This window comes from Mesorhizobium sp. B3-1-8 (genome assembly GCF_006439495.1).
GTDB lineage: Bacteria > Pseudomonadota > Alphaproteobacteria > Rhizobiales > Rhizobiaceae > Mesorhizobium.
The window spans coordinates 1-55,904 of record NZ_VFTK01000030.1; the positions used below are offsets into that span (position 1 = coordinate 1).

At 64.6% G+C, this 55,904-nt stretch carries 51 protein-coding genes and 1 pseudogene (1 of these 52 running past the window's edge); 30 read left to right on the forward strand and 22 right to left on the reverse strand.

Annotated features, from left to right (window positions below; all coding sequences use genetic code 11):
- From FJ424_RS34145 to FJ424_RS24325, 5 genes are all read left to right on the forward strand, one after another.
- Window positions 1–568 (forward strand): hypothetical protein (locus tag FJ424_RS34145; protein WP_246677340.1); only part of this gene is annotated, 568 nt, incomplete at its 5' end.
- 271 nt (window positions 569–839) lie between these two features.
- Window positions 840–1,019 carry a hypothetical protein gene (locus FJ424_RS34150; protein WP_246677341.1) on the forward strand — a complete coding sequence of 60 codons (180 nt, stop codon included), beginning with the start codon at window positions 840–842 and terminating at the stop codon, window positions 1,017–1,019.
- A 188-nt stretch (window positions 1,020–1,207) separates the two neighbouring features.
- Window positions 1,208–3,514 carry a peptidase domain-containing ABC transporter gene (locus FJ424_RS24315; RefSeq protein WP_140657390.1) on the forward strand — a complete coding sequence of 769 codons (2,307 nt, stop codon included), beginning with the start codon at window positions 1,208–1,210 and terminating at the stop codon, window positions 3,512–3,514.
- A gap of 8 nt (window positions 3,515–3,522) precedes the next feature.
- Complete coding sequence (locus tag FJ424_RS24320) at window positions 3,523–4,929, forward strand: HlyD family type I secretion periplasmic adaptor subunit (RefSeq protein WP_140657388.1); 1,407 nt, start codon at window positions 3,523–3,525, stop codon at window positions 4,927–4,929.
- 1 nt (window position 4,930) lies between these two features.
- Entirely contained in the window at window positions 4,931–6,646 is a 1,716-nt protein-coding gene (locus FJ424_RS24325) for an SEL1-like repeat protein (RefSeq protein ID WP_140657386.1), read from the forward strand.
- Window positions 6,647–6,921: 275 nt separating this feature from the next.
- On the opposite strand, the gene FJ424_RS24330 is transcribed toward FJ424_RS24325, so the two are convergent.
- Together FJ424_RS24330 and FJ424_RS24335 are read right to left on the reverse strand one after the other, a co-directional pair.
- Entirely contained in the window at window positions 6,922–7,929 is a 1,008-nt protein-coding gene (locus FJ424_RS24330; protein WP_140657384.1) for a substrate-binding domain-containing protein, read from the reverse strand.
- 47 nt (window positions 7,930–7,976) lie between these two features.
- Window positions 7,977–9,335, reverse strand: coding sequence for an ROK family protein (locus FJ424_RS24335; RefSeq protein WP_246677342.1), 1,359 nt, complete (start codon window positions 9,333–9,335; stop codon window positions 7,977–7,979).
- 252 nt (window positions 9,336–9,587) lie between these two features.
- Between FJ424_RS24335 and FJ424_RS24340 the strand changes: the two genes are divergently transcribed.
- The 6 genes from FJ424_RS24340 to FJ424_RS24365 all read left to right on the forward strand — a co-directional run bounded on the left by FJ424_RS24340 (window position 9,588) and on the right by FJ424_RS24365 (window position 15,696).
- Window positions 9,588–10,415 carry a sugar phosphate isomerase/epimerase gene (locus tag FJ424_RS24340; protein WP_140657382.1) on the forward strand — a complete coding sequence of 276 codons (828 nt, stop codon included), beginning with the start codon at window positions 9,588–9,590 and terminating at the stop codon, window positions 10,413–10,415.
- Between the two features lie 40 nt (window positions 10,416–10,455).
- Entirely contained in the window at window positions 10,456–11,577 is a 1,122-nt protein-coding gene (locus FJ424_RS24345; RefSeq protein WP_140657380.1) for a substrate-binding domain-containing protein, read from the forward strand.
- 64 nt (window positions 11,578–11,641) lie between these two features.
- Window positions 11,642–12,811 (forward strand): Gfo/Idh/MocA family oxidoreductase, encoded by a 1,170-nt coding sequence (locus FJ424_RS24350; protein ID WP_140657378.1) that lies wholly within the window; start codon window positions 11,642–11,644, stop codon window positions 12,809–12,811.
- A complete protein-coding gene (locus FJ424_RS24355; protein WP_140657376.1) occupies window positions 12,808–14,394 on the forward strand; it encodes a sugar ABC transporter ATP-binding protein in 1,587 nt (528 codons plus the stop codon). Before FJ424_RS24350 ends, FJ424_RS24355 begins: the two co-directional genes overlap by 4 nt.
- Window positions 14,384–15,352, forward strand: coding sequence for an ABC transporter permease (locus FJ424_RS24360; protein ID WP_140646906.1), 969 nt, complete (start codon window positions 14,384–14,386; stop codon window positions 15,350–15,352). The genes FJ424_RS24355 and FJ424_RS24360 overlap by 11 nt, the downstream gene beginning before the upstream one ends.
- Window positions 15,352–15,696 (forward strand): putative quinol monooxygenase, encoded by a 345-nt coding sequence (locus FJ424_RS24365; RefSeq protein ID WP_140646905.1) that lies wholly within the window; start codon window positions 15,352–15,354, stop codon window positions 15,694–15,696. Before FJ424_RS24360 ends, FJ424_RS24365 begins: the two co-directional genes overlap by 1 nt.
- A 98-nt stretch (window positions 15,697–15,794) precedes the next feature.
- On the opposite strand, the gene FJ424_RS24370 is transcribed toward FJ424_RS24365, so the two are convergent.
- Both FJ424_RS24370 and FJ424_RS24375 read right to left on the reverse strand, forming a co-directional pair.
- Entirely contained in the window at window positions 15,795–16,394 is a 600-nt protein-coding gene (locus tag FJ424_RS24370) for an NAD(P)-binding domain-containing protein (protein WP_140657374.1), read from the reverse strand.
- 174 nt (window positions 16,395–16,568) lie between these two features.
- Window positions 16,569–17,303 carry an SDR family oxidoreductase gene (locus FJ424_RS24375; protein WP_140657372.1) on the reverse strand — a complete coding sequence of 245 codons (735 nt, stop codon included), beginning with the start codon at window positions 17,301–17,303 and terminating at the stop codon, window positions 16,569–16,571.
- 266 nt (window positions 17,304–17,569) lie between these two features.
- Between FJ424_RS24375 and FJ424_RS24380 the strand changes: the two genes are divergently transcribed.
- Window positions 17,570–18,466 carry a LysR family transcriptional regulator gene (locus tag FJ424_RS24380; RefSeq protein WP_140657370.1) on the forward strand — a complete coding sequence of 299 codons (897 nt, stop codon included), beginning with the start codon at window positions 17,570–17,572 and terminating at the stop codon, window positions 18,464–18,466.
- A gap of 130 nt (window positions 18,467–18,596) precedes the next feature.
- Here the strand turns inward: FJ424_RS24380 and hutH are convergent, their stop codons facing one another.
- Entirely contained in the window at window positions 18,597–20,093 is a 1,497-nt protein-coding gene (gene hutH / locus FJ424_RS24385) for a histidine ammonia-lyase (protein WP_140657368.1), read from the reverse strand.
- A gap of 261 nt (window positions 20,094–20,354) precedes the next feature.
- Here hutH and FJ424_RS24390 point away from each other — a divergent pair, with 261 nt between their 5' ends.
- A complete protein-coding gene (locus FJ424_RS24390; RefSeq protein WP_226891947.1) occupies window positions 20,355–20,624 on the forward strand; it encodes a hypothetical protein in 270 nt (89 codons plus the stop codon).
- 182 nt (window positions 20,625–20,806) lie between these two features.
- Here the strand turns inward: FJ424_RS24390 and FJ424_RS24395 are convergent, their stop codons facing one another.
- Window positions 20,807–21,709, reverse strand: coding sequence for an SDR family oxidoreductase (locus FJ424_RS24395; RefSeq protein WP_140657366.1), 903 nt, complete (start codon window positions 21,707–21,709; stop codon window positions 20,807–20,809).
- Window positions 21,710–21,807: 98 nt separating this feature from the next.
- Here FJ424_RS24395 and FJ424_RS24400 point away from each other — a divergent pair, with 98 nt between their 5' ends.
- Window positions 21,808–22,644: a helix-turn-helix transcriptional regulator gene (locus FJ424_RS24400; RefSeq protein ID WP_140657364.1), complete on the forward strand. Its 837-nt coding sequence runs from the start codon at window positions 21,808–21,810 to the stop codon at window positions 22,642–22,644.
- Window positions 22,645–22,756: 112 nt separating this feature from the next.
- A complete protein-coding gene (locus FJ424_RS24405) occupies window positions 22,757–23,092 on the forward strand; it encodes a hypothetical protein (RefSeq protein ID WP_181167161.1) in 336 nt (111 codons plus the stop codon).
- A 13-nt stretch (window positions 23,093–23,105) separates the two neighbouring features.
- Here the strand turns inward: FJ424_RS24405 and FJ424_RS34155 are convergent.
- A pseudogene (locus FJ424_RS34155) lies at window positions 23,106–23,207 on the reverse strand (GlxA family transcriptional regulator); the annotation flags it as partial.
- Window positions 23,208–23,230: 23 nt separating this feature from the next.
- Window positions 23,231–24,211, reverse strand: coding sequence for a LysR family transcriptional regulator (locus tag FJ424_RS24410; protein ID WP_140646898.1), 981 nt, complete (start codon window positions 24,209–24,211; stop codon window positions 23,231–23,233).
- Between the two features lie 85 nt (window positions 24,212–24,296).
- On the opposite strand from FJ424_RS24410, the gene FJ424_RS24415 reads away from it, so the two are divergent.
- Together FJ424_RS24415 and FJ424_RS24420 are read left to right on the forward strand one after the other, a co-directional pair.
- Window positions 24,297–25,124: a class I SAM-dependent methyltransferase gene (locus tag FJ424_RS24415; protein WP_140657362.1), complete on the forward strand. Its 828-nt coding sequence runs from the start codon at window positions 24,297–24,299 to the stop codon at window positions 25,122–25,124.
- Between the two features lie 95 nt (window positions 25,125–25,219).
- Window positions 25,220–25,723 (forward strand): hypothetical protein, encoded by a 504-nt coding sequence (locus FJ424_RS24420; RefSeq protein WP_140646896.1) that lies wholly within the window; start codon window positions 25,220–25,222, stop codon window positions 25,721–25,723.
- On the opposite strand, the gene FJ424_RS24425 is transcribed toward FJ424_RS24420, so the two are convergent.
- Window positions 25,720–26,259: an Lrp/AsnC family transcriptional regulator gene (locus tag FJ424_RS24425; protein WP_140657360.1), complete on the reverse strand. Its 540-nt coding sequence runs from the start codon at window positions 26,257–26,259 to the stop codon at window positions 25,720–25,722. The genes FJ424_RS24420 and FJ424_RS24425 overlap by 4 nt on opposite strands.
- Before the next feature lie 48 nt (window positions 26,260–26,307).
- Here FJ424_RS24425 and FJ424_RS24430 point away from each other — a divergent pair, with 48 nt between their 5' ends.
- Complete coding sequence (locus tag FJ424_RS24430) at window positions 26,308–27,492, forward strand: MFS transporter (RefSeq protein WP_140657358.1); 1,185 nt, start codon at window positions 26,308–26,310, stop codon at window positions 27,490–27,492.
- A 95-nt stretch (window positions 27,493–27,587) separates the two neighbouring features.
- Window positions 27,588–28,013 carry a GNAT family N-acetyltransferase gene (locus FJ424_RS24435; protein WP_140646893.1) on the forward strand — a complete coding sequence of 142 codons (426 nt, stop codon included), beginning with the start codon at window positions 27,588–27,590 and terminating at the stop codon, window positions 28,011–28,013.
- Here FJ424_RS24435 and FJ424_RS24440 read toward each other — a convergent pair whose 3' ends face one another.
- Window positions 28,014–29,129 carry an anhydro-N-acetylmuramic acid kinase gene (locus FJ424_RS24440; RefSeq protein ID WP_140657356.1) on the reverse strand — a complete coding sequence of 372 codons (1,116 nt, stop codon included), beginning with the start codon at window positions 29,127–29,129 and terminating at the stop codon, window positions 28,014–28,016. It lies immediately after the preceding gene.
- Between the two features lie 189 nt (window positions 29,130–29,318).
- On the opposite strand from FJ424_RS24440, the gene FJ424_RS24445 reads away from it, so the two are divergent.
- The 5 genes from FJ424_RS24445 (at window position 29,319) to FJ424_RS24465 (ending at window position 34,478) form a co-directional block, all read left to right on the forward strand.
- A complete protein-coding gene (locus tag FJ424_RS24445) occupies window positions 29,319–30,008 on the forward strand; it encodes an SDR family NAD(P)-dependent oxidoreductase (RefSeq protein WP_140657353.1) in 690 nt (229 codons plus the stop codon).
- Window positions 30,009–30,209: 201 nt separating this feature from the next.
- A complete protein-coding gene (locus FJ424_RS24450) occupies window positions 30,210–31,046 on the forward strand; it encodes a transporter substrate-binding domain-containing protein (protein ID WP_181182122.1) in 837 nt (278 codons plus the stop codon).
- 2 nt (window positions 31,047–31,048) lie between these two features.
- Window positions 31,049–32,413 carry a cation:dicarboxylase symporter family transporter gene (locus tag FJ424_RS24455; protein WP_140657351.1) on the forward strand — a complete coding sequence of 455 codons (1,365 nt, stop codon included), beginning with the start codon at window positions 31,049–31,051 and terminating at the stop codon, window positions 32,411–32,413.
- Window positions 32,410–33,204: an amino acid racemase gene (locus FJ424_RS24460; RefSeq protein WP_140657349.1), complete on the forward strand. Its 795-nt coding sequence runs from the start codon at window positions 32,410–32,412 to the stop codon at window positions 33,202–33,204. Before FJ424_RS24455 ends, FJ424_RS24460 begins: the two co-directional genes overlap by 4 nt.
- 254 nt (window positions 33,205–33,458) lie before the next feature.
- The gene (locus FJ424_RS24465) at window positions 33,459–34,478 is read left to right on the forward strand and encodes an isopenicillin N synthase family oxygenase (RefSeq protein WP_140657347.1); all 1,020 of its coding nucleotides are present in this window, start codon (window positions 33,459–33,461) and stop codon (window positions 34,476–34,478) included.
- A gap of 220 nt (window positions 34,479–34,698) precedes the next feature.
- On the opposite strand, the gene hpaH is transcribed toward FJ424_RS24465, so the two are convergent.
- The 5 genes from hpaH to FJ424_RS24490 are packed head-to-tail and all read right to left on the reverse strand — an operon-like array spanning window position 34,699 to window position 39,305.
- Window positions 34,699–35,502, reverse strand: a complete 804-nt coding sequence (gene hpaH / locus FJ424_RS24470) for a 2-oxo-hept-4-ene-1,7-dioate hydratase (RefSeq protein WP_181182121.1) — start codon at window positions 35,500–35,502, stop codon at window positions 34,699–34,701.
- Window positions 35,499–36,374, reverse strand: a complete 876-nt coding sequence (locus tag FJ424_RS24475) for a fumarylacetoacetate hydrolase family protein (RefSeq protein ID WP_140657345.1) — start codon at window positions 36,372–36,374, stop codon at window positions 35,499–35,501. The genes hpaH and FJ424_RS24475 overlap by 4 nt, the downstream gene beginning before the upstream one ends.
- A gap of 12 nt (window positions 36,375–36,386) precedes the next feature.
- Window positions 36,387–37,367 (reverse strand): 3,4-dihydroxyphenylacetate 2,3-dioxygenase, encoded by a 981-nt coding sequence (hpaD, locus tag FJ424_RS24480; protein WP_140646886.1) that lies wholly within the window; start codon window positions 37,365–37,367, stop codon window positions 36,387–36,389.
- Window positions 37,368–37,380: 13 nt separating this feature from the next.
- On the reverse strand, window positions 37,381–38,898 hold the full coding sequence (gene hpaE, locus FJ424_RS24485) for a 5-carboxymethyl-2-hydroxymuconate semialdehyde dehydrogenase (protein ID WP_140657344.1): 1,518 nt from the start codon (window positions 38,896–38,898) through the stop codon (window positions 37,381–37,383).
- 20 nt (window positions 38,899–38,918) lie between these two features.
- Window positions 38,919–39,305 (reverse strand): 5-carboxymethyl-2-hydroxymuconate Delta-isomerase, encoded by a 387-nt coding sequence (locus FJ424_RS24490; protein ID WP_140657342.1) that lies wholly within the window; start codon window positions 39,303–39,305, stop codon window positions 38,919–38,921.
- A gap of 221 nt (window positions 39,306–39,526) precedes the next feature.
- Between FJ424_RS24490 and hpaR the strand changes: the two genes are divergently transcribed.
- On the forward strand, window positions 39,527–39,931 hold the full coding sequence (gene hpaR, locus FJ424_RS24495; protein ID WP_246677343.1) for a homoprotocatechuate degradation operon regulator HpaR: 405 nt from the start codon (window positions 39,527–39,529) through the stop codon (window positions 39,929–39,931).
- Window positions 39,932–39,936: 5 nt separating this feature from the next.
- Here hpaR and FJ424_RS24500 read toward each other — a convergent pair whose 3' ends face one another.
- A complete protein-coding gene (locus FJ424_RS24500) occupies window positions 39,937–40,446 on the reverse strand; it encodes a flavin reductase (RefSeq protein ID WP_140657338.1) in 510 nt (169 codons plus the stop codon).
- A gap of 24 nt (window positions 40,447–40,470) precedes the next feature.
- Window positions 40,471–42,015, reverse strand: coding sequence for a 4-hydroxyphenylacetate 3-hydroxylase N-terminal domain-containing protein (locus tag FJ424_RS24505; protein ID WP_140657396.1), 1,545 nt, complete (start codon window positions 42,013–42,015; stop codon window positions 40,471–40,473).
- 95 nt (window positions 42,016–42,110) lie between these two features.
- Between FJ424_RS24505 and FJ424_RS24510 the strand changes: the two genes are divergently transcribed.
- Window positions 42,111–42,992, forward strand: a complete 882-nt coding sequence (locus FJ424_RS24510; protein ID WP_140657336.1) for a helix-turn-helix domain-containing protein — start codon at window positions 42,111–42,113, stop codon at window positions 42,990–42,992.
- A 73-nt stretch (window positions 42,993–43,065) separates the two neighbouring features.
- Here FJ424_RS24510 and FJ424_RS24515 read toward each other — a convergent pair whose 3' ends face one another.
- Genes FJ424_RS24515 through FJ424_RS24530 form a run of 4 tightly spaced genes read right to left on the reverse strand, consistent with a single transcriptional unit; the run spans window position 43,066 to window position 47,161 of the window.
- Window positions 43,066–44,421, reverse strand: coding sequence for an aminotransferase class III-fold pyridoxal phosphate-dependent enzyme (locus tag FJ424_RS24515; RefSeq protein ID WP_140657335.1), 1,356 nt, complete (start codon window positions 44,419–44,421; stop codon window positions 43,066–43,068).
- A 23-nt stretch (window positions 44,422–44,444) separates the two neighbouring features.
- The gene (locus FJ424_RS24520; RefSeq protein ID WP_140657333.1) at window positions 44,445–45,110 is read right to left on the reverse strand and encodes an HAD-IA family hydrolase; all 666 of its coding nucleotides are present in this window, start codon (window positions 45,108–45,110) and stop codon (window positions 44,445–44,447) included.
- The gene (locus FJ424_RS24525) at window positions 45,107–46,366 is read right to left on the reverse strand and encodes a Tm-1-like ATP-binding domain-containing protein (protein ID WP_140657331.1); all 1,260 of its coding nucleotides are present in this window, start codon (window positions 46,364–46,366) and stop codon (window positions 45,107–45,109) included. Before FJ424_RS24525 ends, FJ424_RS24520 begins: the two co-directional genes overlap by 4 nt.
- A 30-nt stretch (window positions 46,367–46,396) precedes the next feature.
- Entirely contained in the window at window positions 46,397–47,161 is a 765-nt protein-coding gene (locus tag FJ424_RS24530; protein ID WP_140657329.1) for an IclR family transcriptional regulator, read from the reverse strand.
- Between the two features lie 166 nt (window positions 47,162–47,327).
- Here FJ424_RS24530 and FJ424_RS24535 point away from each other — a divergent pair, with 166 nt between their 5' ends.
- The 4 genes from FJ424_RS24535 (at window position 47,328) to FJ424_RS24550 (ending at window position 52,627) form a co-directional block, all read left to right on the forward strand.
- Entirely contained in the window at window positions 47,328–48,785 is a 1,458-nt protein-coding gene (locus FJ424_RS24535; protein WP_181182120.1) for an APC family permease, read from the forward strand.
- 69 nt (window positions 48,786–48,854) lie between these two features.
- Window positions 48,855–50,042, forward strand: a complete 1,188-nt coding sequence (locus tag FJ424_RS24540) for a cytochrome P450 (RefSeq protein ID WP_140657325.1) — start codon at window positions 48,855–48,857, stop codon at window positions 50,040–50,042.
- 2 nt (window positions 50,043–50,044) lie between these two features.
- Complete coding sequence (locus FJ424_RS24545) at window positions 50,045–51,532, forward strand: aldehyde dehydrogenase (RefSeq protein WP_140657323.1); 1,488 nt, start codon at window positions 50,045–50,047, stop codon at window positions 51,530–51,532.
- Window positions 51,533–51,667: 135 nt separating this feature from the next.
- Complete coding sequence (locus tag FJ424_RS24550) at window positions 51,668–52,627, forward strand: dihydrodipicolinate synthase family protein (RefSeq protein ID WP_140657321.1); 960 nt, start codon at window positions 51,668–51,670, stop codon at window positions 52,625–52,627.
- A 75-nt stretch (window positions 52,628–52,702) separates the two neighbouring features.
- On the opposite strand, the gene FJ424_RS24555 is transcribed toward FJ424_RS24550, so the two are convergent.
- Window positions 52,703–55,904: the 3' portion of an acyl-[ACP]--phospholipid O-acyltransferase gene (locus tag FJ424_RS24555; protein WP_140657319.1), read on the reverse strand. Its footprint extends 203 nt past the window's final position; the window shows 3,202 of its 3,405 coding nt (coding positions 204–3,405); its start codon lies beyond the right edge, outside the window; its stop codon occupies window positions 52,703–52,705.

Sequence of the window (55,904 nt, forward strand, 5' to 3'; positions counted from 1 at the left end):
CTACCGGAGCAACGGGTGCCACCGGTTCGACCGGAGCAACGGGAGCTACCGGCTCGACTGGAGCAACCGGTGCCACGGGCTCGACCGGAGCAACGGGTGCCACCGGCTCGACTGGAGCAACCGGTGCCACGGGCTCGACCGGAGCAACGGGAGCTACCGGCTCGACTGGAGCAACCGGTGCCACGGGCTCGACTGGAGCAACGGGTGCAACGGGCTCGACCGGAGCAACGGGTGCAACCGGTTCGACCGGAGCTACCGGCTCGACCGGAGCAACGGGTGCAACCGGTTCGACCGGAGCTACTGGAGCTACCGGCTCGACTGGAGCAACCGGTGCCACGGGCTCTACCGGAGCAACCGGAGCCACGGGCTCGACCGGAGCAACTGGTGCCACGGGAGCGACTGGAGCAACGGGCGCAACCGGAGCCACGGGAGCAACTGGAGCCGCAGGTGCAACTGGGGCCACGGGATCCACCGGCTCGACGGGTGCTACCGGTTCAACTGGATCGACCGGTGGGACCGGGTCAACCGGCCCGACCGGAGCGACAGGATCGGACGGTGGGACTGGTGACCAGGGTGGTCCGCAGGGTAACAACGGGCATGGCAACGGCCAACAGGACGCGCCAGGCAATTCCGGCGACCACAACAATGGCGACAACAGCTCGCACCAAGGGCAGGGCAACTCTGCCGGTGGCCAGGGCAATGGCAACGGAGGCCCACATGCGACCGTCACGGCCAGCACGCTGGGGCTGACGGACGTCAAGCAGTTCCTGCAGTCCGGCTCGGACGGCAGTGGCGGCGGCGGTTCGTTCAAGCAACTCGTCAGCCAGGCGATCAGCTCGGTGACGACCGATCTCTTGAACGTTCTCAACACGGTCAAGGGTTTCGGCCAGAACCAGAACAAGCCGTCCGGCGCGACGTCCGACCTGACCCAGGACAAGGGCAAGCAGAGTGCCGGCTATGGCCAGACCGACGACACACTGAAGAAGGCTCTGAAGGATATTCTGAAGCCGCATGACTGAGTGTTGGTCAAAACAATGCGCGCGGGCCTTGCGGAAACGCGGGGTCCGCGTAGCCACGTCTTGGACGCCGGCAACGAGCTCGCACCGCGGGGCGGTTCGGTCTATGATGGATGTTGCCGACTTTCCGGATTGGGGCTGTGTGCGGGGAACACCCCCGAACCCTCGCTTTTAGACCGCAAGGGGAGCTTATGGTGAGCGTGCCTCGAAACTCCGAAGTCCTGCCTGTCCCGATCCGTGACGATGTCGAAGTGGACATGACCGGCAAAGGTCGGAGCGGGGGCGCAGCGGAATGGGTTCCTGGCGGCCCCGCGGCGTTCGATCGGACAGGGCCGCGCATCAAGGCGATGCTGCAGGTCGCCCGCTATCACGGAGTCGACCTCGATCCGAACGAATTCAGGGCGGCAATCGCCGGTCCGGTACCAAGTGCTTCCGATCTCTCCCAGTGGGCACAGAACGCCGGCATGTGGTCGCGCGCGCTGCGTATCCGCTGGTCGCATCTGTTGCGCTTCGAACACGCAGGGCCGATCGTCTTGCTTTTCACCGATGGCGGCGCCGGCCTCCTTACCGGGGCTAGCGCCGAACGCAATGTCGTTTTCCTCAAGAGCGTCGATGCGCCGGATGACGCGGAAGCTGTTGCCATCGATGAGCTCCGCCTGCTGCAGGTGTGGTCGGGCGAGGCCGTCCTTTTGCGGGCAGCGAGATCTTATATCGCGGCGGATGCGCCCTTCACCTTCGGCTGGCTTATCGATTTGGTGCGGCTCGAGAGCCGGCCGCTGCGGGACATTGGCATCGCTTCGTTCACGCTGAGCATTCTAGCGATTCTGCCACCCCTCATCGTCATGACGGTCGTCAACAAGGTGCTGCAGTTCAGCAGTATCCCCACTCTGGTGCTTCTCTCAGCGGTCATCGCCGTCGTCTTCCTTTACGAGACGCTGCTCGGTCACGCTCGACGACTGATCATTAATGTCGTCGGTGCGCGCCTGGACACCAAGCTCAATCTGCATGTCTTCAGCAGGTTGTTGCGCCTGCCGCTCGACTATTTCGAGCGGCATCCGGCTGGCGAGACGATGTACCATCTCGCCCAAGTCTATCGCATCCGCGAGTTCCTGACCGGAAAGCTCCTCAGCACGTTCCTGGATCTGATCACGCTCTGCGTCCTGATCCCGGTCATGTTCTACATCAACGCCACGCTCGCCTGGATGGTGCTTGCCTGCGCGGTCGTGATCATGGCGATCATCTTCGCCTTCCTTGCGCCGCTGCGCCGACGCTATCAGAACGTGGTCGACGCCGAGACCTGGAAGGCGGCCGCGCTCGGCGAGACTGTCGTCGGCATCAAGACCGTCAAGGCGCTCGGGCTGGAGCCGCAACGCAAGGCGCTGTGGGACGAACGGGTGGCCGACGCGGGCAAGGCGCGTCTTGCCTTCGGGCAACTGGCCAACTGGCCGCAAACTCTCGTCACGCCGATCGAGCGCGCGATGGTCCTCGGCACCATGCTGATCGGCGCCTATCTCGCGATGAACGACCGGTCGGGCTATATGGTCGGCAGCCTGTTTGCCTTCATGATGATCGCGCAGCGCGTCGCGCAGCCGCTGGTCGGTCTAGCGCGGCTGGTCGAGGATTATGAGGAGGTCGGCGCGGCGATTGGCGAGGCAGCTGGGGTTCTCAATCGCCCGTTGGAAAGCAGCTCCAATTCCGCCGGCTTGCGGCCGAAGCTCGTCGGCGAGATCAAGTTCAGCGATCTGACCTTCAGTTACATCGGCACCAAGACACCGGCACTCGACAGGGTCAGCTTCGATGTCCCGGCCGGCACGATGTTCGGGGTCGTCGGACGCAGCGGATCAGGAAAATCGACGATCGCGCGCCTGTTGCAGGGCATCAATCGCGACTATAGCGGGTTCCTCAAGCTGGATGGAGTCGATCTCAAGGAAATCAACCTTCGCCATCTTCGCCAGGGCCTGGGTGTCGTCCTTCAAGACAATTTCTTGTTCCGCGGCTCGATCAGGGACAACATCATCGCGGGACGTCCTGGCTTGACGCTTTCCGACGCCATGCGTGCCGCCCACTTGGCAGGTGCTGCCGAGTTCATCGAACGCATGCCAAACGGCTACGACACCTATATCGAGGAAGGTTCGCCCAATCTCTCCGGCGGTCAGAAGCAGCGGCTGGCAATCGCCCGCGCGCTCATTCACGACCCGACCATCCTCATACTCGACGAAGCGACGAGCGCGCTCGATCCGGAGAGCGAAGCGGTGGTCAGCGCCAATCTCATTCGTATCGCCAGCGGGCGTACCATGATCATCGTTTCGCACCGGCTCGCCTCGCTTACCGAATGCGACCAGATCCTGGTCATGGACCAGGGTAAGGTTCTCGATGTCGCTCCTCACTCGGTGCTCCTGGAGCGGTGCGGTGTCTACCGCCAGCTCTGGCTCCAGCAGAACCGGCATCTTGACGGCCGCCATAGCCGTCTGGCGGCCGTGCCGCCTCGCCCTGTGTGAGACCGGCCATGAGCAGCACCACCCATTCCACCCTTCCAGTTCCCCGGCGCCGGCGAGAGGCCAGCGATCCGACGGTTCCTGCCATTCTCGAATTCCAGTGGCCGTCGACGGCGGTCGCCAATGCGCCAATTCCGTGGGTGGCACGCAGCGTCGTGTGGATCATCACCAGCATGGTTGTTGCGCTGATCGCGCTTGCCGCGCTGATACCGGTCGATCAGGTCGTCACGACAAGGGGGCTCGTGGTCTCGCAATCGCCCAACATCATCGTCCAGCCACTGGAGACGGCGATTGTTCGGTCGATCGAGGTGCGCGAAGGACAGCGTGTGAAGGCCGGCCAACTGCTGGCCAGGCTCGATGCCACCTTCGCCTCGGCCGACCTCACGGCGCTGGCGACCCAGGTCACGACGCTTGAAGCCGAAGTAGCGCGCCTGAAGGCGGAGGTCGATGACAAGCCCTTCAACTACGATGGACTGGACCCAAGCTGGACGCTGCAGGCCTCGATCTACGAACGTCGCAAGGCGGTCTACGACGCAAAGCTTGAAAGCTTCGACCGGCAGCGTGACGAACTGAGTTCCGTCATCTCGCGCTCGCAGTCCGACGCCGAGGGGTATCGGCAGCGGCTCGCAGTTGCGGCGTCGATCGAAAAGATGCGTCAGCAACTCGAAGAAAGGCAGGTTGGAAGCCGTCTCAACACGCTTCTAGCTGAGGACAATTCGGCGGAAATGTCGCGTTCGCTGAGCAACGCCGAGCAGACGACAGAAGCCGCCAAGCGCCAGCAGGCCGCTGCCGCGGCCGACCGAGACGGTTACATTCAGAGCTGGCGCGCCGAGGTCTCGCAGAGCCTTTCGGAAGCCAATTCACGCATGTCGGATGCTCGCGAGCTTCTAAACAAGGCGAAGCTTCGCAAGCAACTGGTGGAGCTAAGGAGCGAGGCCGACGCGACGGTTCAATCAGTAGCCAAGGTCTCCGTCGGGTCCGTCTTGCAGTCTGGCGAACGCTTCATCACGCTAGTTCCCGCCGATGCAGTGCTCGAGGTTGAGACCAATATCATCGGCCGTAGCAGTGGCTTCGTTCATGTAGGCGATCCCGTGGCTATCAAGTTCGACACCTTCGCCTATTCACAGTATGGCCTGGCGCATGGCACGGTTCGCGCGGTCAGCCCGGATTCGTTTTCGGCCAGAGAACAGGCGCGCGATCCAAACAGTTCACTGGCCATGCTTCCTTCGGATGCCGACCAGTTCTATCGCACCCAGATATCCATCGACGACGTCGCACTCCATGGGTTGCCCGCCGGTTTCGCGATCAGCCCCGGCATGCCCGTCACCGCTGACGTCAAGGTCGGTCGCCGCACAGTGCTCAAATACATGCTTGGCGCCATGTTGCCGATCGGACAGGAAGCGATGCGGGAGCCATAGGATGGCTATGCTCGACCGCCTGACTGGACGCATCCATCCCGCCCTGGCTTTTCGCCGGGCGCTCCAACTTTCCGGCAGCGGGAAGCCTGCGGAATCCTTTGCGCTGATGGGTATAGCGGCACGCGCGGGCATCGTGGAAGCGCAATACCGGGTCGGCCGCTGCTATTTGGAAGGCACTGGCGTGCCACCCAGCCACTCGGAAGGGGCACGTTGGCTGCGGCGAGCAGCCGATCGCGGCAGTCCAGACGCGCAGGCGCTGCTTGCCGCGTTGTGCGTAGCGGGGGTTGCGGGACAGGAAGCTGACGCCGGTTCGGAAGGTTTGTTCGATCGAAATTCCTTGCGAGAGCCAGACTTCGCGGCAGCGCTCGACCTCGCGCGAAAAGCCGCCGAGTCCGGCTCCGCAACAGGGCAGGCCCTGCTAGGCTACATCCTAAGCAAAGGCCCGAACGCGATGCGCGATCTCGATGCCGCGCATGGCTGGTACGAGAAGTCCGCCGCGGCCGGCTGCCCGGAAGGATGCCTCGGCCTTGCCCTTTCCTTGGTCCGGCTGAGGCAACCGGAGCAAGGAAGCAGGATTGCCGCAGAGGTTCGGCGCGCGGCGGATGCCGGCCTGCCGACGGCCATCTATCTGCTTGCCATCCTCACCGAGCACGGAATGGGCGTGCCCGTCGATCTCGAGGCAGCTCAGAAGCTCTATCAGGATGCCGCTGAACGGGGACTCGCATCTGCCCAGTTCCGGCTGGGGCTTGCGCTGATCGAGGGTGGCTTGGCGGATCGGGACGCCGTCGCCGGCGAGGCCTGGATGCGTCGCGCCGCGCTGGCGGGAAATGTCGACGCCGCCTATCGCGTTGGCGAACTGTATTCGGGGGGAGGCCTGCGAGATTATGCAGAGGCCGCGACGTGGTATCGGCGGGCGGCAGATGGGGGCCACCAGCCGGCTGCCCGCGCCTTGGCTTCGCTCTATCTCTCCGGCAATGGCGTAGCTCAGGACGCCGAAGAAGGAACGCGATTGCTGCGTGCCGCCGCAGCCAGAGGCAATCGTGAATCCCAGGTTGATCTCGCGAACCTTGTTCTTGAAGGAGCAGGCGAACCGGATGATGGTATCAGCGTCGCTGGATGGTTTGGGGCAACCGCGTCATCGGGTGATCTGGTTGCGGCGTTCAATCTTGGTCTCTGTTTCGCAGAAGGTATTGGTGTGGGTAAGGACCAGGAGCGGGCTGCGCATTGGATGGCGCGCGCAGCGGAAGGCGTGGCCGAGGCGCAATACATGTATGCCCGCATGCTTCAGGATGGACGAGGCATGATCGCTGACCAGAGGCAGGCCCGCATCTGGTTTGAGCGGGCTGCAAAGGCAGGCATCGTGGACGCGCAGGTGGCTCTCGCCGAAATGCTTTACAGTGGCCGTGGCGGGGAACGCTCTTTCGTGACCGCCGCACATCTTTTCAAGCAAGCCGCGGCTACAGGCCATGCCGGGGCGATGTTCGCGATCGGGGCACTTTATGAGGCCGGGCAAGGCCTGTCACTCGACCACAAAGCTGCGCAGAAATGGTTCGAAGCCGCCGCTGAAAGAGGCCATGGGCATGCCCAACTCATGCTTGGCCGCTATCTCTCCACGGGCATTGCCGGCGAGCATGACTCCGCCGCCGCCCGCATTTGGCTGGAGCGAGCGGCTGCGCACGGCGTCCAAGAAGCCGCCGAGGAGCTTGCCGAGACATAGCGGCGATATGCCTGACTGCAAAGCAACGGCAGCAGCGCCATTCTGGCCTAAGGCTGGGTGCAGACGGCCATCTGCGGATGAATGGGCGGTCTCGCACGCTGTGCATGCACCTGACAGGCAACTTGCCGCGACTGGCCGTTGCGGTTACTGGCCTTTGGCTCATCATCCTGTTTGGGTCAGGGCAACGCTTCGCAGTCGGGCAAGTAGCTTCCACAGACCGGGTAACGACGGGACTCTCGGAATGAAGCAAAGGCGGGTCGTTGCGCCTGCCCGGTTCAATCGCTTCGAAGCCTACGAGCTCTGAGCAGGCCGGCGGGGGCCGGAGCACGCCACACGACCTGATAGGCTTCCACCACATTGGAGGCTGTCACGCTCAGCCCGGGAAGCGCGATCCACGGCGGAGGCCGGCGTTCCAGCAGCCCAAGGATGGTGACGACGCCGGCAGCGCTCCCCTGGTCGTAAGGCAACTGGGCGGCAATTCCTTTTATCAGGCCGCCATTGGCAAGGTCGGTCGCTACCTCGTTGCCAAGGTCCACGGTGGTTATCGGTATCGTCTTCCCGGATTCTCGGATCGCCGCGGCGGCGCCCATTGCAGGCACGTCCCATACGGCAAACAGCCCGGAAAGATCGGGATTATCCTGCAGCAGGGCCGCGGTCGCGGTTCGCGCCTGCGTCACATCGGCGAACTTGCCGCGCACGACGGCAAGGTCCGGCCGCCGGGCCGCCATCCATTTGCGGAAAGCGATCTCGCGCTCATGGGTGGCGAAGAAATCCACGCCGTAGGCCAGAACGCCGACCTTGCCGCCTTGAGGCACATGCGGCGCAAGCAGTTCCGCGCTGATTTGCCCGAGACCGAAATTGTCGGTGGAAATGACGCTGACATAGTCCTTTCCGGGAAGCATGCCGGTCGGAGCATTATCGAGCAGGACAAGCTTTTTTCCCGCGCCGGCTATGGCGCGATGCGCATCGGCGGCCCGGCTGCTGCCGATGGGAATCGAAACCACCGCGTCGACCGGTTCACCGGCAAGGCGGAGCAATTCGGAAATCTGCCTGTCGACGTCGAAGGCGCAATCGATGACCTCGACCACCGCGGCGCCATAGCGGCCAAGTGTCGTGACCATCCCGGCCAGTTCCTCCTTTGCCCAGTCGCTCATTGTGGTGTGCAGAACGACGGCTACCGCGAAACGCCGGCTGCGGGCGGCATCGGCGTCGGCCTCCGACAGTCCGACCTGATCGGCGGGAACCGCTCTTTCGCCATGCGGCCCAAGGCCCGTGATCGCCATTTTCTAACCTCCCCGGATTGTCGCGGCACTGAGTCGATTGGCAAATGCTAGGCCGGCATCCCTGCCGGCGGTCTGGGTCTGACTGGCCGGTTGCTGCTTTCGGCTGAAGCCTGCGCGAGGAATTCTTTGAATTCGGGATGCTCGCGCGGCGAACCAAGCGTGATCCAGCCCTGAAGGAATCGAGTATCGAACAGCGATTCCGCTACAACCTGCGCGGCACCGACCAGCCCGGCCGATCCGCCCATCTGCGAGCGCACGATGCGCAGGTCGCGGGTGACGACCGGATGCGCCTGGCGATAGACCGCCTCGCGCACCGCCGCCAGCAGGATATCCCCGGTCTCTGCCACGTTGCCGCCGAGCGCGATCAACGATGGGTTGAGAAGATTGGCAAGGGGCGCCAGGACCTCGCCTACGGCACGGCCGCAGCGCCCCAGAAGATCGATGCAAAACGTATCACCCAGCTGGGCGCCGTGGCCGGCATCGGTGACGGTGACATCGCCTGCACGCGCCAGCACTTCGGCAAGATATGCGCTGCGTCCGTTTTCGGCGGCCAGACGCGCCTCGCGTCCCAGCACTTCGCTGCCCGCGACGCTCTCGAGGGTTCCGCCCTCGATGAATGTATGGCCTATCATGCCCGCTGCGCCCTGCGCGCCCCTATGCAGCACGCCTTCCGATATCACGCCGGCGCCGACCGAGCGTCCAAGCTTGACGAAAATCATATCTGTCAGGCCGATGCCGCTGCCGGATTTCAGCTCGCCCATGGTCATCGTCTGAACGCCGCTCCGCACCCACACGGGCGCGCCGACCGCGGTGGCCAGTTGCTCGACAAAGGGAAAACCGTCCCAGTTCTGGAACGCGTTCAGCGCCGGGGCGAAGAGCCGCTGGCCATCCGATTTCTCGACGGCTCCCGGCACCGCCAGTCCAACGCCCCAGATGGCAGCCTCGCTGCCATGCTCCTCCAGCATCCAGGCAAATAGCGTTGCCAGCCGCTGGACCACCGGTTCCGGTCCCGCCGCGAGCTCGACGGCCTCATGATGCTCCGCCAGCAGACCTCCAGAGAGATCGGATACGCCAACTGCAAGCGACGAATGATCCAGCACGGCGACCAGGATCATTCCCACACGCGGCCGGAAGCGGACATGGCGAGGTGCCCGACCGCCAATGGCCGGCCCAAGCTCGCCTTCCTCGATCAGCCCGAGCCGAAGCAATGTAGCCAGACGATCGGCAACGACAGCTCGCCCAAGTTCGGATTGGTTCTCCAGCCCCTGGCGGGTCGTCGCTGCCCCTGTCCGCACAAGATTGAGAAGCATGGCCAGGCTTCCATGTGCGGATTCGCTGGCGCGTGGCCGGCCCGCGGCGCGCCGCGGCTTGGCAATGTCTCCGGCCGCCGTGCCGCCCTCGTCCATACCCTTGTCGCGCCTCATCTCGAGCTTCTGGCCAGTCGTCCCGCTCGGCATGGGTAGCGCGCACACATTTACGGATCAAGCAATAACTTATGCTGTTTTTCAACAAAAGTAGGCCATCTTTTGCATTTTAATGATTGACGGCAGCGAAACTGCGCGCATAAGTTCGGGTCGAGTTGGAGGAGAGCCGACTTGAAGTCGGGTCTGGCCGCGGCAAGGCGACCTGAGCTTCCGGCTGCGCAGGAGGAAACATACATGCAGGTGAAGCTGGCCTATCACGCGAATTGCTGGGGCGCGCTTGGCGGCAATGCCGTCGGTGTGACGTCGATTACTCAGCTGACCTATCGCACTTTCGGCGATATGGAGCAGGCGATCCACGACATTGGCGCGGCCGGATATGCGGGCACCGAACTCTTCGACGGCAATCTTCTGGACTATGAAGGCCGCTATGGCGAGTTGCGCGAAGCGTTGAAGCAGTCTGGCGTCGTGCTCGTTGCCGGCTATTCAGGCGCCAACTTCATTTTCGACGATATCCTGAGCGAGGAACTGGCGCGCATAGAACGTGTGGCGGGTGCCGCCGCGGAACTGGGCGCCGCGCACCTTGTGGTCGGTGGTGGCGCCAAGCGTGCGAGCGGCCGCCAGCAGGACGATTTCAAGCGCCTCGGCGCGGCGCTGGACAAGGTCGTCGACATCGCGGCCAAAGCGGGCTTGCGCGCGCACTATCACCCGCACCTGTCGACGATTGTCGAGGGGCCCGATGAAGTCCGCGAGGTCTTCAGGCACACCGCGATCGATTTTTGTCCGGACACTGCGCATCTGGCTGCCGCCGGCGGGGATCCGGCCGCGCAGATCCGCGAATTCAGGGACCGTATCAGCTACGTCCATCTCAAGGGCTGGCAGCGTGATCCCTTCGCCTTCACGCCGCTCGACCGCGGCGATCTCGCCATGGCGCCGATCATCGATGCGCTCAAGGATACCGGATTTTCTGGATGGATCGCCGCCGAGCTCGATGCCTGGCCTGACCCGAAGCAAGGGGCGGAACTCAGCATGAACTATCTGAAAAAGGCCATAGGGCCGAGTTGAACCAACGGGCATTGCGCCTGTCATCAGGGAGGAGACCGAAATGACGCATTTCAAGACAATAGCCGGAGCTTTCACGGCGGCTCTGCTGGCCACCAGCCTCTACACAGCTGTCCCCGCCTTCGCCGATCCGGATTCAGGCCTTGCCGAGTTGCAGAAGACCGTCCTTTCGAAAGGACCAAACGGCGAAACGCCGGCGCCGGCCTCCGCTGTGACATTGAGCGAGGAGGAACTGGCAAAGATCAAAGCCATGAAGGCCACGGCGGCGATCGTCATGCACTACGGCGGCAATGACTGGTCGCGTGCGCAGATCGCCGGGCTCAAGGACCAGTTCGGCAAGATGGGCATCGAGGTGATCGCCACAACGGATGCCGGCTTCAAGCCGGAAAAGCAGGTCGCGGACCTCGAAACGGTGATGGCGCAGAACCCCAAGATCATCGTCTCGATCCCGACTGACCCCTCGGCGACAGCCTCCGCCTACAAGGCCGTCGCCGACAAGGGCGTGAAGCTCGTGTTCATGGACAACGTCCCGGCCGGCCTTGTCGCCGGCAAGGACTACGTCTCCGTCGTCTCGGCCGACAATTACGGCAACGGTGTCGCGGCAGCGCATCTGATGGCCAAGGCATTGGGCGGCAAGGGTGACATCGGCCTTATTTTCCACGCCGCCGACTTCTTCGTCACCAAGCAGCGCTATGACGCCTTCAAGAAGACGATCGCCGACAACTATCCCGACATCAAGATCGTCGCCGAACAAGGCATCGGCGGTCCCGACTTCTCCGGAGACGCCGACAAGGCGGCATCGGCGATCCTCACCTCCAATCCGACCATCAATGGCATCTGGGCCGTGTGGGACGTGCCGGCCGAGGGCGTCATCTCGGCGGCGCGCACCGCCGGCCGTGACGACCTCGTCATCACCACTTGCGACCTCGGTGAGAACGTCGCCATCAATATGGCGAGCGGCGGCTTCGTTAAGGGTCTGGGGGCTCAGCGGCCGTTCGATCAAGGTGTCACCGAGGCGTTGCTCGCCGGCTACGGCCTGATCGGCAAGCAGGCGCCGGCCTTCGTCGCCCTGCCGGCGCTTCCAGTCACCAAGGACACACTGCTCGAGGGCTGGAAGGCCGTCTACCACGCCGAGGCCACCGACAAGATCAAGGGCAGCATGTAATGCGCCCCGCGGCCGGCGCACTCCCTGCCGGCCGCGCCTTTCTTCATTCGATCAGGAGACCATCATGACCAGGACGTTCAACGTGGCGATGATTGGCGGCGGCTTCATGGGCAAGGCCCATGCAATGGCCTATGCGACCATGCCGATGTTTTTCTGGCCCGCGCCTGCCAACCCGGTGCGCAAAGTGGTGGTCGACATCACCGATGCGCTGGCCGACGAAGGCCGCCGTCGCTACGGCTTCGAGGAATCGTCCGCGGACTGGCGCAAGGTGGTGACCAGACCGGACATCCACGTCATCGATATCGTCACTCCGAACGATAGCCATGCTGAGATTGCGATTGCGGCAGCGCAGGCCGGCAAGCATATCATCTGCGAAAAGCCGCTGGCGCGCGGCGGCGACGAAGCAAAGACCATGCTCGACGCCGTCAACAAGGCCGGCGTCATCCACATGGTGGCCTTCAACTACAGGCGCACACCGGCAGTGGCGCTCGCCCGCCAGTACATAGAGGAAGGCCGCATCGGCAGGATTTTGAACTTCCGCGGCACCTATCTGCAGGACTGGTCGGCCGATCCGGACTCGCCATTGTCCTGGCGTTTTCAGAAGAAGATAGCTGGCTCGGGTTCGATCGGCGACATCGGCACCCACGTCGTCGACCTTGCCCGTTATCTGGTGGGCGAGATCGCCGAGGTCAGCGCATTGGTGCGCACCTACAACAAGACGCGGCCTGTCCAGCACGGCAATCTCGACAGGCTCGGCGCCGCCGAGAAGAACACCGGAGCCGAGCGCGTCGAAGTCGATGTCGACGACGAGGTGGTGACGCTGCTGAAGTTCGCCGACGGCGCCATCGGTTCGCTCGAGGCGACCCGCAACGCCTATGGCCGCAACAATTTCATCACCTTCGAGATCCACGGCACCAAGGGCTCGATTGCGTTCAACTACGAACGGCGCGACGAATTGCAGGTGATGTTTGCCGATGATCCTGCCGATGCGCGCGGCTTCAGGACTGTCTATTCCGGTCCGGCGCACCCCTATGGCTCAGGCCTCTGGCCGATCCCGGCGCTCGGCATCGGTTACTCCGAAACCAAGATTGTCGAGTGTTTCGATTTCTTCTCGGCCATCGCCTCGGGCAAGCAGCCGTCGCCCAATTTCGAGGATGGCTACAGGACCGAGCGCGTCGCCGACGCACTGATCGAATCCGGTGAAAGCGGTCAGTGGACCAAGGTAAGACCATGACCGCTGGGACGCCTGTTCATGCGGTGGAGATGAAGGGCGTCAGCAAATCCTTTGGCGGGGTCAAGGCGTTGATCGATGTCGACCTGCAGGTGGAAAGAGGCGAGATCCACGCGCTGCTCGGCGGCAATGGTGCCGGCAAGTCGACCATCCTCAAAGTGCTGAACGGCGTGCATGTGCCTGACGCCGGCACCGTTCTCGTCGATGGCAAGCCGCTGATGGAGATATCGCCCGAAGCCTCGCGCAAAGCCGGCATCGCCATGATCTTCCAGGAAATGAGTCTGATCCCGACGCTGACGGTGGCGCAGAACGTGTTTCTCACCCGCGAAGCCAAGGGTGCATTCGGCCTGATCGACGACCGTACCGCCGAGAGGCGTGCCGCGGACCTGTTCAAAATGCTCGAAGTGGAGGTCGATCCGAAGGCGACCGTCGGCGATCTGGGCGCGGGACAGCGGCAATTGACCGAGATCGTCAAGGCGATCTCGCAAAACGCAAGGGTGCTGGTGCTGGACGAACCCTCGACGGCGCTGGCGATTTCCGATGTCGAACGCCTGTTCGCTTTCCTGCGCAAGCTGAAGTCGCAAGGCGTTGCCATCATCTATGTTTCGCACCGGATGGACGAGATCGCCCGCATCGCCGACCGCGCCACCATCCTGCGTGACGGCCGCCATGTCGTTACCGCACCATTGTCGGAGCTGCCCGTCGAAACGATGATCGAGCATATCGTCGGCAAGCGCTCGCGCGGCCTGTCGGATGTGGTGCGCGGCCAGTCGAGCCTTGGCGAGCCGCTGCTGGAGCTGGACAACGTTTCAGGCCCGGAAAAGCCGAAGAATGTCAGCTTCGTCGTTAACAGGGGTGAAGTGGTCGGCCTGGCCGGACTGCTTGGTTCCGGACGTTCAGCAATCGCGCGCGTCATTGCCGGAATCGATCCGGTCGTCGAAGGCGAGATACGCATCGCCGGCAAACCGGTGATGATCACGAAACCGAGCGAAGCCATCGAAGCCGGCGTGGCGCTGGTACCCGAGGACCGTCTGCGTCAGGGCGTGATTGCCGAGCATTCTGTCGCCTCCAACGTCACGCTCGCAGTGCTGGACCGTCTGAGTCGCAAAACATTTGTCTCGGGAAAAAAAGTACGCGATCTGACGGATGAACAGATCGCTCGGCTGCGGATCAAGACGGCATCGCGCGACAGCGCGGTGCGTACGCTTTCAGGCGGCAATCAGCAGAAAGTCGTCATCGGCAAATGGCTTTCGACCGGTCCGGAAATCCTCGTCCTTGATGAACCAACCGCCGGCATCGACATCGGCTCGAAGTCCGAGATCATAACGCTGGTGCGCGAGTTGGCGAAAGCTGGCAAGGCGATCGTCCTGATCTCGTCGGAGCTGTCCGAGATGCTGTCGGCCTGCGACCGCATCATCATCGTCTCGGCCGGCCGCCTGGTGGACGATGTCAGCCGCGCCGATCTCGACGATCCGTCGGCGCCAGCGGGCGATCCGGTCGCGCAGCTGCAGGCCGCCGAGCGCAAGCTGCAGATCGTTATCCAGAACGCGATGAGCAAGAGTAAGCGAGAAACACATGTCCACTGACCGGGACACTGTCCCTTGGCTCTTTGCAAGGCTAGGTCTCGCCAACTGGCGGCAGAACATCATTTATATCGGCTTCCTGGTGATCTTTATCGCGTTCGCGATCACCCTGTTCGACAAGGGCTTCCTCAACCCTAACAACCTGCTCAACATCGTGCGCCAGACGGCGATGATCGCGGTCATGGCGATCGCCATGACCTACGTGCTGTCGGCGGGCGAGATCGACCTGTCCGTCGGGGCGGTGGCGGGGCTGGCTTCGGTCACCACGGCCATGGCGATCGACGCCGGTGGACCGGTTACCGGTATCCTTGCAGGCCTCGCCACCGGTGCCGTCGTCGGTACCTTCAACGGTCTGCTGACGACGCGCATCGGCATTCCGTCCTTCCTCACCACGCTGGCCATGATGGGGATCGCCACCGGCACCGCGATGTGGATGAGCGATACAGCCGCGGTGCCGATCATCTCGAAGAGCTATTCGTGGATCTTTGGCGGCGGCAATATCGGGCCGGTGCCTGTCCTGCTGATCTGGATGTTGGTGCTGGGCGCCGTCGGCCATGTCGTGCTGAGGCGAACGAGCTTCGGCCGGCGCGTGCTCGCCACCGGCGGCGGCGAGGTCGCGGCGCGTTATTCCGGCATCGACACAAAGTCGATCAAGTTCCGCGTCCTCATTATATCGGCCATGGCGGCAGCACTTGCCGGCATGCTCTATGCCGGGCGGCTGCAATCCGGCCGCTTCCAGCTCGGTCAGGGCGACGAGTTGTCGGTCATCGCCGCGGCAGTGCTTGGCGGCACTAGCCTGTTCGGCGGGTCTGGCACCGTGATTGGCACGATCGTCGGCGCGCTGATGATCGGCCTCATCAACAACGGCCTGATACTCATGGGGCTGGAATTCAGCCAGCAGCTCATTGCGCGTGGTGCCATCATCATCCTGGCCGTTGCGCTGAGCCAGGGAAGGAAATGATGACAGTTCCCTACACGGTGATCGGCACTGTGATCGCAAAGCCCGAAACGCGCGAGGAATTGCAGGAGATCCTGTCGGCCTTCGTCGAGCCGACGCGCGCCGAGGACGGCTGCATCAGTTATGACTTTCACGTCGACCCGGCCGACCCATGCGTGTTCATGTTCTATGAGAACTGGCGCTCGAAGGACGATCTCGACCGGCATCTGGCGATGCCGCATCTGAAGCCGCTGTTTGATCGGCTCGATCAACTGCTGGCGAGTCCGGTCGAGATTCGGAACTTTGTGATGCTCAGCCGGATGGCTGTTGACGTTCAGCCCATCAGCGTGCCCACAGCTTATCAATGACGACACGATGAGCGATCGTTCCGAAGGCGACGCAGGCGGTGGGCCCGTTGGCGCGAAGTCTGCCGAACTCGAGCGGGAATGACGGGGTCGTAGATCGGTTACTGCTCCTTCTTGAACAAATCCTGGAAGATGAGCTGGCCCCAAGTGCGGCCGCGTGCGTGCACCAGCGCGCCACCTTCGTTGAGCTTTCCCAGCTTGACGGGTGCGAACCCGAGTTGTTTGGCCAAGGCCGCCACGGGAGCGGTCGCGTCCTCGTCGTCGCTCGACAGAAAGACGACCCGGTGGCCGCCCTCGACGACCGGATCGGCAGCCAGGGTGGCCGCAATCAGGTGATTGAAACCTTTCACGAACTTGGCGCCGGTGAACGACTTCGCGACGAAGGCGGAGGACGGGAGGCCGTCCAGCTCTTCAGGTACAGGAAACTCGTTCATCGCGTCGATGACCGTCTTGCCTTTCCAGCTCGGCAGGGCTTTCGCAACCTCGCGATGCTCCCCGAACGGGACCGCCAGGATGATTGTGTCGGCCTCGAGTGCTTCCCGCAGCGACTTGGCGACGACCGTGGGTCCAATCGCCCGAGCCTGTGGCGCCAACTCCTCGGGCGGCCGGCGGCTCGCAACGGTCACATCGATGTTTTTACGGGCGAAGGCGTGGGCGAGAGCCTGGCCTACCTTACCGAATCCTACGATTGCATAGCTCATAATATTTCTCCGATCCATGTTGATGTTGATTCCCAGGCCTTCAAAGGCGCTGGGTTATCCGTCCCGCTGTGTGGCGACCTTCGCGGAGACGTCCTCTCGTGGACGACCGGGCCGATCGTTCAGCGCGGAAGTCGTTTCGCCATCGGCGCGCCATTCCCGCGATCAGGCGCGATTTCAGATGGCCGAGAAGCCGCCGTCGACAGACAGCTCCACCCCATTCACGAAGCTGGAATCGTCCGAAGCAAGGAACAGCGCGACCGCCGCAATTTCCTCGGGACGCCCCATTTTTCCCCGCGGGATCAGGGATTCGAACATCTGCTTCGCCTCCTCGGTGAGAACCTGGTCCTGCATCGGTGTGGCGATCGGCCCCGGGCTCAGCACGTTCACCCGGATATTCCTGCCCTTCAGTTCGTTGAGCCAAGTGCGTGCGAATGAGCGCAACGCCGCCTTGCTCGCCGCATACACGCCGTAGCCAGGAAAACCTTTCACCGAAGCAACTGACCCGGTCATGAAGATCGATCCGCCATCGTTGAACAGCGGCAACGCTTTCTGAACCGCAAACAGCGTGCCGCGCGCATTCAGGCCGAAGGCCGCGTCGAAGTGCTGCTCGGTGATCTCGCCCAGAGGGACGGCTTCGCCCGTGCCGGCGCTCGCGTACAGGACGTCGATCTTGCCCTTTTCTCGTTTGACCGTATCGAACAGACGGTCGAGGTCGTCGAGATTGGCCGCGTCGCCGCGCACGCCGGTCGCGTTCCGGCCGATCAGCCTGGCGGCCTCGTCGAGCGCCTCCTGTTTCCGGCCCGTGATGAAAACATAGGCGCCTTCTTCAACGAACCGCTTGGCGCTCGCCAGTGCCATGCCGCTCGATCCACCCGTGATGACTGCAACCTTACCATCTAACTTTCCCATGACTTTCCTTCCAGGCTCCATCTTTGGTCGTTCGGGGAGGCCCCGAGAACCTCAAGATGGGGCGGCCGCAGTCAGGCGTTGAGTGCGGAAGCGCGCACATCGGTGGTGCGAAATCGATCCGGTTGGACGACTGACGCCAGCCACGACGATCGGTTGTCCGCCGTTTGGAATTGGGCCGCGCTTGTCCGCTTAGGCTATGACGGCCGCCCGTTCTGCTGTTAGATGCGGGCTTTGGAAGGCGCACCCCAGCGGTGCTGGATTGCACCATGATCGACTGGGATGACGTTCGCTACTTTCTTGCCATCGCGCGCGCGGGCTCGGTGCGGGCTGCTGCCGCGCGCCTCGGAGTGAACCACTCGACCGTGCTGCGACGCGTCGCTCAGCTCGAGGAACGGCTCGGGGCGCACATGTTCGAGAAGCTGCCTTCGGGTTATCGCCTGACGGCTGCGGGGGAGGAGGTCCTCGAGCTTGCCGACCAGATGGAAGTGTCGTCGCACCAGCTGGAGACGCGTGTCCTTGGCCGCGACCAGAGCGTGCGCGGCTTACTGCGGGTGACACTGGCCCCGCCGCTGGCGACACACCTGCTCATGCCGGACTTCTCCGATTTCGCGCGTCTGTATCCGGACATCGAGATGGAAATCTTGTCGTCCGGCGAGCTGGCAAATCTGACCAACCGCGAGGCTGACGTCGCGATCCGGGTCGTCTACGACCGCAAAACCCTGCCGCTCAATCTTCACGGCCTCAAGGGATCGGATGTATTCGGCGGTATCTACATGTCCCGCGATCGACTGGCCGCGTGGCATGCGGGCGCGCCTGATCCCATCCGATGGATCGTCATAAGCATTCATGGAATCCCGGACTGGGCCCACGGGGGTGAGGTTCGCGCCGCCGAGGTTCCGTTCAGGGTCACGGATGCCGAGGCGCAGGTCGTCGCGGTGCGGCAGGGGCTCGGGATGACGACGCTGCCGTGCTTCGTGGGAGATGCCGACCCTCTGCTGGCGAGGGTGCCGGGTACCGACCTGCACATGTACGGAACGCTCTGGCTTCTCACGCAGGGGGAGACACGCAAGACGAAGCGCGTACGGCTCTTCACCGAGTTCGTATCCCGCAGGCTCGCCGCCTACGCGCCGCTTCTCGCGGGACTGTCCTTATCGCCGGACTGAAGCGCGACAGGTAGCCGACGACGCTTGCCGCAATCCGGCCGGAAGCCGAGCTGCGTCGACGAGGGTGTCTACGAACAGACGAAACGCCCGGGCCGACTGACGCGGCGCTGGTAGTGGCCTGTGGTCCGCTCTACAGCCGAGGCCCCGCCACCATGCGCGCCACCCGCGCCATGTCGGCGCTCATTTCGCGGTCGTCGTCGAGCGGGGCGACCAGCGCCCGCACGGCCTCATAGCTGCGCCGCGGCCCTTCGCCCATGCTGTCCAGCACGCCGCGCAGCTCGACGCCGGTGGCGGCGAAGATCAACTCCATCGCCACCAGATAGCGCAGGCGTTCTATGATAGCGGCGGTCTTGGCTACCACGCGTGGCGCCATCGACGACTGGTCCTCGACGCCATCCGAGATGGCCAAGGGGCTGAGCGACATCGGATTGGCAAGGTGCCGGATCTCGGCTTCGAGCGCCGCGACCGGCTTCTGCAGTTCCGCATATCCCTGGCGGCTGCCGCCTTTGGCCGACAGGAACCGGGGCAGCTCCGCCACCGTCGGCGACATCAGCTTCATAGAGCGGTTGGCGGTGCCGACGGCGCAATGCGCCAGCGCCTGGCCGAGATTTTCCCAGGTCAGCGTGAAAGCGGTCAGGTCGAAATTGCCGTTGGAGACGACCCGCTCAGCCTCCGGCAGGATGACCGGATTGTCGCCCGAATGGCCAAGCTCGATCTCCGTCGCCAGCTTCGCCTGCTCATAGGCGTGCAGCAGGCCGCCCCACACCTGCGGCACGCAACGGAAGCTGAGCGGATCCTGTAGGCGTCGCGCGGCGTTCTCCTGCCACAGCCCACTGCCCGAAAGCTCCGTCCGCAGCCGCGTGCCGATCTCGACTTGGCCGAAGGCCGGCCGCGCTGCCAGCGCATCCTCGTCGATAGCCTTGAGGGACGAGCGGAATGCCTCGTAATTCAGCGCCACCGCCGCCAGCGACCAGTCGATCAGACATGCGATCTCCTCGAGGGCGAGACAGGCCGTTCCGGTTGAAAGGCTGTTGGCGACGATGATGGCGTGGCCGTCCTTCTCGCGCAGGTCGAGCGGTTCGAGCCTGCCGAGCTTGAGCGCCTCGGTCGATGGCATGATCCTGCCCTGATATTCGCTCTCGCCGTCGCCGCGCAGCGCCCTGGCCAGATGACCGAGCGGCGCAAGGTCCGCGGCGCCCACCGATCCCCAGCTCGGAATGACCGGATGAACGCCTGCGTTGAGCGCCGCGACCAGGCCCATGACGACGCCCTCCGACGTGCCCGTGCCGCCCGCGGCCATGCCGCAGATGCGCGCGACCATCAGCGCCCGCACAGCCTCGGTCGGCAGCGACGGCCCGGCGCCCATCGAGTGGCTGAGCGGCACGCTGTGCTGGAAGGCGATCAGGTCGGCCTCGGCGAGCGGCGTGTCGACACAGGCGCCGAGCCCGGTGGTGACGCCATAGAGCGGCTTGCCGAGCTGGGTGAGATGCTCGATGAGGGCGCGGCTGGCGCGGATGCGGCGCATGGCTTCCTCGCCGAGCACGAGCCGGGCATTGCGTCGCGCGATCTCGGCGACGTCTTCCATACCAAGCGGCTTGGCGTCGAGGACGATCACTCTGGCTGTCATCGGGCTATTCCTTGGCCTTCGGGAACGGTGGCCGAACGAATGTAGGATATCCGGCATCGGAGCCGCCCATTGTCGAAAATCCGTCGTCGCGACTGCCGTTATCTTTCTTCGATTGGCGATACGGCAGGCAAAAATCGGACGCCGATGTCACAACAGGCCGAGCCTCGCTCGCCTTGAAGTCGGCGGCGGGCAAACGGGAACTTTTGCTCTGCTGGCGATTTTGGATATGCTGCAGATCCAAATTGCCAGAAGGTCGCTGCCATGACGAAACATTTTGCAATCGCCGCGCTCACGCTTGCCGCGGCAGCCGCGATGGCCGGCCCGGTTGCCGCCGGCGAACATCGCCACCGCGTCACCGAACAGGAACGTTATGTCCCGGCCAGCGACGATATCATCGAGACGCTGTTTGGCGGGCCGCGCTATTACGACCAGCAGATGACCAACACGGCGGCGGGCGCCTGCGCGTATCACCGCGTCGGACCGGACGCGAATGCGGTGAACGACATCAACGACCACTATTGCGGGAAGTAGGGTTCCCCGACGGTATTCCTCCGGAGCCAGCGACAGCGCCGATGCGGCCGCCCTGATGAACAGCCATCTGGTCGACCTTCTGTCCGGGCTCGACCTCACCGACAAGGTCGAAAGTCTGACAGCCTGGCGGACCTGCTGCAGACGGCGGTCCAGCCGGGTCGCTGAACCGCCGAAGGACCGGGCTAGGCCGCGGCCGCCTGCGAATAATCCATCCGTTCGAGATCGGCGATCAGGCCCGGTCCGGACGGCTGCCAGCCGAGATGCGCGCGCGTCCATTCGCTCGAGGCCGGCATATCGAGACCGGCGAAGATGGCAAGCCATCCGAAATGGTCGGCCGCTTCTTCCTGCGGGAGCGAGACCACCGGCACGTCGAGGCCGGCGCCGATCACTTCCGCGATCTCGCGCATGGCGATGCCTTCCTCGGCGACGGCGTTGTAGCGCACGCCGGCTTCCTGCTTGTCCAGCGCCAGACGGTAGAGCTTCGCGACATCCAGCACATGCGCCGCCGACCACCGGTTGCGGCCTTCGCCAAGATAGGCCGACACGCCCTTGGCGCGCGTCTGGGCGATCAGCGGCGTGATCAGGCCCTGCTTCATCGTGTCATGCACCTGTGGCAGCCGCACCACCGATACTTTGACACCTTTCTCAGCCATCGCCGCACCCGTAAGTTCGGACAGGATACGCGGATTGCGGTGTTCGGCGTTGAAGATGTCTTCTCTCGCCGGCTGTCCGTGTTCGGCAGAACCCATGCCCACACCCGAGGTGATGATGAGCAGCCGGTCCGACCCGGCGAGCGCCCCGCCCAGCGCTTCGATCACGCGCTTGTCCTTCTCGCAATTCGCGACGAAATTCGAGAAATTGTGATCGAACGCGGTGTGGATCACCGCATCCGACTTCGCCGCGCCGTCGCGCAGGCTGTCGAGGTCTTCGATGTCGCCGCGATGGGGCTCGGCGCCTGCGGCGATAAGCGATTGCGCGCCGGCTTCGGAGCGGGTCAGGCCGAGCACCTGATGGCCCGCGGCGAGAAGCTCAGGCACGATTCTGGAACCGATGAAGCCGGTAGCGCCGGTGAGGAATACACGCATGGGAGATCTCCGCTTGTTGTTCAGAGGCCTTATTTGCGCTATAACTCATTCTGTTAAAGTAGTGACTTTATCATGGTATAATAGCCAACAGGATCGCAATGCCAGCCGAGACGGCCAACAAGCTGGGCACCTTTCTACGGGACCGCCGCATGCGCCTCGATCCGGCCGCCTTCGGTTTCGCCACGGGGCGGCGGCGCACCCAAGGGCTGCGCCGCGAAGAAGTGGCACAGCGCGCCAATATCAGCCCGACCTGGTACACCTGGCTGGAGCAGGGACGGGGCGGCGCGCCCTCGGCGGACGTGCTCAACCGCATCGCGACCGGGCTGATGCTGACCGAGCCCGAACGCGAGCATCTGTTCATGCTGGGTCTCGGCCGGCCCCCGGAGGTCCGCTACAGAAACGTCGACAGCGTGACGCCGCGCCTCCAGCGCGTCCTTGACGCTTTGGACCCCAGCCCGGCGATCATCAAGACCGCGACATGGGACGTGGTTGCCTGGAACCGTGCAGCCGCGGCGATGCTAACCGACTATTCCAAGCTGCCGCGCGAGCAGCGCAACATCCTTCGCCTGATGTTCGGCAACTCGCGCGTGCGCGACGCGCAGGACGATTGGGAGAGTGTCGCGCGCTTCGTGGTCGGATCGTTCAGGGCGGATGCCACGAGGGCGGGTGCAGGCGCGGAAATCACCCAACTCGTCGAAGAGCTTTGCCGGATCAGTCCGGAATTCGAGGCGCTGTGGCGCGACAACGACATCGTGCCGGCCCACGGCGAGGGCGTGAAGCGCCTGCGGCATCCCGAGATCGGGCTGATCGAGCTGGAGTTCTCGGTCTTTGCGGTCGATGGCCGCCCGGAACTCGGCATGATCGTCTACAATCCCGCCACGCAGGCGGATGCAGAACGTATTCGATCACTGATCGCGGCTCGTTCCGCAGAATGATGGCCGCCATGTGCGGTGTTCCGCCAAGGTGCGGCGGCGAAGCGGAAAACAGGTCACAAAGGCGACTCGGTTAGGATAATATCCACCGTCCGATTCTTCGTGGAAGATGTCTATGACCTTGAACGAGCTTAGTTGGTCGCCCTCCGAAAAGAAAGTTGCCCGCGCCGCATATGACAAGGCTCTTGAGAGGGCACTGGCCAGCATCATGGCCGAATTCAAAAGACGGGCGAACGCCGCGACCACGCCCTCCGAGATGTGGGAGGTCGAGGACTATCTGAAGGAGCAACGTCGCGATTTGGATCGGACGTTCGACTATCGCTATTCGCAACTGACCGTCGTTTTCGCAACTCTCATCCGGCAAGGATACCTGGACGAGGACTTACTCTCGGGTCTGTCGGAAGAAAAACGCGAGGAGATCCGCAGAATGCTTGCGTGGCACAAAGGATAAGGGTTTAGAAGCGTTACCTTCGCGCCGTCGCACGCTGGATCGCTTGCGGTGGTTGGCCGAAGCTCCTCATGAAGGCGCGGCGCATGCGGCCGGCATCGCCGAAGCCGCTCTGTTCGGTCGAGCGGCTTATTGCCTGGCTCAACCGCCTTCACGGGCCTTCGAAGCGTCAGCTTTGCCACCGCCTGCCCGATCGCTTCGGGGGACGTCAGCGGCGCCCGGCTGCCGGATATGGTCGATGAAGGCGCGCAGCTTGGGCAGCACCTGGTGCCTTTCCGGGTAATAGAGAAATACGCCCGGCGTGGTCACCGCGAAGCGGCTGAGCAACGCCTGCAGGCGCCCGTCGGCGATCGGCGCCTCGGCGATAGGGCCAGGCACTTGCGCCAGCCCGACACCCTGGATCGCCGCGCCGAGCAGCGAGGGGTAGTCATGCGCGATCAACGGTCCCGAGACGATCGCCTCTATCGTCTTGTTTCCGTCGACAAAGGACCATGGCGCGACCGAGCCGTTCGAACGGCGCAGGCGCAGGCAGGCATGGTCGCGCAGGTCCTCGATGCGCTCGGGCGCCGCGCGCCGGCGCAGATAATCGGGACTGCCGACCACCACCATCGGAAAGGAGGGCGTCAGCCGGACCGCGACCATGTCGGGCGCGATCAGATCGCCCATCCGGATGCCGGCGTCGAATCCTTCGGCCGCGAGATCGGCCAGCTCGCCGCTGGCGACGATCTCCAGCTCGATCTCGGGATAGGCCTGGCAGAAGGAGGCGACCATCGGCTCCAGCAGCATCGGCACCACGGCCGGCGGTACCGAAAGGCGCAGGAGCCCCGCCGGCCGCTGGCCCATCCCGCGCGCGATCTCGCTTGCGGCGATCAGTTCCTCGAAAGCCGGCCGTGCACGCGCGAAAAAGCGCTCGCCGGCTTCGGTGAGACCGACGCTGCGCGTGGTGCGGATAAAGAGCGCGGCGCCGATGCGCGCCTCGAGCGTTCGTATCGCCTGGCTGATCGCCGACGGGGTGACGGCGAGCTCGGCTGCCGCCTTGCGAAAATTGCGGTGCCTTGCGACGCTTAGGAATGCTTCGACGCCGTCGAGCGCGCCGTGCCTGACTGTGAAGTTCTGCTTCATGACCCATCGACATTATCGTGGATAGTGGTTCGCGGAAAGCGGCCGTATTTCTTCCATGACTTTGGAAGCCTGAAGGGAAATGGCAATGACCGATGAACTCGATCGCGTGCGCGATCACTATCGCGCGACCGGCCTGACCGATCGGTTGAAGACCGCGCTGGCGGTGTTTGGACCCGAGCAACAGCGGCTGAAGCCCGAGCAACTGGCCACGCTCGATCAGTTCCACACCCGCGGGCTGGCCGCGACAGCGGAGCTCGCCAATCTTGCCGTCATCACCGCCGACATGTCGGTGCTCGACGTCGGATCTGGCATCGGCGGGCCGGCTCGCTTCCTGGAGGCGACATATGGCTGCGCGGTGACCGGTGTCGATCTCAGCGAACCCTTCGTCGAGGCCGCGCACTATCTGACAGCGCGAACCGGGCAGGCCGGCCAAGTGTCGTTCGAAGCCGGCAGCGCTTTGTCGCTTCCCTTCGAGGATGGCCGTTTCGACGCCGCGCTTTTGCAGCATGTGGCGATGAACATCGCCGACCGGCCGTTGCTCTACCGCGAGGTCAGGCGCGTTTTGAAGCCGGGCGGAAAATTCGCGACATTCGACGTAGTGCTGAATGGTGGCGATCCGCTCTATCCAGTGCCCTGGGCGAAGACGCCGGGCGAAAGCTTCCTGTTGACGGCCGAGGAGACCTGCGAAGCGATCGAAGCCGCCGGCTTCGGCACGCTCGTCCGCCGTGACGACACGGCTGCCGCCAAGGCCTGGTTCGCCGAGCTCCGTGCCTCCGGCCCGCCGCCTTCGCTCAATCTCGGGGTCGTCATGGGCCAGGGTTTCGCCGAATTCGCCACCAATCTCGGGCGCAATCTCATGGAGGGACGGCTGGGCATTCTGACGGCTGTGTTTGAAGCCGTTCCGGTCAATTGAGCAATTCCAGGAAAATCGTTCGGCGGTCAGGCTCGGCGGCTTGGCCGTAGCCTTCCGTCCGGAATTGCGAAAAACCAACACTGAAGGAGGCGAAGATGTCACCAGCGATGATCTTCAACATCCACCTCGCGCTTGGCTACGTGCCGTGGCTGCTTTGCTTCGTCGCCTATATCTGGCCAAGGCTGAGGTCGATGGAGCCGATAGAGGCGCAGCGCGCGATAGCAACGCTGCACAGCTTCCGCTTCTTCGGCCTCGTCTTCCTCATCCCGGGCGTGGTCGGTCCCGACCTTGCTCCTGACTTCGCAAGCTTCGCCGCTTATGGCGACTTCGCCACCGGTCTGCTCGCCATGCTGGCGCTGCTCGCGGTGGCGAGGCCTGCGATCTTCTGGCCGTTGGTCGTCGCCTTCAACGTCGCGGGCGTGGTCGACCTTGTCGGCGACTACTATCTCGGCACCGTGCTCGACCTTCCTGGCCATGCCGGACAGTTGGGCGCGACCTATGCGATCCCGATCCTCTACGTGCCGCTGCTGATGATCACGCATGTCGCGGCGTTCTATCTGCTGGCGCGTTCCAGGCGCCACCAGATCGCGGCGACTTAATAAACCGGTGTCGCCATATGCTTCGGCGCCGGCCATTCGTTCGTGATCTCGGGCTGCACCGGCCGCTCGAGATAGGTCGACAGCACGACATAGCTGCGTGTCGAGGTGACGCCGGGCGTATCGTAGAGACGGGCCAGCAGGCCCTCCAGCGCGCGCGTGTCCTCGGTGCGCACCTTGAGCAGCATGCAAGTGTCGCCGGCCACCGTGTGGATCTCCTCGACCTCCGGATATTTGGAGACCGCCATAAGCTCCGGCGTCTTGCCCCAGCCCCTGGTGTCGATGTGCACGAAGGCCAGCAGCGGCTTCTTCACCGCCCTTGGATCGATGATCGCCGAGGTGGCGCGGATGGCGCCGCTGCGCTTCAATCGCTTGACCCGCTCATGCGCCGCCGGCGGCGACAGGCCGACGCGCTCGCCCAGATCGGCATAGCTGATGGTCGCGTCCTCGACCAGAACGCCTAATATCTTTCGGTCGATCGGGTCGATCTCGCGGACCGGATGCTTGTTCCGCTGAATATCATCTGTTTCTGTGTCCATATGGAAATTCTCCATTGCTGCGGAATTAAATTCGGCCATTATGGAGATATGTCGAACACCAATCAATCTGCAATTATGACCCACGCGCCTCGGGCGCCGATACCGGCCGCCGCCTATCTGCTGACGGGCTGTATCGCCGTCATCGGCTCCAACTCGCTGGTTCTGGGACCGATCGCGCCGGCGGTGGCTGCATCATTCGGCGCCAGCGTGCCAGCGGTGATGACGGCTGCCGCCGCCTTCGGCCTCGGCACGTCGGCCAGCGCGCTCTTCCTTGCCCGCTACATCGACCGGATCGGCGCGCGCCGCATGCTGCAGGGCGCATTGCTGTTGCTGGCTCTGGCGCTCGTCGCCAGTGCTTTGGCGCCGACGGTCGTGTTGCTCGTCACGGCGCAACTCGTTGCCGGCATTGCCGCCGGCATCGCCATGCCGGCGATCTATGCCAGCTCGGCCGCGATCGCGCCGCCCGGCCGCGAGAGCGGCACCATCGGCGTGGTGCTGACCGGCTGGACGCTTTCGATGGTCGCCGGTGTCTCGCTGTCGGCCGTGATCGCCGATCTCATCCATTGGCGCGCCCTCTTCGCGGCCGTGGCGCTGCTGGCGGGAGCGGCCGTTGCCGGTCTTGCGATGAGTTCGCTGCACGACGTCAGGAAAAGCGGTCCGGCGCCGTCGCCGCTCGGCGCGCTCGCCGTTCCCGGCATCCTGCCGCTGCTCATTGCTTGCGGCGCCTTCATGACCGCCTTTTACGGCGTCTACGGCTATCTCGGCGACCATCTTCATGAAGCCCTCGGCGAGCCGGTCAGCGCCAACGGCCTGGCGGCGGTCGCCTACGGTCTCGGCTTCGGCGCGGCCGCTTTGCTCGATGGCGTCATCGACCGGCTCGGTGCGCGCCGTGTCATGCCGTTCGCCTATCTGCTGGTCGCCGCCGTCTATGTCGCCATCGCCTTGGCAAGCGCCGGCTTCGGCCTGCTGCTTGCGTCAATAGGCGTATGGGGTCTCGCCAACCATTTCGGGCTGAACGTGCTGGTCATGCGCCTCACCGCGCTCGATCCGGCGCGGCGCGGCACCATCATGGGTCTGAACAGCGCGGTCACCTATCTTGCCGTCACTGTCGGCACCGCAGGCTTCGGCCCGCTCTACACGACCCTCGGCTTCGCCAACTGCGCCTTGATCGCCGCGGGACTGATGCTGGTTGCGGCGGGCGCCGCGGCGTGGCGGCCGGCTGGTCCTCGATAACAGGCCTGCCTCACTCTTCGCTTCCGGCCGGAAATCCGTTTCGCACTTTTCCTGGGATTGCTCTAAGGCTGGCTTGCGAACCGGAGTCGCAGCCGATGAAGACGAGCCTCCAGATCACCGCCGAGCCCTTGCCGCAGGACCTCGCTTTCCTGAGCGGGAGCCTCACCGCCTTCAACGATGCCGATGTCGGCGCGTCAGGCAGGAAGGCGCTGGCGGTTATCGTGCGTGACGAACATGGTGTCATCGTCGCCGGCATTTCCGGCTACACCGCCTGGGGCTGGCTCTACGTGCAGTGGCTGTGGGTCGACGAAAGATTGCGCGGCCGGCGCGCAGCCGCCGGCATGCTCGACGCCGCCGAACGGGAAGCCATCGCACGCGGTTGTCACGGTGCCTGGATCGACACCTTCAACCCGGTCGCCGAAAAGGTCTATCGGCGTCAGGGCTACCAGCCGTTCGGCACGCTGCCTGACTTCCCCACCGGCCGCAGCCGCATCTTCCTGCAGAAGAAGCTGCCGTCCTGATCAGCCAGCCAGCTTTCCGCCGCGCATCGGCGCGGGCGCGCCGGTGGTGCTTGGAAAGCTGATCGGCAGGCCGCGCAGCACGCGCACGGCTAGGAAAGCAAAGCATTCCGCCTCCACCGCGTCGCCCTTCCAGCCCAACGTCTCGGCCTGCGCGACCTCGACGCCGGCGCGGCTTTCGAGCATTGCCATCATCGTCGGATTGTGGCGGCCGCCGCCGCTGACCGCCAGCCGCTTCGGCCGGCGCGGCAACAGGTCGAGCGCCTTGCCGACGGCTGACACGGTGAAGGCCGTCAGCAATGCTGCGCCGTCCTCCGCGCCGAGCCCCTCGGCCATCGCTGCGGTGAAGTCGAAGCGGTCGAGCGATTTTGGATAGGGTTTGGTGAGATACGGATGCTGCAGCAGCCGGGCGAGCCGCTCCTCGTCGACCTTGCCGGCAGCCGCCAGCTTGCCGTCGCGGTCCATCTCGCCGAGGCCTTTCGACTTGATGAAATCGTTGACCGGCGCATTGGCCGGGCCGGTGTCGAAGGCGACGATATTGTCCTTGCCGTCCCACCAGGTGATGTTGCCGACACCGCCGAGATTGAGCACGGCGGTGTCGCCGCTGGCGTCCGCCTCTTTAAGCAACGCGGCATGATAGGCCGCGGCTAGAGGCGCGCCTTGTCCGCCAGCCGCGACATCGGCCGAACGGAAATCATAGGCGACCTTGGTGCCGAGCAGCGAGGCCATCAGCTCGCCATCGCCGAGCTGGCGGGTGCGGCCGATACGTCCCGGCTGCGGAGCGCGATGCAGCACGGTCTGGCCGTGGAAGCCGACGACGCCGATATCGGTCATTCGCATGCCCTGGCTCTCGACCAGATCCCTGACCGCCGCCGATTGCGCGCGCGTCAGCGCCTCCTCGGCTTCGCGAAAGATCGCCGGCTCCGGTCCCTCGAAATTCCAAGCGCGCGCCCGGCGCAGCGTCTCTTCGAGCAAGGTGCGGATCGACCGCGGGTAGGGGGCCAGCGTGTAGGTGCCTGTGTCGGCGATGCGCTCGCCATCGGTCTTGATCAGCGCCACGTCGATATTGCCGTCGAGCACCGTGCCGGTCATCAGGCCTACGGCCCAGATTGGTTCCATGGTCGTTCCTCGAATCGCCCTTCACCCACGTGTCGGATGGATCAGCCCCGCAGGCAAGTCTTTCGCCGCGCCCTTCCAGGTCGCCTTTTGCGCCAAATGGCGAAAATCGAGCAGCCACGTTCTTGCCTCTTGGCGCCAAAGGCGCGAGCCTGCGGGTTCGACATCGAGGTACCTCAAGGAGGAAACGTCATGGCAGCCAATGTTGCGGTGATCGCGGGCGCCGGCTCCGGGCTAAGCGCCTCGCTGGCGCGGCTTCTAGCGAAGGAGGGATTCCGCGTCGTCCTTGCCGCGCGTAACGTCGACAAGTTAGCGGCGCTGGTCAAGGAAACCGGCGCGCAAGCCGTCGAAACCGATGTGTCGGACGCTGCTTCCGTCGAGCGCCTGTTCGAGGCGGCCGACAAGGCGGGTCCGCTCGAAATTGCCGTCTTCAACGCCAGCGGCCGCACGCGCGGCCCGATCGCCGAGCTCGATCCCGACGCGGTCAAGCAAGCCCTGCTCGTCGGCGCCTATGGCGGCTTCCTGGTCGGCCAGCAAGCGGCGCGCCGGCTTCTTGCGCGCGGCTCCGGCTCGATCCTGTTCACCGGCGCCACGGCAAGCCTCAAGGGCTTCCCCGGTTCGGCCGGTTTCGCCATGCCGAAATTCGGCCTGCGCGGGCTGGCGCAATCGATGGCGCGCGAGCTTTCCCCGAAGAACATTCACGTCGCGCATTTCATCATCGACGGCCAGATCGAGCCGGCCGGACAGGCGCCCGACCCCGACCGTCCGGAGCGCCGCCTCTCGCCCGACGCGATCGCCGAGACCTATCTCGCCGTCCATCGCCAGCATCGCAGCGCCTGGAGCTTCGAGGTCGAGTTGAGGCCGTGGGTCGAGACGTTCTGACGACCCCATTGCGCGAAGCGTACAGTAACACGCCTCGATGCTGCTCATTATTTTAGAAAGTATGCATATTTCCTGATGCCGTTTTAGCGATCTGCAATGTAAAAAAGCGCAAAATAAAATATACCTTTACTTAACTTCGGCATGCATACTGCGCGTTGTCAGATCTGTTGTCCGGCTCTCCTGCACGAATTGAGAATGGGCATGCCGCTTACACGTCGCACGCTGTTTGCAGCCGGAGGCGGAGGGCTGCTCATTGCGCAGGCGCAAGCCGCGGCCACGCCGGCCCAGGCGCAAGACGCTCCAAAACCCATCGTCAGCGACAACAGGCTGCGCATCGCCATGCCGGCCTTCGCGTCCGATCCGTTCTTTCCGGCCGACGGCTCGGGTGACAAGGGCATCGACATGGACCTGGCGCGCGGCATAGCCGCGGAGCTCGGCGTCGAACCGGTGTTCGACCGATCCGCCGTGACCTTCGACGCCATGGTGCAAAAGCTGACTTCCGGTGAGGCGGACCTGGCGATCGGCAAGTTGAGCCGCACCCTTCAGCGCGGTCGCTCGATCCTCTATTCCCGGCCCTACGCGATGCTGCACCAAGGGTTGCTCGCCAACCGCGTGAACCTGGCGCGCATCGCGCAAGGCGAGCCGCCGGAGCGGATCATCCGCGATTTCTCCGGCGATCTCGGCGTCATCGAAGGCTCGTCTTTCGCCACTTATGCGGCCACCACGTTCCCGCACGCGCAGATCCGACGCTTCGCGGGCTGGAATACGGTTGTCGATGCGATCCGCAACGGCGCGATCGACCTGGCCTATCGAGACGATTTCGAGATCAAGAAGCTGATGGTCGACGATCCGTCGATGACGGTCGTCGCGCGCTCGATCACGCTGACCGACAAGGTCGATACGATCGCGGTCGGCATCAGTCCGGACAATCCGCATCTCGCGGCCTTTGTCGATCTCTATCTCGACCTGGCAAGGGGCCAGCAGGTCCTCAACACCGACGAGATCATCGCGCGCTACCGCCAGGGGAGCAAAGCCTGACAATGGCCGTCTCGGATGTAGCCGCACCCATGCCCTTCGATTGGCGCCTGGCGGCGAAGCGCATCCTGCGCTCGCCGGCGACGACGATCATCATGATCCTGGCCGGAATCCTGTGCGGCCTCTACTACCCGGCCTTCGCCCACGCGATCAGCCCCGTCGCGCAGATCTACCTGAATTTCCTCAAGATGGTCGTCCTGCCCTATCTGGTCTCGTCCGTCATCTTCTCCATCACCGCGATGGTTCAGGACCCGAAATCGGTCCGCTACCTCGGCAAGGTGGGCATAGCCGTGCTGGTCGTGTCGTTCCTCGCCGTGCTGGTGAGCGGCACCTATTCGCTGATCCTCAAGCCCGGCCAGATCGAGAACCCGCAGTCGCGCATCGAGCTCGGCGAGTTCATCAATTCGCAAGGTAGCGTATCCACCGATCTCGCATTTCCGTTCCAGCCGCCGCCGCTCACCGGCGATCCGAATGGCGGGCATTCGATCTTCATGGATCTGGTGCCGAACAACGTCTTCAACGCGCTGGCCTCGGGCCAGACCATCCAGGTCCTGTTGTTCTGCCTGCTTTTCGGTCTAGCGATGGGCAAGATTCCGCAGCCCTCGTCGCTCAGCCTGTCGCAGGCGCTCAACGCGGCGTACCGGGCGTGCACGGTGCTGACCAACTGGTTTGTCTGGGGATTGCCCTTCGCCACCTTCATCCTGATCGCCGACCAGACCGCGTCGACCGGCATCAAGCCGCTGATGCTGATGGGCGGCTATCTGCTGGTGATGGGTCTTTCCTGCCTGACATTCCTCGCCGGCGCGTTTGCAATTATCGCCATACGCTCGCGGCGGAGCTACTGGGTCACGATCAAGACCTGCCAACCGCTCCTGATGGTGGCCATCACCACGCGCTCCTCGGTCGCCTCGCTGCCCTGGGTCATCAACCTGTTGAGCGAGCGGCTGCGCTTCAGCCTGGTGGTCGTCGAGTTGCTCGTGCCGCTGCAGGCGGCGCTGCTGCGAACGGGCCCGGCGCTGGTCTACACCTCGGGCGTCCTGTTCATCGCCCAGCTCTACGGCCATCAATTGGCGATCCCGGACCTCTTGCTTGTCGGTATCGTCTCGGCGCTTCTGGCGCTGACCACCGGCGGCATGGGCAGCCTGCTCATCCTGTCCCAGATGTCCATCGTCTGCGGCTATCTGAAGCTTCCCTTCGAGGCGGCGTTCGCCCTGTTCGTCGCGGTCGACGCGGCTGTCGATACGTTCATGACGCTGTCCAGCGTCTGCACCGTGGCGGCGAGCACGGCGATGATCGCGCCCAGCCACAGGGAGGCGACGCAATCTGAAGAACCCGTCGCGGGCGAGTTCGAAGCCGAGCCCGTCCGATGATCGACGACAGCATCCGCCCCCAGCTTGGCATCATCGGCGGTCTCGGGCCGCTGGCATCGGCGGACTTCTACTTCAAGCTGACCCGGATGACAGAGGCGCGCCGCGACAATGAGCATGTGCCTTCCGTCATCCTCAGCGTGCCGCAACTGCCCGACAGGACCGAGGCGATCCTTGGCAACCATGACGGGCCGCTGGCGCCGCTGCAGGCCGCGGTCTCGACGCTCAACGAGCTCGGCGTCGCCTGTATCGCCATGCCCTGCAACACCGCCCATCATTGGTACGGTCGATTGGCGGCGAACTCGCGGGCCGAGATCATCCATATCGGCGACGCGGCGGTAGCGGAAATCCGTCGCGGCCTGGATCGCGGCAGGGTCGCGAATCTCGCAACCCGGGGCACGCTGGCCTCCGGCTTCTACCAGGACAGGGTATCGGCGGCGGGTTTCGAGCTTTGCCTTCCGCGAGGCACCGAGTTCCAGGAGCGCGTCGACAGCGCCATCGGCCTCGTCAAGGCCGGCTCGATCGCGCAGGCCGCGACCGAGACCGAGCGGGCGCTTCATCTCGCGCAACTGGCTGGTGCCGATGCAGCACTTCTCGGCTGTACCGAACTGTCGGTGGTGGCGGCCAGCCTCGGCGATACGAACGGATTGATCGTCATCGACAGCAACGCCGCCCTGGCGCGGGCCAGCCTGACGCGATTGGGCTTCGGCATTCAGGAAGCGCGAGGCCTGCCGACGGTACTGCGGCCAACGACGCATGACCGGTTGTCCTGGCGCGCCGCGCAACGCGTCTGATGCGCGCTGCCGCCCGGTAGAAATGCCTGATTTGCGTCGGCCGAAGCCCATTTGAACGCGATTTGCCGCAAAACCCGGGAATTGAGCGCCGGCTTGCGCCGTTTGCAGTGAGATTGGTTGGTGCGTTTCTTCACCCGCAATGGCGCCCATGTCATCGTGCCGCGGGGGTCGCTAGAGCAATTCCAAGGAAAGTGTGCAGCGGTTTTCCGTCCGGAATTGCGAAAAACAAGAGTTACCGTAGGAGGAGCCTGTCCATGCCCAGAATAATTCCGGTGCTCGATCTCGATCGCTTGGAGCAGGGTCCGTCGGAGCTTCGAACTTTTCTGTTTGACTTGCGCACAGCCGCCCGCGACGTCGGCTTCTTCTATCTCAGCGGCCACGGCATCACCCAACCGGAGATCGATGCGGTGCTGGGCGCCGCCCGCCGCTTCTTCGCTCTGCCGGAGGCCGACAAGCTCGGCATCGAAATGGTGAAGTCGCCGCAGTTCCGTGGCTATACGCGCGCCGGCGGCGAGCTGACCAGAGGCAAGGCCGACTGGCGCGAGCAGCTCGACATCGGCGTCGAGCGTACGACCATTGCGCAGGGTCCGGGAGTGCCTGCCTGGACGCGGCTGCAGGGTCCGAACCAGTGGCCGGCCGCATTTCCCGATCTGAAGCCCGCGCTGCTCGCCTGGCAGGCAAAGGCGACCGACGTGGCGATCCGGCTGCTCAAGGCTTTCGCGGCGTCGCTCGACCAGCCGGAGGACGCTTTCGATCTGATCTATCGCGGCGAACCGAACCATCGCATGAAGATCGTGCGCTATCCCGGCCGCGACGCCATCGGCGACGACCAGGGCGTCGGCGCGCACAAGGATGGCGGTTTCCTGACCCTCCTGCTGCAGGACGAGAACAAGGGCCTGCAGGTCGAATATGACGGCAGCTGGGTCGATGTCGACCCGATCCCGCGGACGCTTGTCGTCAACATCGGCGAACTGCTCGAGCTCGCCTCGAACGGCTATCTCAGGGCTACCGTGCATCGCGTCGTCACGCCGCCGGCCGGCGTCGAGCGCATTTCGGTTCCGTTCTTCTTCAGCGCCCGGCTTGACGCGACGATCCCGCTGCTCGATCTGCCCGAGGAATTGGCGGCCGAAGCGCGCGGCCCGGCTAGCGACCCTGACAATCCGCTCTTCCGCAACGTCGGGACCAATGTGCTGAAAAGCCGGCTGAGGTCGCACCCCGACGTGGCGCGGCGTCACTATGCCGATCTGTTGGAAAAAGCATCGGCCACTGGCTGAAGATTTCGCGCCGTTCGAGCGAGATTTTTTCGCAATTTCGATCTTTTTTGGAATTCCGTTCGTGGAAAATACACCGTTCAGGCCCCAAATAAGAACCATCGCTCGGTGTTTTCCTCCCATTGCGCCGGGCGATGTTCCCCTCTGAAGGTTATGACCTTCATACTTGGCCGGGCCGCTCTCGCGCCCGGCCTTTTTCTTTCCTGTGCTGGGAATAAGCCGATCAGGCGAAGCCTACGCGGATGGTTCCGTATGGCCCGAAATCCGAGACGATCTCGTCGCCATGCCGGCATTCGACCGGCCGGATGAAGGAGCCCGACAGCACGACCTGGCCGGCTTCGATGCGCATGCCGTATTGATGCAGCCGGTTGGCGAGCCAGACGATGCCTTTCGCCGGATGGTCGAGCACGCCGGCGCCGAGCCCCGTTTCCTCCACCTCGCCGTTGCGCGACACGATGGCGCCGATCCAGCGCAGATCCGCCTCGCGCGGCCCGGCCGAACGGCCGCCGACGACGATGCCGGCATTGGCGGCATTGTCCGAGATCGTGTCGAAGAAGGTCCTGATCTTGCCGGTCTCGTTGTTCATCCGCTCGATGCGGGTGTCGAGGATTTCAAGCGCAGGCATGATGTGATCGGTGGCGTCGAGCACATCGTCGATCGAAATATCCGGACCGGCCAAAGGCGCCTTCATGACGAAGGAGATCTCGGCCTCGATGCGCGGCTGGATGAAACGATCGGCCGGCACCGTGCCGCCGTCCGCGAAGAACATGTCGTCGAACAGAATCCCGGAATCGGGAATGTCGATGCTGAGCGCCGACTGCATCGCCTTCGAGGTCAGGCCGATCTTCCAGCCCTTGATCGTCAGTCCCGATGCGGCCTTCCGCTTCACCAGCGCCGCCTGCACGCGATAGGCGTCGTCCATCGTCGCCTGAGGAAAATCGAGGCTGAGCAGCCTGATCTGCCGGCGGTCGCGCTCGGCTTCGAACAGCCGCTGTGCGGCGGCCTCGACTTGGCTTTCCGTCATCATCGGCCGGTTCCCTCGTCGGCGACGCCGTTGCGAAGCAGGCCGATGCCGTCAGCCTCAACCTCGATCACATCGCCCGGCTTCAGCCAGACCGGCGGGTCGAAGCGGGCGCCGGCGCCCGTTGGCGTGCCGGTGACGATGACATCGCCCGGCACCAGCGTGGTGAAGGTCGAGATGTAGTTGATGATCTTGGCGAACGAAAAGATCATGCGCCCGGTGCGGTCCTGCTGGCGCAGTTCGCCGTTGACGCGGGTGGTCAGCGAAATGTCGGCGATCCGAGCCCCATCGGTGAACGGCACCAGCCAGGGACCGATCGAGCCGGTCCGATCGAAATTCTTGCCTTGGGTGACGTTGAACTTGGCGTGACGCACCCAGTCGCGGATCGTGCCTTCGTTGCACAGCGAGAGCGCCGCGATATGGCCGAGCGCATCGGCTTCGGCGATGCGTCGCCCGCCCTTGCCGATGACGACGACGACCTCGCCCTCATAGTCGAGCTGTGGTGATTCCGGTGGCCGCACCAACGGCGCGCCATGGCCGACGAAGGAACGCGGGAAGCGGATGAACAGCGACGGGTTCGAAGGCGCCGCCTGCCCGTCCTTGTACTCCTCGTTGCGGTCCGGATAGTTGACGCCGACGCAGATGATCTTTTCAGGTGAGGGGATCGGGATTTCGTAGGCGATGTCCTTGACGCTGAAATCGGCTGCTAGACCCTCGGCCTCTTCGGCGAGTTTGCCGAGAGCGCCGGCCTCGATCACTTCGCGCAGCGTCGGCCATTCGGGATGACGCGCCGAGAGGTCGACGACACCCTTGTCGGTGATGGCGCCGTAGCGTGTCTTGCCGCCGGCGGTGAAGGTGGCGAGGCGTCCCGCGCTCATGCTGATGCTCCGTTAGGGCGCCACGATCGGCGAGGCCGCCAGATCGGACTTGCGCGGCTCGACACCCGCGAAAACGCTGCCTTCCTCGAACCAGCTTCGCGGCGCCGGCGCGCCCCACAGCGTCTGGCGCTGCGGGTCCTTGAGGTCCCATCTGATCGGCTCGAGATCGGGATCGACCGTCTGGTAGTCCGAGCAATAGATCTCGATGCGATGGTTGTCCGGATCGCGGATGTAGAGGAAGAAGGCGTTGGAGATGCCGTGCCGTCCCGGGCCGCGCTCGATATTGCCGACATAGCCCGTGGTCGCCATCAGGTCGAGCAGGTCGATGATGTTGAGCGGCGTCGGCACCCAGAAGGCGACATGGTGCAAGCGCGGGCCGAGGCCGTTGGTGAAGGCGATGTCGTGCACGCCGCCCTTGCGGTGCGTCCAGGCGGCCCACAGCTTTCCGGTCTCGGCGTCCTCGGTGTATTCGGTCACGCGGAAGCCGAGCTCGTTGTAGAAGGCAACCGATTCATCGACATTCGGCGAGAAGCAGTTGAAGTGGTCGATGCGCAGCGGCTTCACGCCCTTGTAAAGCGCGTATTTCTGGTGGATCGGCGGCAGCCGCTCCATCTTCGAATAGAATTCGAGCGGTATGCCGTGCGGGTCACGGGTGCGGAAGGTGCGCGACTGGTAGGGCCGCTCGACCCACTCCACCGGCAGGCCCTTGGCTTTGAAGAAATGCTCGGCCTTGTCGAGGTCCTCGTCGGAGAAGACCTTGAAGCCGAGCTCGCGCGCTTCCGGCGCCGTCGCCTTGCGCAGCACGATGCAGTGATGGCCGCGCTCTTCCATGGCGCGCAGATAGATGGCGCCGCTGGTCTCGTCCGTCACCTGCAGGCCGAGCGTGTCGACATAGAAGGCGCGGGATTTCGCCAGGTCGGTGACGGCGAGCTCGACATGGCTGAGCCGCACGATGTTGAAGGCGGGGTAGAGATTGGGTTGGGGCAGGGCCATCATGTGTCTCCGGTCAGCCGCCGAGCTTCTGGATCGAATGCGGCGCCGTGGCGAACGCAATGTTCTTGGTTTCCATGTAGAAGTCGAACGACCAGTCGCCGCCGTCGCGGCCGATGCCGGAGCTCTTGACGCCGCCGAACGGCGTCGGCAAATGCCGCACATTCTCCGAATTCACCCAGATCATGCCGGCGTCGAGCGCGTCGGTGAAGCGCAGCGCGCGGGTGACGTCGGAGGTCCATAGATAACCGGTGAGCCCATATTGCGTGTCGTTGGCGAGAGCCAGCGCATCGGCCTCGTCCTTGAACGGGATCGCCGTCAGCACCGGCCCGAAGATTTCCTCCTGGGCGATGCGCATCTTGTTGGTGGCGCCGACGAACAGCGTCGGGCTGACATAGCAGCCGCCGCCCGGGCCGGCGAACTTGCCGCCGCCGGCGGCGACCACCGCGCCCTCCGATTTGCCGATCTCGATATAGGAGAGCACTTTTTCCTCGTGCACCGGATGGATCAGCGGGCCTACCACCGTCTCGGGATCCAGCGGATGACCGATTTTGATGCGCTTTGCCTTCTCCACCACCAGTTCGGTGAATTTGTCGTGCACCGAAGCCTCGACCAAGAGGCGCGAGGACGAGGTGCAGCGTTCGCCGTTCAGCGAATAGATCATGAAGACGGCGGCGTCAGCCGCGCGTTCCAGGTCGGCGTCGGCGAAGACGATGACCGGGTTCTTGCCCCCGAGCTCGAAATGCACGCGCTTCAGCGTCTCGGCGCCCTGCTTCATGATCATCGAGCCGGTGCGGCTTTCGCCCACGAAGCCGATCGCCTTGATGTCGGGGTGCTCGGTCAGCGCCCGGCCTGCATCCTCGCCAAAGCCGTTGACGAGGTTCCACACGCCCTTGGGCAGGCCGGCTTCCTCGGCGATCTCGACCAGCAGCCGTGCGGTAAGCGGCGACAGCTCCGCCGGCTTGTGCACGATGGTGCAGCCGGCGGCCAGCGCCGGCGCGATCTTCCAGGTCGACAGCATGAAGGGCGTGTTCCACGGCGTGATCACGCCGACCGGGCCGATCGGCACGCGCGTCGTCAGATTGAGCTGATTAGGCGCTCTCAACGAGCGGCCGTCACGCGCTTCCGGCGCGCGGTCGGCATAGAAGCGGAAGTTCTCGGCGCCACGCAACGCCGCCTTGGCCATGAATTTCAGCGACTGGCCGGTGTCCATGCATTCGACGAAGGCGATCTCTTCGGCGCGCGCGACGATGGCGTCCGCTATTCTATGCAGCAGCTTCTTGCGTGCGTCGCCGGGGATCGCCGCCCAGTCCTTGAAGGCAGCCTTGGCCGCTTTTGCCGCGCGGTCTATGTCGGCTGCCTTGCCGCGTGCCACGGTGGCAATCTGCTTGAGGTCGACGGGCGAAAGCGTCTCGAAGGTCGAGCCGTCCGCGGCAGGCACCGCTTCGCCGCCGATCTGGTTGAGCACGCCGTCCTTCCGGAAGCGTTCCAGATAGGCCTCGGCCTTTCTCAGATTGTCGTCCAGTGCCGCCATGATTTCTTTCCCGTTCTAGATCACTTGCCACGCAGGCGCGGATGGATGGCGTTCTTCTTCCAGCTCAGTTCGGCGTCGATCTCACGGATCTCCAGCGACAGCGCGAAATGCGGCGTGGCGAACAGCGATGCCAGATGATCTGTCACGGCCGCGAAGATCGCCTCGCCGGCGCTTTTCTTTTCCGCCGCGCTGCGGCCCTTGCCGATGCGGAAATTCATGTCGATGAAGCCGTTCTCCGGCAGCCGGTCGGCAATCGCGTAGGCTTCGGCGCGGAAGGCTCGTATCCGGACAGCGCCAGGTTCGAACAAACCCGTTTCCAGGATGGTGCGCGACACCAGCGCGCAAAGCTCGCCCATGTCGACCTTCGCGTCGAGATTCGCCGAATATTCGATCGCCATATGGGGCAAGGTTTCCTCCACCTTGTAGTTAACATGTGAATTACATCTTGACGACCGAATGTCAAGCGTCGTTCTCTGCGCGGATGCAGCTTCCGGGTGGGATTGCCGCCCTCGGCAAAATCGCGGATATAGCTGCGATCCGGGCCCTAATCTTTGTTGCGAGTCGTACTGGACTGGAATTTTTCGGAGACTTGATTTTGCTACCGCCCAGCACCCGCCGCTCCTTGCCCATGGCTCTGCTTCGCGCCCGCGAAGTGATCATGGCGCATTTCCGGCCGATGCTCGCACGCCACGATATCACCGAGCAGCAATGGCGCGTGCTGCGCGTTCTCGCCGAAACCGGGCCGCTGGAGGCGACTGAGCTCGCCAGCCGCGCCTCGATCCTGCCGCCGAGCCTCACCCGCATCATCAAGGCGATGGAAGAGCGGGAGTTCATCACCCGCAACAAGGTCAAGGATGACGGCCGCCGCGCCTTGCTCGCCATCAGCCCGGCCGGCGTGGCCTTGATCGAGGAACTGGCGCCCGAGCGGGTCGCCATCTACGACGCCATCGAGAAGCGCTACGGCGCCGAAGAGCACGAGCGCTTGCTGGACATGCTGGAGAGCCTGATCCAGTCGGAGTCGGTGGACGGCTGAGAAGCCTACCCTCCGAAACTCCCCAGCGCGCTCGGCTGCATGAAGTTGCGCCCGACATAGAGCAGCGCCGCCTCGTCGCTGCCGTGGCGAATGTCGACGACGCGGCCGAACATCACATTGTGCGTGCCGACCTTGTTCACCGCGCCGATCTCGCAATCGAAGCTGACGATGGCGTCGAGCAGCGCCGGCATGCCGGACGGCATGGTCTGCCAGCGCGCGGCTTGATAGCGCTCGGCCATGTCGCGGATCGCGCCGGCGAATTTTGCCGCCAGATGCATGTGCGATTGGGTCAGCACGTTGACGCAGAAGCGTTGGTTGGCGAGGAACATGCCGGTCTGCGCCGAACGCTCGTTCATGCAGACCAGCAGCGTCGGCGGATCGTCGGAGACGCTGCACATGGCGGTCGCGGTGAAGCCGCCGCGCCCGGCCGGACCGTCCGTGGTGACGATGTTGACCGGCGCGCAGACCCGCGCCATGGCCTCGCGGAATTCCAGCCTCGCGACTTGTGTTGTCATGGCCGCTTCCATCGCCGGCCCCCGTCAGTTGGGCTGGGCGGCAATCGGCGGCAGCCAGGTGTCGCCGGTCCAGCCCTTTTCGTCATAGTCGGCCATGCATTGGTCGACCAGTTCCTCCATCTGCTTCAGCCGGCCGCCGCGCTCGGCGCCCTTCAGCACCTGCAGCCGTACCTCTTCCGGGGCGCCGGCATAGTTGAGCTCGTAGAGCGCGTGGCGGCCGCCGAATTCGGTGCCGGTCGCGTCCCACAACAGCTTCATGATCTTGATGCGCTCGATATGGCCCATGTCGTTGGAGCCGCGCACATATTGCGCGAGATAGCGGTCAATCTCGGGATTGTCGAAGTCGCGTGCCGAGGACGGCAGATAGATCAGCCCCGAGGCGATCACCCGACGCACCGTGTCGATGACGCGCGGATACGCTTCCGACATGAAGGTGCGGTAGGCGAGCGCGGCCTCGAGATTGGGCAGCACCGCGCCGTTCGCCCACGGTATCGGGTTGTGCGCCATGGCATTGGAAAAGCTCCAGAACATGTGGCGCAGCGCAATCACCTCGCCGAGCGCCGCCTGGTTGCCGCGAAAGGCATCGCCGCCTGTCGCTCGCAGCGCCTTGGCGAGCAATCCGGCGAGGAAGTCGAGCTTGACGGCGAAGCGTGTGCAGCCCTGGAAGCAATAGCCATGCATGAAGCCCGACGCCGGATGGAAGGACAGGATCTTCTGCGCATCGCGCAGCACAAGCACGTCCTCCCAGGGGATGAAGACGTTGTCGAGCACCAGGATCGCGTCGTTCTCGTCGAAGCGCGACGACAGCGGATAGTCGAAGGGATGGCCGACTGTGTTGGCCGTCTGCTCATAGGAGACGCGGCAGAACATCTTAATGCCAGGCGCATTCATCGGCACGATGAACATCACCGACAGCGATGGATCTTCCGTCACTGTCGCCGAGCTCTGCGCCAGGAAATTGTAGTGGGTGAGCGCCGACGACGTCGCCACCACCTTGGCGCCGGACACCCAAATGCCGGCGTCGTTCTCCTTGGTGATGTGCACGAACACGTCCTTCACCTGCTCGGCCGGCTTGTGGCGATCGATCGGCGGGTTGACGATGGCGTGGTTCATGAACAGGACCGCCTCCTGGGCCCGCTTGTGCCAGGCGCGCGCATTGTCCTTGAACGGGCCGTACCATTCGGCATTGGCGCCGAGCGTGTTCATCAGCGCCGCCTTGTAGTCGGCGGTGCGACCCATCCAGCCATAGGTCATGCGCGCCCAATGCGCGATCGCGCTTTGCTGCGCGGCAAGATCGGCAGGGGAATGGGCGACGCGGAAATATTTGTGGGTGTAGCCGCCCGAGCCGGTATCGGTCGGCGAGGTCAGTACAGGCTGCTGGTTCGGATCGTGCAGCGCGTCGTAGAGGCGGGCCAGCGAACGCACCGAATTGCGCATTGCCGGATGGCTGGTGACATCGGCCACCCGTTCGCCATTGATGTAGACCTCGCGCCCGTCGCGCAGGCTCGCCAGATATTCGGCGCCCGTGAACGGCCGCGAATTGTCGGCCCGGAATTCTTCCGATCGCATCATGATCCTCCCTTGGATTGTTGGAGAGTAGCCGCAAGCCGCTGGATGGTTTATGGACGAAAGCGTAAAACCGATTGGACTTTTTCGGGCGTCTCATGAGCCAGACCGCCATCCCGGAATTCTTCGTCTACGGCGAGCCGGCGCGGGCGCTCGACGTCGGCTTCCTGCATGTCGAGACCGTGCAAGCCCGCGCTTCCGTGCACCGCGGCCGGGTTCTGGCGCACAAACATCCGCAAATGGCGCAGATCACCTTCTGGACGAGCGGGCAGGGCGTCTATCGGATCGAGGACAAGACCTGGAGTTTTTCGGCACCGACGGTCAGCTTCATGCCGAGCGGCGTGGTGCATGGGTTCGACATCGAGGCGGGCACCGACGCCATCGTCGTCTCGGTCGCGGACGCTGCGCTCGCGGCCATCGCCGAGCACTCGGCCCTCCAGCTTGATCAGCCGGTTTTCGTGACCGGGCGGGGTGACGCGGCGCCTTGGGAGCGGCTTACCGACACCATCAAGATGATCCAGGCCGAATATGTCGAGGCTCAAGCCGGCGCGGAAAAGATCCTGCCGCCGCTGATCGCGGTGGCATTGTCGCACATCGCCCGTCTCGACGCCCAGTCGCATGCGGTGACCGTGCCGGCCGCGGTGGCGCTGGGCGGCCGGCTCAGGCGGCTGATCGACCGGCATTTTCGCGATGACTGGCCGGTCGAGCGCTATGTCGGGGAGCTTGGCACCACGCGCCATCTGCTCGACAACGCGGCGCATCAGGTGCTGGGCTCGGGCGTGCGTCAGGCGATCGGCGAAAGACGCCTGGTCGAGGCCAAGCGCCTGCTGCTCTTCACCATCCGCACGGTCGAGGACATCGCCTACGAAACCGGCTTCAACGATCCCGCCTATTTCTCGCGCTTCTTTCGGCAGGCGGTTGGCGTGTCGCCGGCGGCGTGGCGCAAAGCGAGATTGCAGGCAGTAGGCAGTAGGCAGTAGGCAGTAGGCAGTAGGCAGTAGGCAGTAGGGCTTTCTTTCCCTACTCTATTCCCTACTGCCCAAGCCCTATTCCCTAGGCCGCGGCAGCGGCCAACCCCGCATCCAGCCCCTCGGCAATCTTCGCCACATCGGCGGCGGTTATGATCAGCGGTGGCGACAGGATGATGTTGTTGCCGGAGACGCGCAGCATGACGCCCGCGCCATAAGCTCCGTCCGCGACGGCGGCCATCGTCTTCTTGTCGACCGGCTTCTTGGCGGCGCGGTCCGAGACCAGCTCGAGGGCCGCCATCAGGCCTTGGTAACGAACATCGCCGACCAGTTGGTGCTTTGCCTTCAGTGCCTCCAGCGCCTTGCCGAGCTCGACGCCGCGCGCGGCGGCATTCTCGTTGACGGCCAGCCGCTTCGTCTCGGCCAGAGCCGCCAGGCCGGCCGCGCAGCCGACCGGGTGGCCGGAATAGGTATAGCCGTGGCCGATCGCGCCGAAGCTCGTCTTGTCGGCCTCGAAGACGTCGGCGACCTTGGCGCCGATCAATGTCGCGCCGAGCGGGAAATAGCCTGATGTGATCGCCTTGGCGATGGTCATGAAATCCGGCTTCGTGCTGGAGAGTCGCGAGCCTGACCAGGCGCCGGTGCGGCCGAAGCCGGTCACCACCTCGTCGGCGATCAACAGGATGTCGTGGCGGTCGCAGATCGCCCGCACCATCGGCATGAAGCTCTCATGTGGGACGATGACGCCGCCGGCGCCGAGCACCGGTTCCATGATGAAGGCGGCGATCGTATCGGCGCCCTGAAAGGCGATCTCTTCCTCGATCGCCCGCGCGCAGAGTTTCGCAAGCTTCGCCGGATCGGTCTCGTCGAACGGGTTGCGGTAGGTCATCGGCGCCGGCGTGTGGAAGACGCCGGGCAGCAGCGGTTCGTAGTTGCGCCGGAAATTGGCATTGCCGTTGACCGAGGCGCCGCCGAAATGCGTGCCGTGATAGCCCTTCTTCAGCGCCAGGAATTTCGTGCGGTCGCCCTGGCCGCGGATCTTCCAATATTGCCGCGCGAGCCGCAGCGCCGTCTCGACCGAGTCCGAGCCGCCCGAGGTGAAGAAGGCGCGCGCCATGCCCTCCGGCGCGAACCACTGGGTCAGCTCGTAAGCGAGCTCGATCGATGGCCCGGTCGAGGTGCCGCGAAAGCCTGAGTAATAGGGGAGCGCGTCGAGCTGTCCCGTTATCGCCTTCTTGATCGAATCGCAGCTGTAGCCGAGGTTGACGTTCCAGAGGCCGCCGACGGCGTCGAGCACCGTGCGGCCCTCGGCGTCGGTCACCGAAACGCCTTCGCCCTTCATGATGATCTTCGGCGGGCTCGCCCGCATTTCGGCCGGATGCGCCATCGGATGCCAGATCGGCTTGGCGTTGTTTTCGGTGAGGAAGTTGATGTCACGCATCGGGAGGAACTCCGGTTTTGCAATCAGGAGAGCGTCAGGCCGAAATGGCTGAGCGCCTCGGCATAGCTTTGCGCCGGTCGGGCGACGTCGAAATGAACGGTCGGCATGCCGGCGGCAATCGCACCGTCGACATTGCGCTTCTGGTCGTCGACGAAGACGCAGGCCGCAAGCGGCAGCCGCAGCGCCTCGCCGACCATCGCATAGGCGCGGGCATCGGGCTTGAGGATTTTCGTATAAGTCGCATCGACGATCGTCTCGAAAAGCGAAAGCAGCGGCAGGCGTTGGCGAAAATCAGCGCCATAGAACAGGTCGAGCTCGTTCGACAGGATGGCGAGGCGGACACCGGCGGCATGCGCCGTGCGGATGGCTTGGTCGGCCTCCGGTCGCAGCACTTTTTCCGGCTCCGCTCCGCGCGCCCGCTGCACGAAGGTCTGCATGTCCTGCCAGTCTTCTCCGACCAATTGGCCGACTTCGCGCGTACGCGTTTTCCAGTAGTCGCGTTCGCTGATCTCGTCGGCCTGCATTGAGCGCCACAACGCATCGGAAACCGGGTCGAATGGTCCGCGCCAACCGAGCGTGCCGGGCTTGAGGCCAAGCGCCTGCTCGGTCAGCGCATGCGTCTCGAACAAAGTGCGGGTGACCACGCCGCCGAAGTCCAACACCAGCGCCCGCGGCTTCACCTGGCTCATGCCGCGCGCCTGCCGGTCACGCCGGGCGGAACGATGCCTTCCGCCACCCAGCGGTCGAAGATTTCCAGCGCCTTGGCGCTGAAGGCGGCGTCGTTGATATGCCCGACGATCTCATGCAGCTCGGCATTGTCCGGCACGCGCGCCCTCATCTCCTCGACGAAGGCCGACAGCGCTTCCGGCTCGTAGAGCGGCTCGCCTTGCTGGTCCCATTGCTGGATGCCGCCGGCGGGCAGGATGAAGGCGGTCGGACCGGTCGCCGCGGCGAGCTTGTCGCCGATGGCGCGCGCGATCTCCCGGCGTGTCGCGCCGTCGGAGGTGACCGAGGCAAGCAGGCGGTTATGCGCGTGGTACGGCCGTTCCGTGAAGCGCGACGGCACGGCCTGCCAGGTCGGGAAATCCACCATGTCGATGGCGCCGGGCGCGACGATCTGCGGGATGCCTTGCCGCCCGGCATTCTCTAGCCGGTCGGTGCCCGAATTCACCACCGAGCCGGTAAGCTGGTTGGCAAGCTCCTGCAGGCTGAAATCGAGCACCGCGACGAAGCCTTTCTGCGCGGCGATCGCCTCCAGCGCCCGCCCGCCCATGCCGGTGGTGTGGAAGACGATGACCTCATAGCCGCGCTTCTCCAGCTCAGGCTTCAGCGTGACCATATATTGCAGGCAGCTTTTGCCCAGCGAGCTCATGCCGACCTTCGGCCGCGACATATCGGGTTTGACGACAGCCCGCGCGGCGCCGACCACGGCGCCGCTGGCCTGCGACAGCACCGCCTTGCAGGCGCTGTTGAGCCCGTAGAGGCCGCCGGCCCACAGGATCATCATCAGGTCGGTGGCGATGCGCTCCGGCGGCACGAGGTGCGAATAGGCGATCGTCGAGACGACGAATTTCGGCACGCCGAGCGGCAGCGCCAGTGCCACGTCGAGCGCAAGGTCGGTGCCCATCGAGCCGCCCAGCGCAATGAAGCCGTCGATTTCGCCCCTGTCGTGCAGCGAGCGCGCAAGCCGCGAGGCGCCAAGCGCCATCAGCGTCATCGCAGTATTCTCGTCGCCGGTGGCGATGATTGCCTCGATGGTGGTGTCCGCCGCGCGCGCCACTGCATGCTTGTCATGCTCCGGCTTGTAGGGCGGGTCGCCAAGCACGCTGACGTCCATCATCACGGCAACGCCGCCGACGGCCTCGATGCGCTCGCGCATGAACAGAAGCTCGTCGGCCTTGGTGTCGCCGGTACCGATAACCAGGATTCGGCGTTTCTCCTCCACATCAGTCTCCCTGCAGTCTCTCGTTGGTTGTCAGGCCCGCTTCTGGCCGGCCAGCCGGCCGAACAGCCGCTCGCCGATCTCGCGACCCGCGGCGGTCACGCTGACGCCAAGCCGCTCGATGTCGGCCTTTTGGGTGCGCACTCTCGGCGCCGCCACCGCGATGGCGCCGATGGCATAGCCGTCGGTGCCGAGAACCGGGGCGGCGACGCTCATCACGCCCTCCTCGAAACCCTGCGCGCCGATGGAATGGCCGCGCGCGCGGGCGGCGGCGACTTGTTCGGCCAAAGTGTTTGCATCGCCGATGGTGAAGGGCGTGAAAGCCGGCATCGGTCCGGCAAGGATGGCCTCGCGGATGCGCTCCTCAGTGAAAGCCAGGAATGCGATGCCGGACGCCGTCGCATGCATCGGCAGCACGTCGCCGAGTTGCACACTGACACGATTGGCCTTGGCCGATTCGATGACCTGGACGGTGATCAGGCCGCGCTTCGAATATTCCGAGAGATGCGCCGTCTCGCCGGTCTCGGTGGCCAGCATCTCGACCACCGGCACGGCCATGCGCAGGAACGGAAACTGCGCCTCGCGCATCAGCGCCAGCCGCGTCAGGCCGGCTCCTAGCCGGTAGAGGCGCGTCGCCTCGTCCTGCTCGACCAGCCCTTGCGCAATGAGCGAAACCAGCAGCCGGCGCGTCGTCGCCTTGTCGAAGCCGGCGCCCCTGGCAAGGTCGGCAAGCGCCGCCTCGGGCGCGCCGCCGCCCAGCACCTCCAGCAGCGAAATGGCTTTGGCCACCGTGCTCATCGCGTGTCCGATCCTCCGTCAGATACTTAACGTGCGAATTAACTTGACAGCAAGTCGATTCCTTTGCAAGTCTAATATCGAAATGCCGTTGCAAATAATGAAATGCGCATTGGCCCTCTCAGAAGGCCCTCGGCATCTCAGGGACACTTGGTTTCCGCAATGCGGAATGGAGGGAAAAATGACCACAGTTGAAGCCGGAGAAGTGAACCGGCTGAGGAAGAACAGCCTTGGCGTCGGCGCCATCACCTTCATGGTGATTTCGGCCGCCGCACCGCTGACGGCCGTTGCCGGCGGCACGCCGCTCGGCATGCTGATGGGCAACGGCGCCGGCTTTGCCGGCACCTATCTGATCGTGACGCTGTTGCTGCTCCTGTTCGCGGTTGGCTATGTCGCCATGTCGCGCCACATCGGCAATGCCGGCGCTTTCTACGCCTATGCCGCGCGTGGGCTGGGCGGCATGGCCGGCGGCGCCGTCGCGCTGATCGCGATCCTCTCCTACAACGCCATGCAGATCGGCGTCATGGGCCTGCTGGGCGCGGCCACCGCCGGGCTGTTCGCCGGCTGGGGCATCAATCTGCCGTGGTGGGTGTGGAGCTTCATTGCCATCGCCATCGTCGCCGTGCTCGGCTACCGCCAGGTCGACCTCTCGGCCAAGATCCTGACGGTGCTGGTGCTTGCCGAATACGTCGTCGTGCTGATCCTCGACCTCACCATCCTCAAGACCGGCGGCGACAGCGGCCTGTCGGCGGCGCCCTTCAGCTGGAGCCAGATCGCCAGCGGCGCGCCGGCCATCGCCATCCTGTTCTGCTTCGCTGCCTTCATCGGCTTCGAGGCGACCACGATCTATGCCGAGGAGGCGCGCGACCCGAAGGTGACCATTCCGCGAGCCACCTATTTCTCCGTCATCCTGATCGGCCTGTTCTACATGATCACCGCCTGGCTGATGGCGGTCGGCGCCGGCGTCGACAAGCTGTTGCCGTCGCTGCAGGCTTTGCAGGATCCGACCACCTTCCTGTTCGGCCTCTCCGACCGCTACGCCGGAACGCTGCTCACCCATGCCATGAGCATCCTCTTCGTCTCCAGCTTGTTCGCCGGTGTGCTCGCCTTCCACAATGCGGTCGCCCGCTACATCTACGTCGCCGGCCGCGAAAAGCTCCTGCCGCAGTCGATCGGCGTGACGCATTCGGCGCATCAGAGCCCGCATGTCGCCTCGGTGATCCAGACCGTGCTCGCGGCCGTCGTTATCGGGCTGTTCGCGGTGCTCGGCCTCGACCCGGTGCTGGCGCTGTTCTCGTGGCTCACCAACGTCGCCACGCTCGGCGTCATCGTCATGATGGCGGTGGCCTCGCTCGCCGTGGTGATGTACTTCCGCGCCAACCCGTCCAACCAGGAGAACGGGCTGAAGACCACGATCCTGCCGGCGCTGACCTTCATCGCCTTTGCCATCATCATCTACCTGATCGTCATCAATTTCGGCAGCCTGTCGGGCGCCGGTGGCTTCCTCGGCGTGTTCCTGCCGGCGCTGGTGCTGATCGCGGCCGTGGTCGGCCTGTTGCTGGCAGGCGCTTTGCGAGGCCGTGATCCGGCTGCCTTCGAACGGCTCGGCCAGCCGCTCGGCGATTGATGGGCAGGTGATTGATGGACAAGGGGCGGCGTCCGCGCCGCCCCGCCTTAACGGAACGGGAGCAGCGGCATGAGCTTTACCGATGGTATCACGGTCGAGGCGCTGGAAGCCGACCCCTATCCGATCTACGCCGAGCTCAGGCGCAACGCGCCGGTCGCCTTCGTGCCGGCGGTCAATCTCTGGTTCGTCACCCGCTGGAAGGACGTCGAGACCGTCGCCAAGTCGCCCGACATCTTCTCGGCGGCTGTCGGCACCTCGCCGGTCGAGCGCTCTTTCGGCAAGCCGACCATCCTGACCACCGACGGTGAGACGCATAAGCAACTGCGCCAGGGCGTCGATCCGAAATACCGGCCCCGCACCGTCGCCTCCTATGCCGGCAATCTCGTGCGCGCAATCGCCGAACCCTATCTCGACAGAATTGCCGCGCACGGCTCCGCCGAGCTGATGGCCGACTATTTCGAGCCGGTGTCGACGCTGAGCCTGGCGCGCTCGCTCGGGCTTGCCGACGTCGACATGCCGACGTTGCGGCGCTGGTTCTATGGTCTTGCCCAGGGCGCCATCAATTTCGAGAACGATCCGAAGCGGCAGGAAACCGCCGACGCGATCAGCGCCGAGGTCGGCGCCGCCGTCCGGCCGACGTTGGAACGCCTGGCCGGCGAGCCGGACGACTCGGCGCTCTCGCATATGCTGCATGACGGCATGCCTGACGGCTCGACCCGCTTGATCGATTTCCTGATGCCGACCATCAAGGTCATCTTGCTCGGAGGCATGCAGGAGCCTGGCCACGGCGCCGGCTCCATCCTCGTCGGTCTGCTGACGAACCCTGAGCAGTTGCGGCAGGTGCTCGACGATCCTGAAACCTTCGTGCCCAGAGCAGTGGACGAGGGTCTGCGCTGGGTGGCGCCGATCGGCACCCAGACGCGTGAAACGACCCGTGCCGTGGAGATCGGCGGGGCGACGATACCCGCCGGAGCTCCCGTTGCGGCGCTCGTCTCCTCGGCCAGCCGCGACGAAAGTCGCTTCACCGATCCCGACAGCTTCGATATCCATCGCAACGAGGGCAACCACGCCGCCTTCGGCTTCGGCCATCATTTCTGCTCGGGCCGCTTCTTCGCGCGCGAGCAGATGTGCCTCGCGCTAAGGTTGCTGCTGGAGCGTTTTCCGGATCTCAGGCTGGTGTCGGGCAAGGAGCCGGTGTTCCGCGGCTGGGAGTTCCGCGCGCCGGCGACACTTCATGTAGAATTTGGAGCAAATTGAGAATGATCAGCCAGGACACCATCGACACGCTGCGCAAGACGGAGGTCGGCGCGCGGCGCCTGTTCATCGATGGAACTCCGGTGGATGCGCAAAGCGGCGGCAGTCTGCAGGTGATTTCGCCGATCGACGGCCGCCTCTTCGCAAGCATTGCCGACGGTGACGCCGCCGATGTCGACCGCGCCGTCGCTTCGGCGCGCAAGGCGTTTGCCAAGGGCTCCTGGTCACGCGCGGCGCCGGCTTTTCGCAAGAAGGTGCTGACGAAATTCGCCGAGCTGGTCGAAAAGCACGCGCTGGAGCTTGCTGTGCTCGGCGTGCGTGACAATGGCACCGAGATCGGCATGGCCTACAAGGCCGAGCCGCTGTCGGCCGCCGGCACGATCCGCTACTATGCCGAGGCGATCGACAAGGTCTATGGCGAGATCGCGCCGACCGCTGACAATGTCCTTGGATTGATCCACAAGGAGCCGCTCGGCGTCGTCGGCGTCATCGTGCCGTGGAACTTCCCGCTGATGATCGGCGCCTGGAAGATCGCGCCGGCCTTGGCCGCCGGCAACGCCATCGTCGTCAAGCCGCCGGAGATCGCCTCGCTGACCTTGCTGCGCCTGGCGGAACTTGCAGCCGAGGCCGGCTTGCCCGAGGGCGTCTTCAATGTCGTCACCGGCCGCGGCTCGGTCGCCGGCGAGGCGCTCGGCCTGCATATGGATGTCGACGCCATCGCCTTCACCGGCTCCGGGCCTGTCGGCCGCCGCTTGCTCGAATATTCCGCGCGCTCGAACCTCAAGCGTGTCTTCCTCGAGCTTGGCGGCAAGTCGCCCAACATCGTCTTTGCCGATGCGCCGGACCTGAAGCAGGCGGCGGTCGTCTCGGCCAACGGCATCTTCCGCAATTCCGGACAGGTCTGCGTCGCCGGTTCGCGCCTGCTGGTCCAGACCTCGGTCTACGACCGCTTCATGGACGAGCTTCTCAAGGCCACCGGGAAGCTGAAGGTCGGCGATCCGCTCGATCTCGGCTCCGATGTCGGCGCGGTGTCGAGCGCCGAGCAACTGACCAAGAATCTCGGCTTCGTCGCCAAGGCTTCGGAGGAGGGCGCCCGTCTCGTCACCGGCGGCGAACGCATCCTGGCGGAAACCGGCGGCAGCTATATGGCGCCGACGATCTTCGAGAACGTGACCGAGAAGATGCAGCTCGCTCGCGAGGAAGTATTCGGGCCGGTGCTCGCCGTCACGCGCTTCGAGACCGAGGAAGAGGCGGTGCGCCTCGCCAACGCGACCGTCTATGGTCTTGCGTCGGCCGTATGGACCTCGAACCTGTCGACCGCGCACCGGATGGTGCGCGCCATCAATGCCGGCGTCGTCCATGTCAACACCTATGGCGGCGCCGACATCACCGTGCCGCTCGGCGGCTTCAAGCAGTCCGGCTTCGGCCGCGACAAGTCGCTCCACGCCATCGAGAAATACACCGACCTCAAGACGGCGTGGGTAGCGCTCTGAGCGGAGTGCCTAAGAACAAATGGCCACGATCGTACCCATGCTGAGCGCGCATGAACCTCGACTATCCACTTGGCAAGCGGTGCCGCGCCGGGCCAAACTGGTCAATCTGCATGCCTGCCTCAAGGAGACTTCGAAATGACCGCCAATGTTTTTTCCGGCTGCATGCCGGCGCTGATGACGCCTTGCACCGATGACCGCCTTCCCGACTTCGACGCGCTGGTGCGCAAGGGGCGCGAGCTGATCGCCGCCGGCATGTCGGCGGTCGTCTATTGCGGCTCCATGGGCGACTGGCCGCTCTTGACCGACGCGCAACGCATGGAAGGCGTCGAGCGCCTAGTCAAGGCGGGCGTTCCGGTGATCGTCGGCACCGGCGCGGTCAACACCGCCAGCGCCGTGGCGCATGCCGCCCACGCGCAAAAGGTCGGCGCGCGGGGCCTGATGGTGATCCCACGCGTTCTGTCGCGCGGGCCATCGGTGACGGCGCAGCGTCATCACTTCAAGGCGATCCTTGCCGCTGCCCCCGACCTGCCGGCCGTCATCTACAACAGCCCCTATTACGGCTTTGCCACGCGCGCCGATCTCTTCTTCGCGTTGCGCGCCGAGCATTCGAACCTCGTCGGCTTCAAGGAGTTCGGCGGGCCGTCGGATCTGCGCTACGCGGCGGAAAACATCACCAGCCGGGACGATGAGGTTGCGCTGATGATCGGCGTCGACACCGCCGTCTTCCACGGTTTCGTCAATTGCGGCGCGTCCGGCGCCATCACCGGCATCGGCAATGTCCTTCCCAAGGAAGTGCTGCATCTCGTCGGCCTCAGCCAAGCGGCGGCCAAGGGCGATGCCGAAGCGCGCCGGCTGGCGCAGGAACTGGACGCGGCGTTGGCCGTGCTGTCCTCTTTCGACGAGGGACCGGACCTTGTGCTCTATTTCAAACACATGATGGTGCTGAAGGGTGGCCCCGAATACAGGCTGCACTTCAACGAGACGGATGCGCTGAGCGACAGCCAGCGCGGCTATGCCGAACAGCAGCTCAAGCTGTTCGACACCTGGTACGCCCAGTGGTCGAGGCAGCCGGTGATGGCGAGATACGCGGCCTGAGCAGACATCTCGGCCGGACCTGCCGGCCGGGATGAATAGGCCCGCGCTTGTCGCCGGCCTGTTCGTCCATTCAGCTCAGGCGGCCTTGACCTTCAGCTCTTCCGCGCCGCGCACCATCCTGGTCACCCCGGCGAAGTCGAGTTTGCCGGAGCCGAGCACCGGCACTTTCGGCACGACGCGCACTTCGGCCGGCACCGTCAGGTCCATGGCGCCGTTCGCCTTGGCGAAGGCGAGGAAGTCCGCGCGGGTGGCTTTCGGCGCCTCGGTGATGAGGATCAGCTTTTCGCCCTTGCGAGCGTCCGGCAGCGTGGCAACGGCCGACAGCGAGCCTTTCCAGAGTTCCCCCGCCAGCGCCTCGACCGCGGCAAGAGAGACCATCTCGCCGCCGATCTTGGCGAAGCGCTTGGCGCGTCCGCGGATCGAGATGAAACCCGCATCGTCGACGGTGACGACGTCGCCGGTGTCGTGCCAGCCGTCGGCCAGCGGTTCGATCACGCCGGGGTTCTCGGCGCGCAGGTAGCCGGCCATGACGTTCGGGCCGCGCACGAACAGCCGGCCGCCTTCGTCGACGCCGGGCACCGGCTCGAGGCGGTACTCCATGCCGGGCATGATTTTGCCGACGCTGCCCGACTTGTTGTACATCGGCGTGTTGATGGCGATCACCGGCGCGGTTTCGGTCACGCCGTAGCCTTCCAGGATACGCAGGCCGAACTTCTCCATATAGGTCTGGCGCGTCGCGGCCTTCACCGGCTCGGCGCCGGCGAAGCAGTAGCGCACCGAACGGAAGTCGTAGGGGTGTGCCGTGCGGGCATAGCCGGACAGGAAGGTATCGGTGCCGAAGATGATCGTCGCGTTCGAGGCATAGATCAGTTCCGGCACGATGCGGTAGTGCAGCGGCGAGGGGTAGAAATAGACCGGCACGCCGGAGATCAGCGGCAGCACCGTGCCCGCGGTCATGCCGAAGGAGTGGAAGATCGGCAGCACGTTGAACACCTTGTCGCCCGAGTGGAAGTCGATGCGCGAGGCGGCCTGGGCGGCATTGGCCAGGATGTTGCGATGGGTGAGCACCACGCCCTTCGGCATGCCTTCCGAGCCCGAGGTGAACAGGATCGCCGCCGGATCGTCCGCCTTGCGCGCCACCCGGGGCGTCGCCTTGCGCAACAGGCCGAGCAGCTTGTCCTTGAGACCGATCGTGGCCCGCAGATCGTCGAGCCAGACAATGTCGACCGAGCGGCCGATCTCCTCGACCATCGGCCCGAGCTTTGCCTGTTCGACGAAGGCGCGGGAGGTGAGCACGGTGCGCACCTCGGCCGCCTTGCAGGCCGACAGGATGTTCGCGGCGCCCGCGGTGAAGTTGATCATCGCCGGAACCTTGCCGGCCGACATGACGCCGAGCAGTGCCGCGCAGGCGCCGTTGGCGTTGGGCAGCATGATGCCCAGCGTCTGCTGTCCGGCATAGAGATGCTCGAACTTCTCGCCGAGCACGGCGGCGGCGGTGAGCAGCTTGCCATAGCTCAGCGAACCGGTGACCGGATCCTGCACGGCGAGCTCTTTCATGCCGCGCTCGTTGGCCGTCTCGATGATCTTCTCCAGAACGGTCTTGTCGATGTCCTGGGTGCGGAAGACCAGGTCCGACATCACCTGATAGAGCGCGGAGCCCGCCGCGGCGCGGCGCTGGCGGCCCTTCAGTTCCTGCGGCACTTCGAGCTTCACCGGCTCCAGGATGGTCACCTTGACCTTCGGGAACAGGCGGCGGCGCACATGCTGCGAGGAGAGCCGCGAGAAGTAGCTCTTCTCCAGCCCGTCGATGCGCACCGGCACCACCATCGAGCCGGTCTTGTCGGCAACCATGGCGGCGCCGTCATAGACCTTCATCAGGCCGCCGGTGACGGTGATGCGGCCTTCCGGAAAGATGACCAGCGGATCGCCACCCTGCACGATCTTGATAAGGGTGCGGGTCGACATCGGCTTGGCCGGATTGAGCGGCAGCGCGCGGGCGAGCTTCATGAACGGCTTCATCCACCAGGCCTGCGCGATCGTGTAGTCGATGGCGAAGACCGGCTCCTCGTCGGTCAGCGTCAGCGCCAGCGGGCCGTCGAGGAAGCTGACATGGTTGAGGGCCAGGATCGGCGCCTTGCCGGCCGCCTTGAGGTTCTCGATACCCTCGACCTCCAGGCGCAGGAAGGCGCGGAACAGGATCGAGACGAAATCCCGGAAGGGATTGGTCGGCAGGTATTTCAGCATCAGCCGGGCGGCGATGGCGTTGGCGACGACGAGGCCGAACAGGATACCCGCGATGGAGACACCCGCTGCCTGGATCGCGGCGACGAGGATGCCGCCGACGGTCATGAAGCCGGCATTGACGATGCTGACCGCCGCGACGACACGGGCGCGGCGCGCCTCGGGCGACCAGGCCTGCACGGCGGCGAAGGTCGGCACCACCAGGAAGGCGGCGGCAATCGCCATGCCGGCGAGGTCGATGGCGACGCGGATGGTGTTGGGGCCGGCGAAGAAGGCCGAAAGGCTAGCGGCTGTTGGCGAAGGCTGCATGCTGCCGATGGTCCAGGCTAGATGCAGGCCGAACAGCGCTAGCAGCGCGGTGCCGACCGGTGCCGGCAACAGCACCATGCGCCCTTGCGACATCCAGGCGGCGATGGCTGAACCGATGGCGATCGAGACGGCGAACACCGCAAGATAGGCGGTGACCGCGATCTCGTTGCCGCCGAGCGAATCCTTGATCAGCGCCGGCAGGATCGAAAGCACGATCGCGCCGACCAGCCAGAACCACGAGGTCATCAGGCCGGCGCGCCAGATGCGCGTGTCGGTGCGCAGTTCCGCGACCTGCCGCCAGGTCGAGCGGAGGATGTTCTTGTCGATGGTGAGGTTGGGTGCGGCCGAACCGGTGGCGGGGATGTAGCGGCTGACCAGCCAGCAGCCGACGGCCAAAGCCATCATGATCGGCCCGAACACCGCGACCCCAATGCCGTCGGCGGAGACGACGCCGCCGGCGATGGTGCCGCCCAGGATCGCGGCGAAGGTCGCCGACTCGATCCAGGCATTGGCCTTGGGCAGTTCCTTGCGCTCCAGGTGATCCGGCAGGATGCCGTACTTGATCGGCCCGAACAGCGCCGAGATGATGCCGAACATCAAGAGTGCCGTCATCAGCACCGGGATCGAGGACAGCGCGATGCCGACGACGGCGACGGCGGCCGCGGCGATCTCGGTGAATTTCAGGCGGCGCGCGATCAGCGCCTTGTCGAAGCGGTCGGCGATCTCG

Bases quoted from the DNA above. Each gene is read 5' to 3' on its own strand.
- FJ424_RS24515 (WP_140657335.1), bottom strand. From the start codon at position 44,421: ATGCGTGACATCAACTTCCTCACCGAAAACAACGCCAAGCCGATCTGG.
- FJ424_RS24535 (WP_181182120.1), top strand. From the start codon at position 47,328: ATGGAGGGAAAAATGACCACAGTTGAAGCCGGAGAAGTGAACCGGCTG.
- FJ424_RS24330 (WP_140657384.1), bottom strand. From the start codon at position 7,929: ATGGCGATCACGGGCCTTGGGCCGCATGGCGAAAGAGCGGTTCCCGCC.
- FJ424_RS24345 (WP_140657380.1), top strand. From the start codon at position 10,456: ATGACGCATTTCAAGACAATAGCCGGAGCTTTCACGGCGGCTCTGCTG.
- FJ424_RS24540 (WP_140657325.1), top strand. From the start codon at position 48,855: ATGAGCTTTACCGATGGTATCACGGTCGAGGCGCTGGAAGCCGACCCC.
- FJ424_RS24465 (WP_140657347.1), top strand. From the start codon at position 33,459: ATGCCCAGAATAATTCCGGTGCTCGATCTCGATCGCTTGGAGCAGGGT.
- FJ424_RS24475 (WP_140657345.1), bottom strand. From the start codon at position 36,374: ATGAGCGCGGGACGCCTCGCCACCTTCACCGCCGGCGGCAAGACACGC.
- FJ424_RS24315 (WP_140657390.1), top strand. From the start codon at position 1,208: ATGGTGAGCGTGCCTCGAAACTCCGAAGTCCTGCCTGTCCCGATCCGT.
- FJ424_RS24430 (WP_140657358.1), top strand. From the start codon at position 26,308: ATGTCGAACACCAATCAATCTGCAATTATGACCCACGCGCCTCGGGCG.
- FJ424_RS24505 (WP_140657396.1), bottom strand. From the start codon at position 42,015: ATGCGATCGGAAGAATTCCGGGCCGACAATTCGCGGCCGTTCACGGGC.
- hpaH (WP_181182121.1), bottom strand. From the start codon at position 35,502: ATGATGACGGAAAGCCAAGTCGAGGCCGCCGCACAGCGGCTGTTCGAA.
- FJ424_RS24410 (WP_140646898.1), bottom strand. From the start codon at position 24,211: ATGAAGCAGAACTTCACAGTCAGGCACGGCGCGCTCGACGGCGTCGAA.
- FJ424_RS24415 (WP_140657362.1), top strand. From the start codon at position 24,297: ATGACCGATGAACTCGATCGCGTGCGCGATCACTATCGCGCGACCGGC.
- FJ424_RS24520 (WP_140657333.1), bottom strand. From the start codon at position 45,110: ATGAGCCAGGTGAAGCCGCGGGCGCTGGTGTTGGACTTCGGCGGCGTG.
- FJ424_RS24420 (WP_140646896.1), top strand. From the start codon at position 25,220: ATGTCACCAGCGATGATCTTCAACATCCACCTCGCGCTTGGCTACGTG.
- FJ424_RS24545 (WP_140657323.1), top strand. From the start codon at position 50,045: ATGATCAGCCAGGACACCATCGACACGCTGCGCAAGACGGAGGTCGGC.
- FJ424_RS24365 (WP_140646905.1), top strand. From the start codon at position 15,352: ATGACAGTTCCCTACACGGTGATCGGCACTGTGATCGCAAAGCCCGAA.
- FJ424_RS24550 (WP_140657321.1), top strand. From the start codon at position 51,668: ATGACCGCCAATGTTTTTTCCGGCTGCATGCCGGCGCTGATGACGCCT.
- FJ424_RS24335 (WP_246677342.1), bottom strand. From the start codon at position 9,335: ATGGACGAGGGCGGCACGGCGGCCGGAGACATTGCCAAGCCGCGGCGC.
- FJ424_RS24320 (WP_140657388.1), top strand. From the start codon at position 3,523: ATGAGCAGCACCACCCATTCCACCCTTCCAGTTCCCCGGCGCCGGCGA.
- FJ424_RS24455 (WP_140657351.1), top strand. From the start codon at position 31,049: ATGGCCGTCTCGGATGTAGCCGCACCCATGCCCTTCGATTGGCGCCTG.
- FJ424_RS24325 (WP_140657386.1), top strand. From the start codon at position 4,931: ATGGCTATGCTCGACCGCCTGACTGGACGCATCCATCCCGCCCTGGCT.
- FJ424_RS24355 (WP_140657376.1), top strand. From the start codon at position 12,808: ATGACCGCTGGGACGCCTGTTCATGCGGTGGAGATGAAGGGCGTCAGC.
- FJ424_RS24390 (WP_226891947.1), top strand. From the start codon at position 20,355: ATGACGAAACATTTTGCAATCGCCGCGCTCACGCTTGCCGCGGCAGCC.
- FJ424_RS24395 (WP_140657366.1), bottom strand. From the start codon at position 21,709: ATGCGTGTATTCCTCACCGGCGCTACCGGCTTCATCGGTTCCAGAATC.
- hpaR (WP_246677343.1), top strand. From the start codon at position 39,527: ATGGCTCTGCTTCGCGCCCGCGAAGTGATCATGGCGCATTTCCGGCCG.
- FJ424_RS24435 (WP_140646893.1), top strand. From the start codon at position 27,588: ATGAAGACGAGCCTCCAGATCACCGCCGAGCCCTTGCCGCAGGACCTC.
- FJ424_RS24340 (WP_140657382.1), top strand. From the start codon at position 9,588: ATGCAGGTGAAGCTGGCCTATCACGCGAATTGCTGGGGCGCGCTTGGC.
- FJ424_RS24400 (WP_140657364.1), top strand. From the start codon at position 21,808: ATGCCAGCCGAGACGGCCAACAAGCTGGGCACCTTTCTACGGGACCGC.
- FJ424_RS24380 (WP_140657370.1), top strand. From the start codon at position 17,570: ATGATCGACTGGGATGACGTTCGCTACTTTCTTGCCATCGCGCGCGCG.
- FJ424_RS24375 (WP_140657372.1), bottom strand. From the start codon at position 17,303: ATGGGAAAGTTAGATGGTAAGGTTGCAGTCATCACGGGTGGATCGAGC.
- hpaD (WP_140646886.1), bottom strand. From the start codon at position 37,367: ATGGCCCTGCCCCAACCCAATCTCTACCCCGCCTTCAACATCGTGCGG.
- hutH (WP_140657368.1), bottom strand. From the start codon at position 20,093: ATGACAGCCAGAGTGATCGTCCTCGACGCCAAGCCGCTTGGTATGGAA.
- FJ424_RS24370 (WP_140657374.1), bottom strand. From the start codon at position 16,394: ATGAGCTATGCAATCGTAGGATTCGGTAAGGTAGGCCAGGCTCTCGCC.
- FJ424_RS24405 (WP_181167161.1), top strand. From the start codon at position 22,757: ATGACCTTGAACGAGCTTAGTTGGTCGCCCTCCGAAAAGAAAGTTGCC.
- FJ424_RS24530 (WP_140657329.1), bottom strand. From the start codon at position 47,161: ATGAGCACGGTGGCCAAAGCCATTTCGCTGCTGGAGGTGCTGGGCGGC.
- FJ424_RS24445 (WP_140657353.1), top strand. From the start codon at position 29,319: ATGGCAGCCAATGTTGCGGTGATCGCGGGCGCCGGCTCCGGGCTAAGC.
- FJ424_RS24440 (WP_140657356.1), bottom strand. From the start codon at position 29,129: ATGGAACCAATCTGGGCCGTAGGCCTGATGACCGGCACGGTGCTCGAC.
- FJ424_RS24450 (WP_181182122.1), top strand. From the start codon at position 30,210: ATGCCGCTTACACGTCGCACGCTGTTTGCAGCCGGAGGCGGAGGGCTG.
- FJ424_RS24510 (WP_140657336.1), top strand. From the start codon at position 42,111: ATGAGCCAGACCGCCATCCCGGAATTCTTCGTCTACGGCGAGCCGGCG.
- FJ424_RS24425 (WP_140657360.1), bottom strand. From the start codon at position 26,259: ATGGACACAGAAACAGATGATATTCAGCGGAACAAGCATCCGGTCCGC.
- FJ424_RS24500 (WP_140657338.1), bottom strand. From the start codon at position 40,446: ATGACAACACAAGTCGCGAGGCTGGAATTCCGCGAGGCCATGGCGCGG.
- hpaE (WP_140657344.1), bottom strand. From the start codon at position 38,898: ATGGCGGCACTGGACGACAATCTGAGAAAGGCCGAGGCCTATCTGGAA.
- FJ424_RS24350 (WP_140657378.1), top strand. From the start codon at position 11,642: ATGACCAGGACGTTCAACGTGGCGATGATTGGCGGCGGCTTCATGGGC.
- FJ424_RS24460 (WP_140657349.1), top strand. From the start codon at position 32,410: ATGATCGACGACAGCATCCGCCCCCAGCTTGGCATCATCGGCGGTCTC.
- FJ424_RS24360 (WP_140646906.1), top strand. From the start codon at position 14,384: ATGTCCACTGACCGGGACACTGTCCCTTGGCTCTTTGCAAGGCTAGGT.